Annotated in this window: 59 protein-coding genes and 2 tRNA genes (1 of these 61 running past the window's edge); 3 read left to right on the top strand and 58 right to left on the bottom strand. The window is 37.6% G+C overall.

Translation table 11 applies throughout. The features are described from left to right. The 15 genes from floA to lepB form a co-directional block, all read right to left on the bottom strand. Nucleotides 1-531, bottom strand: partial view of a flotillin-like protein FloA gene (gene floA, locus ACOEN1_RS08125; RefSeq protein WP_422486320.1) — the 5' portion only. It extends 450 nt beyond the left edge of the window; only the first 531 of its 981 coding nucleotides appear in the window; the start codon lies at nt 529-531; its stop codon lies beyond the left edge, outside the window. A gap of 1 nt (nt 532) precedes the next feature. Beyond that, complete coding sequence (locus ACOEN1_RS08120; RefSeq protein WP_422486318.1) at nt 533-1825, bottom strand: NfeD family protein; 1293 nt, start codon at nt 1823-1825, stop codon at nt 533-535. A gap of 82 nt (nt 1826-1907) precedes the next feature. Beyond that, the gene (locus ACOEN1_RS08115; protein WP_422486316.1) at nt 1908-2351 is read right to left on the bottom strand and encodes a GatB/YqeY domain-containing protein; all 444 of its coding nucleotides are present in this window, start codon (nt 2349-2351) and stop codon (nt 1908-1910) included. Nucleotides 2352-2367: 16 nt separating this feature from the next. After that, nucleotides 2368-2550 carry a 30S ribosomal protein S21 gene (rpsU, locus tag ACOEN1_RS08110; protein ID WP_422486315.1) on the bottom strand — a complete coding sequence of 61 codons (183 nt, stop codon included), beginning with the start codon at nt 2548-2550 and terminating at the stop codon, nt 2368-2370. Between the two features lie 106 nt (nt 2551-2656). Continuing rightward, entirely contained in the window at nt 2657-2995 is a 339-nt protein-coding gene (locus tag ACOEN1_RS08105; protein WP_422486330.1) for a histidine triad nucleotide-binding protein, read from the bottom strand. A 13-nt stretch (nt 2996-3008) separates the two neighbouring features. Then, the gene (mtaB, locus tag ACOEN1_RS08100; RefSeq protein WP_422486314.1) at nt 3009-4307 is read right to left on the bottom strand and encodes a tRNA (N(6)-L-threonylcarbamoyladenosine(37)-C(2))-methylthiotransferase MtaB; all 1299 of its coding nucleotides are present in this window, start codon (nt 4305-4307) and stop codon (nt 3009-3011) included. Then, nucleotides 4307-5053 carry a 16S rRNA (uracil(1498)-N(3))-methyltransferase gene (locus tag ACOEN1_RS08095; protein ID WP_422486313.1) on the bottom strand — a complete coding sequence of 249 codons (747 nt, stop codon included), beginning with the start codon at nt 5051-5053 and terminating at the stop codon, nt 4307-4309. Before ACOEN1_RS08095 ends, mtaB begins: the two co-directional genes overlap by 1 nt. Continuing rightward, entirely contained in the window at nt 5050-5970 is a 921-nt protein-coding gene (gene prmA, locus ACOEN1_RS08090; RefSeq protein WP_422486312.1) for a 50S ribosomal protein L11 methyltransferase, read from the bottom strand. The genes ACOEN1_RS08095 and prmA overlap by 4 nt, the downstream gene beginning before the upstream one ends. An 89-nt stretch (nt 5971-6059) precedes the next feature. Further along, nucleotides 6060-7181 (bottom strand): molecular chaperone DnaJ, encoded by a 1122-nt coding sequence (dnaJ, locus tag ACOEN1_RS08085; protein WP_422486311.1) that lies wholly within the window; start codon nt 7179-7181, stop codon nt 6060-6062. Nucleotides 7182-7287: 106 nt separating this feature from the next. Continuing rightward, nucleotides 7288-9105 (bottom strand): molecular chaperone DnaK, encoded by a 1818-nt coding sequence (dnaK, locus tag ACOEN1_RS08080; protein WP_422486309.1) that lies wholly within the window; start codon nt 9103-9105, stop codon nt 7288-7290. 17 nt (nt 9106-9122) lie between these two features. Beyond that, complete coding sequence (gene grpE / locus ACOEN1_RS08075) at nt 9123-9677, bottom strand: nucleotide exchange factor GrpE (RefSeq protein ID WP_422486308.1); 555 nt, start codon at nt 9675-9677, stop codon at nt 9123-9125. Between the two features lie 5 nt (nt 9678-9682). After that, nucleotides 9683-10732, bottom strand: coding sequence for a heat-inducible transcriptional repressor HrcA (hrcA, locus tag ACOEN1_RS08070; RefSeq protein ID WP_422486306.1), 1050 nt, complete (start codon nt 10730-10732; stop codon nt 9683-9685). A gap of 110 nt (nt 10733-10842) precedes the next feature. Continuing rightward, the gene (hemW, locus tag ACOEN1_RS08065) at nt 10843-11979 is read right to left on the bottom strand and encodes a radical SAM family heme chaperone HemW (protein ID WP_422486304.1); all 1137 of its coding nucleotides are present in this window, start codon (nt 11977-11979) and stop codon (nt 10843-10845) included. 63 nt (nt 11980-12042) lie between these two features. Next, on the bottom strand, nt 12043-13854 hold the full coding sequence (lepA, locus tag ACOEN1_RS08060) for a translation elongation factor 4 (RefSeq protein ID WP_422486303.1): 1812 nt from the start codon (nt 13852-13854) through the stop codon (nt 12043-12045). Nucleotides 13855-13901: 47 nt separating this feature from the next. Beyond that, nucleotides 13902-14453, bottom strand: coding sequence for a signal peptidase I (gene lepB / locus ACOEN1_RS08055; protein WP_422486302.1), 552 nt, complete (start codon nt 14451-14453; stop codon nt 13902-13904). Nucleotides 14454-14679: 226 nt separating this feature from the next. On the opposite strand from lepB, the gene rpsT reads away from it, so the two are divergent. Then, nucleotides 14680-14943 (top strand): 30S ribosomal protein S20, encoded by a 264-nt coding sequence (gene rpsT, locus ACOEN1_RS08050; RefSeq protein WP_422486301.1) that lies wholly within the window; start codon nt 14680-14682, stop codon nt 14941-14943. Between the two features lie 51 nt (nt 14944-14994). Here the strand turns inward: rpsT and holA are convergent, their stop codons facing one another. Together holA and ACOEN1_RS08040 are read right to left on the bottom strand one after the other, a co-directional pair. Then, on the bottom strand, nt 14995-16020 hold the full coding sequence (holA, locus tag ACOEN1_RS08045; protein ID WP_422486300.1) for a DNA polymerase III subunit delta: 1026 nt from the start codon (nt 16018-16020) through the stop codon (nt 14995-14997). Beyond that, entirely contained in the window at nt 16007-18406 is a 2400-nt protein-coding gene (locus ACOEN1_RS08040) for a DNA internalization-related competence protein ComEC/Rec2 (protein WP_422486298.1), read from the bottom strand. The genes holA and ACOEN1_RS08040 overlap by 14 nt, the downstream gene beginning before the upstream one ends. A gap of 123 nt (nt 18407-18529) precedes the next feature. Here ACOEN1_RS08040 and ACOEN1_RS08035 point away from each other — a divergent pair, with 123 nt between their 5' ends. Next, nucleotides 18530-19747 (top strand): alanyl-tRNA editing protein, encoded by a 1218-nt coding sequence (locus ACOEN1_RS08035; RefSeq protein ID WP_422486297.1) that lies wholly within the window; start codon nt 18530-18532, stop codon nt 19745-19747. Nucleotides 19748-19794: 47 nt separating this feature from the next. Here the strand turns inward: ACOEN1_RS08035 and ACOEN1_RS08030 are convergent. The 6 genes from ACOEN1_RS08030 to ACOEN1_RS08005 form a co-directional block, all read right to left on the bottom strand. Then, a tRNA-Sec gene (locus ACOEN1_RS08030) sits at nt 19795-19891 on the bottom strand. Nucleotides 19892-19937: 46 nt separating this feature from the next. Beyond that, a complete protein-coding gene (locus ACOEN1_RS08025) occupies nt 19938-20627 on the bottom strand; it encodes a winged helix-turn-helix domain-containing protein (protein ID WP_422486295.1) in 690 nt (229 codons plus the stop codon). A gap of 15 nt (nt 20628-20642) precedes the next feature. Beyond that, a complete protein-coding gene (gene selB / locus ACOEN1_RS08020) occupies nt 20643-22553 on the bottom strand; it encodes a selenocysteine-specific translation elongation factor (protein WP_422486293.1) in 1911 nt (636 codons plus the stop codon). Next, nucleotides 22553-23950 carry an L-seryl-tRNA(Sec) selenium transferase gene (gene selA, locus ACOEN1_RS08015; protein ID WP_422486291.1) on the bottom strand — a complete coding sequence of 466 codons (1398 nt, stop codon included), beginning with the start codon at nt 23948-23950 and terminating at the stop codon, nt 22553-22555. The genes selB and selA overlap by 1 nt, the downstream gene beginning before the upstream one ends. 38 nt (nt 23951-23988) lie before the next feature. Then, entirely contained in the window at nt 23989-25023 is a 1035-nt protein-coding gene (selD, locus tag ACOEN1_RS08010; RefSeq protein ID WP_422486289.1) for a selenide, water dikinase SelD, read from the bottom strand. A 15-nt stretch (nt 25024-25038) separates the two neighbouring features. Continuing rightward, nucleotides 25039-25641 (bottom strand): helix-hairpin-helix domain-containing protein, encoded by a 603-nt coding sequence (locus ACOEN1_RS08005; protein WP_422486287.1) that lies wholly within the window; start codon nt 25639-25641, stop codon nt 25039-25041. Between the two features lie 160 nt (nt 25642-25801). Here ACOEN1_RS08005 and ACOEN1_RS08000 point away from each other — a divergent pair, with 160 nt between their 5' ends. Beyond that, complete coding sequence (locus tag ACOEN1_RS08000; protein WP_422486285.1) at nt 25802-27088, top strand: D-alanyl-D-alanine carboxypeptidase family protein; 1287 nt, start codon at nt 25802-25804, stop codon at nt 27086-27088. Nucleotides 27089-27141: 53 nt separating this feature from the next. On the opposite strand, the gene ACOEN1_RS07995 is transcribed toward ACOEN1_RS08000, so the two are convergent. The 35 genes from ACOEN1_RS07995 to polA form a co-directional block, all read right to left on the bottom strand. Continuing rightward, nucleotides 27142-27525 (bottom strand): Rid family detoxifying hydrolase, encoded by a 384-nt coding sequence (locus ACOEN1_RS07995; protein WP_422486283.1) that lies wholly within the window; start codon nt 27523-27525, stop codon nt 27142-27144. Beyond that, nucleotides 27525-27878: a ribosome silencing factor gene (rsfS, locus tag ACOEN1_RS07990; RefSeq protein WP_422486282.1), complete on the bottom strand. Its 354-nt coding sequence runs from the start codon at nt 27876-27878 to the stop codon at nt 27525-27527. The genes ACOEN1_RS07995 and rsfS overlap by 1 nt, the downstream gene beginning before the upstream one ends. A 25-nt stretch (nt 27879-27903) precedes the next feature. Beyond that, on the bottom strand, nt 27904-28767 hold the full coding sequence (locus ACOEN1_RS07985) for an LCP family protein (protein WP_422486280.1): 864 nt from the start codon (nt 28765-28767) through the stop codon (nt 27904-27906). Between the two features lie 3 nt (nt 28768-28770). Then, nucleotides 28771-29337, bottom strand: coding sequence for a bis(5'-nucleosyl)-tetraphosphatase (symmetrical) YqeK (yqeK, locus tag ACOEN1_RS07980; protein WP_422486278.1), 567 nt, complete (start codon nt 29335-29337; stop codon nt 28771-28773). A 1-nt stretch (nt 29338) separates the two neighbouring features. Continuing rightward, nucleotides 29339-29944 (bottom strand): nicotinate-nucleotide adenylyltransferase, encoded by a 606-nt coding sequence (gene nadD / locus ACOEN1_RS07975; protein ID WP_422486276.1) that lies wholly within the window; start codon nt 29942-29944, stop codon nt 29339-29341. A 59-nt stretch (nt 29945-30003) separates the two neighbouring features. Continuing rightward, the gene (gene yhbY, locus ACOEN1_RS07970) at nt 30004-30333 is read right to left on the bottom strand and encodes a ribosome assembly RNA-binding protein YhbY (protein WP_422486274.1); all 330 of its coding nucleotides are present in this window, start codon (nt 30331-30333) and stop codon (nt 30004-30006) included. Next, on the bottom strand, nt 30311-31582 hold the full coding sequence (gene obgE / locus ACOEN1_RS07965) for a GTPase ObgE (protein ID WP_422486272.1): 1272 nt from the start codon (nt 31580-31582) through the stop codon (nt 30311-30313). Before obgE ends, yhbY begins: the two co-directional genes overlap by 23 nt. 230 nt (nt 31583-31812) lie before the next feature. Then, nucleotides 31813-32103: a 50S ribosomal protein L27 gene (rpmA, locus tag ACOEN1_RS07960; protein WP_422486270.1), complete on the bottom strand. Its 291-nt coding sequence runs from the start codon at nt 32101-32103 to the stop codon at nt 31813-31815. Then, a complete protein-coding gene (locus ACOEN1_RS07955) occupies nt 32096-32455 on the bottom strand; it encodes a ribosomal-processing cysteine protease Prp (protein WP_422486268.1) in 360 nt (119 codons plus the stop codon). Before ACOEN1_RS07955 ends, rpmA begins: the two co-directional genes overlap by 8 nt. Nucleotides 32456-32457: 2 nt before the next feature. After that, entirely contained in the window at nt 32458-32769 is a 312-nt protein-coding gene (gene rplU / locus ACOEN1_RS07950) for a 50S ribosomal protein L21 (RefSeq protein ID WP_422486266.1), read from the bottom strand. A 108-nt stretch (nt 32770-32877) separates the two neighbouring features. Further along, nucleotides 32878-34113 carry an Rne/Rng family ribonuclease gene (locus ACOEN1_RS07945; protein ID WP_422486265.1) on the bottom strand — a complete coding sequence of 412 codons (1236 nt, stop codon included), beginning with the start codon at nt 34111-34113 and terminating at the stop codon, nt 32878-32880. An 11-nt stretch (nt 34114-34124) separates the two neighbouring features. After that, on the bottom strand, nt 34125-34826 hold the full coding sequence (locus tag ACOEN1_RS07940) for a TIGR03936 family radical SAM-associated protein (RefSeq protein ID WP_422486263.1): 702 nt from the start codon (nt 34824-34826) through the stop codon (nt 34125-34127). Beyond that, nucleotides 34823-36637, bottom strand: coding sequence for a TIGR03960 family B12-binding radical SAM protein (locus ACOEN1_RS07935; protein WP_422486262.1), 1815 nt, complete (start codon nt 36635-36637; stop codon nt 34823-34825). Before ACOEN1_RS07935 ends, ACOEN1_RS07940 begins: the two co-directional genes overlap by 4 nt. Before the next feature lie 119 nt (nt 36638-36756). Beyond that, the gene (gene minE / locus ACOEN1_RS07930; protein WP_409228258.1) at nt 36757-37038 is read right to left on the bottom strand and encodes a cell division topological specificity factor MinE; all 282 of its coding nucleotides are present in this window, start codon (nt 37036-37038) and stop codon (nt 36757-36759) included. Between the two features lie 14 nt (nt 37039-37052). Continuing rightward, the gene (minD, locus tag ACOEN1_RS07925; protein ID WP_422486329.1) at nt 37053-37850 is read right to left on the bottom strand and encodes a septum site-determining protein MinD; all 798 of its coding nucleotides are present in this window, start codon (nt 37848-37850) and stop codon (nt 37053-37055) included. Between the two features lie 30 nt (nt 37851-37880). Continuing rightward, nucleotides 37881-38528 (bottom strand): septum site-determining protein MinC, encoded by a 648-nt coding sequence (gene minC / locus ACOEN1_RS07920; RefSeq protein ID WP_422486260.1) that lies wholly within the window; start codon nt 38526-38528, stop codon nt 37881-37883. An 82-nt stretch (nt 38529-38610) separates the two neighbouring features. Beyond that, nucleotides 38611-41865, bottom strand: a complete 3255-nt coding sequence (locus tag ACOEN1_RS07915; RefSeq protein WP_422486258.1) for a penicillin-binding transpeptidase domain-containing protein — start codon at nt 41863-41865, stop codon at nt 38611-38613. A gap of 7 nt (nt 41866-41872) precedes the next feature. Beyond that, complete coding sequence (gene mreD / locus ACOEN1_RS07910; protein WP_422486257.1) at nt 41873-42373, bottom strand: rod shape-determining protein MreD; 501 nt, start codon at nt 42371-42373, stop codon at nt 41873-41875. 13 nt (nt 42374-42386) lie between these two features. Next, nucleotides 42387-43223, bottom strand: a complete 837-nt coding sequence (mreC, locus tag ACOEN1_RS07905) for a rod shape-determining protein MreC (RefSeq protein WP_422486255.1) — start codon at nt 43221-43223, stop codon at nt 42387-42389. 7 nt (nt 43224-43230) lie between these two features. After that, entirely contained in the window at nt 43231-44262 is a 1032-nt protein-coding gene (locus tag ACOEN1_RS07900; RefSeq protein ID WP_422486253.1) for a rod shape-determining protein, read from the bottom strand. Nucleotides 44263-44277: 15 nt separating this feature from the next. Beyond that, nucleotides 44278-44985 (bottom strand): RadC family protein, encoded by a 708-nt coding sequence (gene radC, locus ACOEN1_RS07895; protein ID WP_422486251.1) that lies wholly within the window; start codon nt 44983-44985, stop codon nt 44278-44280. 71 nt (nt 44986-45056) lie between these two features. Further along, on the bottom strand, nt 45057-45635 hold the full coding sequence (locus ACOEN1_RS07890) for a Maf family protein (RefSeq protein ID WP_422486249.1): 579 nt from the start codon (nt 45633-45635) through the stop codon (nt 45057-45059). Further along, complete coding sequence (locus tag ACOEN1_RS07885) at nt 45632-46162, bottom strand: Gx transporter family protein (protein ID WP_422486248.1); 531 nt, start codon at nt 46160-46162, stop codon at nt 45632-45634. The genes ACOEN1_RS07890 and ACOEN1_RS07885 overlap by 4 nt, the downstream gene beginning before the upstream one ends. A gap of 12 nt (nt 46163-46174) precedes the next feature. Beyond that, complete coding sequence (locus ACOEN1_RS07880) at nt 46175-46555, bottom strand: NusG domain II-containing protein (RefSeq protein ID WP_422486247.1); 381 nt, start codon at nt 46553-46555, stop codon at nt 46175-46177. A gap of 105 nt (nt 46556-46660) precedes the next feature. Further along, nucleotides 46661-47488 (bottom strand): RnfABCDGE type electron transport complex subunit B, encoded by an 828-nt coding sequence (locus ACOEN1_RS07875; RefSeq protein WP_422486246.1) that lies wholly within the window; start codon nt 47486-47488, stop codon nt 46661-46663. A gap of 12 nt (nt 47489-47500) precedes the next feature. Next, nucleotides 47501-48079, bottom strand: coding sequence for an electron transport complex protein RnfA (locus ACOEN1_RS07870; protein ID WP_422486327.1), 579 nt, complete (start codon nt 48077-48079; stop codon nt 47501-47503). Nucleotides 48080-48090: 11 nt separating this feature from the next. Further along, on the bottom strand, nt 48091-48690 hold the full coding sequence (gene rsxE, locus ACOEN1_RS07865) for an electron transport complex subunit RsxE (RefSeq protein WP_422486245.1): 600 nt from the start codon (nt 48688-48690) through the stop codon (nt 48091-48093). Nucleotides 48691-48707: 17 nt separating this feature from the next. After that, complete coding sequence (locus ACOEN1_RS07860; RefSeq protein WP_422486244.1) at nt 48708-49286, bottom strand: RnfABCDGE type electron transport complex subunit G; 579 nt, start codon at nt 49284-49286, stop codon at nt 48708-48710. Next, the gene (locus tag ACOEN1_RS07855; protein WP_422486243.1) at nt 49287-50255 is read right to left on the bottom strand and encodes an RnfABCDGE type electron transport complex subunit D; all 969 of its coding nucleotides are present in this window, start codon (nt 50253-50255) and stop codon (nt 49287-49289) included. Between the two features lie 16 nt (nt 50256-50271). Next, nucleotides 50272-51597: an electron transport complex subunit RsxC gene (gene rsxC / locus ACOEN1_RS07850; RefSeq protein WP_422486242.1), complete on the bottom strand. Its 1326-nt coding sequence runs from the start codon at nt 51595-51597 to the stop codon at nt 50272-50274. Nucleotides 51598-51754: 157 nt separating this feature from the next. Continuing rightward, a tRNA-Leu gene (locus tag ACOEN1_RS07845) sits at nt 51755-51841 on the bottom strand. A gap of 87 nt (nt 51842-51928) precedes the next feature. Then, complete coding sequence (locus tag ACOEN1_RS07840; RefSeq protein WP_422486241.1) at nt 51929-53575, bottom strand: ABC transporter substrate-binding protein; 1647 nt, start codon at nt 53573-53575, stop codon at nt 51929-51931. Between the two features lie 6 nt (nt 53576-53581). After that, nucleotides 53582-54205, bottom strand: coding sequence for a lytic transglycosylase domain-containing protein (locus ACOEN1_RS07835; RefSeq protein WP_422486240.1), 624 nt, complete (start codon nt 54203-54205; stop codon nt 53582-53584). Nucleotides 54206-54214: 9 nt separating this feature from the next. Beyond that, nucleotides 54215-54832, bottom strand: a complete 618-nt coding sequence (coaE, locus tag ACOEN1_RS07830) for a dephospho-CoA kinase (RefSeq protein ID WP_422486239.1) — start codon at nt 54830-54832, stop codon at nt 54215-54217. Then, nucleotides 54819-57485 carry a DNA polymerase I gene (gene polA, locus ACOEN1_RS07825; protein ID WP_422486238.1) on the bottom strand — a complete coding sequence of 889 codons (2667 nt, stop codon included), beginning with the start codon at nt 57483-57485 and terminating at the stop codon, nt 54819-54821. Before polA ends, coaE begins: the two co-directional genes overlap by 14 nt. Between the last annotated feature and the right edge of the window lie 186 nt (nt 57486-57671).

Below are 57671 nucleotides of genomic sequence, written 5' to 3'. Positions count from 1 at the left end.
ACCTTCGCCTACTCTGGCAATTATTGTTTCCTCGCCAGCACCTCCGACAAGTCTTTCAATATTCGCACGAACGGTTACTCTGGCTCTTGCAACTACCTCAATTCCGTTTTTAGCTACAGCTGCGATCTGAGGTGTTTCAATAACCTTTGGATTTACGCTGACCTGTACTGCCTCAAGAACATTCCTTCCTGCCAGATCAATGGCTGCAGCTCTTTCAAATACCAATGGTATATTAGCTCTTTGAGCTGCTATAAGCGCATCCACCAAGGTATTTACATTTCCTCCTGCCAGATAATGTGACTCTAAATCATCAATATTGATGTCTAGTCCGGCTTTTGTTGCTTTGATCATAGGGTTGATTATTCTGCTAGGTACAACCCTTCTCAATCTCATACCTATCAATGTTGTTATTTTTACCTTTACGCCGGCAAAGAATGCAGTAATCCACAGTCCTATAGGTACAAAAGTAAAGAACAGCATCAGTAGAATTATGATACCAATTGCGATTGCTAATGTGAAAACAAGATCCATTCTAAATCCTCCTTACAAATATTTTTGATCCTTCAACCTTTACGACCTTGACATTGGTATTTTCAGGAATATAACCAGTTTCTGCCAGTGCGTCGTATTTCTCTCCATCTATAACTATAAAACCCGAAGGTCGAAGTTCTGATAAAGCTGAGCCTTCCTTATCCACTAGATCACTCATGGAGTTAGTACTTAGATACCCTCTGGCACTATCGAGTTTATTGCTTAATATTATTCGGCTTAAAATTTTACTTTTATAACCATGTTTTACCATAACTATCGCCACCAGTGTTGTTACTATCACTGCAATGCTTAAGGACAGTACTGCTGCAGTAAGGTCTTGCATCGCCAAAACGGTTCCTGCCAGTACAAATATTATGCCTCCAATTCCAGGAAGTCCAAATCCAGGCACTATTCCTTCTATCACAAGCAAACCTAAACCTACCACAAACAATATCAATGATGTCCAGTTCGAGTTTCCAGCGAGAATGTTACCACCAAAATACAAGCCGAATCCCATTAAGGAAATCGTACCTCCCAAACCGAATCCAGGAGTCAGTATTTCAAGCACCAAACCTACAAATCCCAATGTTAGAAGAAGTGTACTGATATAAGGATTTGAGATATATTTTGATAGCTTGACCTGCAGTCCCTCTTCCATGACTTCAACCTGGGACGCCTCATATCCAAAGTGCTCAAGTATCACATTGTAATCAGTTGATAAAATATCTGCCAATCCTAGATCATAGGACTCCTGAGCTGTAAGATTGAGGAGTTTTCCAGCCTCAACAACTCCTTCAATTGATATGTCACTATCCGCCATGGATTCAAGCAGGAGCGCGTCTCTTCCTCTGTATTGAGCAGTATCTCTCAGTACCCCTCTCCACATTGAAATAATCTTTTCAGTGTTGGGAATGGTTTCAGCAGATCCTATCACAGCATTTTCAGCCATTGCAATATGTTCTCCTGCAATAGTAACCAAAACTCCTGCTGATGCTGCCTTGTTGTTGACAAGGGTTATAGTCGGAATATTTGTTCCAATAATTACATCTTTTATTTTTATTGCCTCTTCTACAAGTCCACCGTAAGTGTCAATCTCAAAAATTATAGCCTCTACATTGGATTCATTGTTTAGGTCATTTACAACATCCCTTACGTAGTTGTGAGTCGCACGATTAATCTCTCCTTTGATAGGTACTACATAAACCTTACCGGGACTCTGAGCCATAACGCTTTCTGAGGATATAAAAACAACAAACAGAATTATAAAAAAAGCCAGAAATCTTATTTTTTTCACATACTCACCTCCAATTAAGTTCCACTTACAATTGATACCCAAATTCTTTAAAATATAGCAAAAAACCTGAGTAAAACTCAGGTTAATTCAGCATTTTTCTTGCGGCCTTGTTTACCATATTTCCATCCGCCCTGCCTTTTACTTTAGGCATTGTAGATTTCATTATAAGACCTATATCTTTAATTGAGGTGGCTCCAATTTCTTCAATTGTTTCCTTGACTATTTCTTCCACCTCTTCTTCACTTAATTGCTCTGGTAAATAATCCAAAAGAATCTCAATCTCTGATTCAGTTGTATCAACAAGATCCTGGCGAGAGCCTTTCTTGAATTCCTCTATAGCCATCTTCTTTTCTTTCAGCTGTTTAGAGATTATATCGAGAACATCTTCATCATTCAGTTCAATTCTTTCGTCAACTTCTCTCTGTTTCACAGCTGCCCTGACCATAGTGACAGTATTTTTCCTTATAGTATCCTTGTTTTTCATGGAAGTTTTAAGATCATCCATGAGTTTATCTTTAAGGGACATTAGTTCACCTTCTTAATTAATACTTGGAATTTTTCTTTCTTCTTGCTGCCTCTGATTTCTTTTTACGTTTAACACTTGGTTTTTCATAGTGTTCTCTTTTCCTAACCTCACCTATTACCCCTGATTTTGCACATGATCTTTTAAATCTTTTAAGAGCATTGTCAAGAGATTCGTTTTCACCAACTTTAATTTCTGTCATCGATCCTTCCCTCCCCTCTCAACTACAAGAGTGTTACAATACTGCCAAGAGTATGGCTTGCACACTAAATCATTATACAATATATCGTGGATAATTTCAACTATTTTTAGCCTGGTGGCCATAACATTTCTCTTTTGCCAAGTACATGAAAATGAATATGGTCGACAGTCTGCCCACCTTCAGGTCCACAATTGTTGACTACCCGATATCCATTTTCAACTCCCTGCTCTTTGGTCAGACTAGGAATCAGCTTGAAAATGTGTGAAATCAGGTAGTTCTGGTCCTCGTTCAGATAATCCAATGATCTAATGTGCACTTTTGGAACCACTAAAAAATGCACCGGTGCCTGAGGGTTTATGTCCTTGAAAGCAACTACATATTTATCCTCATAAATTAAATCACTCGGAATTTCTTTGTTGGCAATCTTACAAAACAAGCAATCCATCATTTACACCTCCTTATAAAGCTCCTTCAATATAGGAATTCTTAATGCCACTGAGTTTTGTAGCCTGGATTTTTCCGATTATGTCGACATTCGAAGGAGTCCTGACGCGTATATAATTTGAAGTATATCCTTCGTATACATCAGAATTCTTTTTTGTATGTTCCTCGTAAAGGACATCTTTGGTTTTATCTAGATATTTACTATTGAATTCTTTTGATAATCTGTCTCCAAGTGCTATTAGCGTTTCGCTTCTCATATTTTTTGTCTCACCGTGAATCTGGTTTTCCATGATTGCAGCTGGGGTTCCTTTTCTAGGGGAATACTTGAACACATGAATTCTTGAGAATCCAATTTCTTCCACAAAATTCATTGTTTCCTTAAATTCTTCCTCGGTTTCTCCAGGAAATCCAACAATTATATCGGTAGTTATCCCTGCATCTGGTAAATACTCCCTTATTAAACGTACTCTCTCTCTGTAGTCTTCGGTAGTATATTTCCTGCTCATCCTCTTTAGTACAGTGTCTGATCCACTTTGCAATGAAAGGTGGAAATGATCACATATCTTATAGCTTTTAGTCATTATACCCATAAAATCATCATCAATAAGTGTAGGCTCAAGAGAACTAAGCCTTATTCTTTCAATACCCTCAATCAGGCTAATTTTATCAATTACTTCTCCAATGGACTCCTTCTTTAAATCTTTTCCATAGGATGCAACATGAATCCCAGTCAGCACTATTTCCTTGAAGCCTGCTTTAGACAATTTTTTTATTTCAGTTTCTATTTCACCGTACTTCCTGCTTCTTATTGGACCCCTGGCATATGGAATTATGCAATAGCTGCAAAATTGGTTGCAACCATCCTGTATCTTTACAAATGCTCGGGTCCTTGACTTTAGTTTATCGATGTCAATCTTCTCGAACTCCTTATAAGTCTTTACGGATCTTACGATATTTATCTTTTTCTTTGTTGACGAAGCTTCCTCGCAAAGTTCAACTATTCTACCTCTTTCGCTGGTACCTATTATTACATCAACACCTTCAATATTTTCAACCTCTTCAGGTGATACCTGCGAATAGCAACCAACTACTGCAACTATCGCATCTGGATTTTTTTTCTTTGATTTTCTTATAAACTGTCGGGACTTTCTGTCCGACAGGTTTGTTACTGTACATGTATTGATTACATATATATCTGAATAGCCTTCTTCTCCGACTACATTGTAACCATTTTTCTCAAATAATTCTTCCATAGCCTCAGTCTCATATTGATTTACTTTGCAACCCAAGGTATGAAAAGCTACTGAATTCATTAAATCACTCCCAAATCTCCATATTCATACTGCACAATAGACGAAGCTACCATGCCTGCTGTTTCAGTTCTCAGTATTCTGGGTCCAAGTGATACTATCTTAGCACCCAATCCTACAAGCTTCTTTATTTCTTCCTCCTCAAATCCGCCTTCAGGTCCAATTATTATGTTAACTGTATCTGAGATTTTCAATGACTTGAGAACATCCTTGATTCCCTTGTCAGTTGATGCTTCATAAGGCACTATTGTGATTCCTTCCTTTAAGTAGACGACAAGCTCCCTGAAATCTATAACAGGATTAACAACAGGAATTCTATCCCGTTTTGACTGCTTTGAAGCTTCATGCACTATGGCTTCCCATCTTTCAATTTTCCTATTTTCCTTTTTGTCATCTTTCAATTTTACTACGGTTCTATTGGTAACAAGCGGATAAAAACTTGCTACCCCTATTTCTGTGCATTTCTGTAATATTGTTTCCATCTTTGAACTTTTTGGCAATCCCTGGAATAAATTTATTTTCACAGGAGATTCATGACTCTTTTCAATGGGATTAAGAATCTCAGTTATAATGGCACTCTTGCTGATTTCCATTATATTACATACATATGCCTTGTTACCAGTGACTATTTCTATATGCTCACCTGGTAATATGCGAAGTACATCTCGTATATGCTTTACATCTCCGCCATTGATTTCAAGTTTATCATTGTCATCGATTGAGTTTTCAGTAAAAAACCTATGCATCATATCACCATTTTGGAAGTGATTGCTGTCCAACCATTCATTAACTCAGTTTGGATTATCTCATAACCATTTTCTTCAAGAGCACTTTTGACTTTATATGCCTTGCTCTCAATTACCCCGGAAGCTATAAAAATACCATCCTTCTCAAGGTGATTCTTTAATCCAGGTATTATATTTACTATTACTTCTGCAATTATGTTTGCAACTATAACATCTGCCTTTTCTTCAACCATATGGAGGAGATTCCCTTGTTCTACCTGTATTGATTCGTCTACCTGGTTTATGATTGCGTTTTCTTTAGTTACTTTAACGCACATCGGATCCAAGTCTATTGCAAGAACTCTACCTGCACCTAGCTTGGCAGCTATTATACCAAGAATACCACTTCCACAACCTACATCAAATACCGTGGTATTTTGATTTACATACTTTTCAAGAGCTTTTGCACACATTACCGTAGTCTCATGTGAACCTGTCCCAAAAGCCATGCCAGGGTCAAGCTCAATTACTATATCATCAGGTTCTGGTTGATATTCTTCCCACGATGGCTTGATAACAATATTATCTCCAATTTTTGTGGTCTTGTAATGAATCTTCCAATTTTCAGCCCAATCGGTTTCATCAACCTTGCTTGTAAGAATTTCACCAAAACCGCCTTTAGTTATTTTCTCGGTAATGTCTTCCATTATCTGGTTTAAATCTTCAGCTTCGGAATAGTATGCCTTAATAATGATCTCATCATCACCAGTTTTAAAAAGGTCAGGTTCAATAAAATCCCATGCATCTTCTATTTTATCGAGCTCAACTATATCATTCGGGTCTTCAATCGTCAGTCCAGTTGCACCATTGTCATAGAGAATACTGCTTACTATATCCTCATTTTCAGGTGACGTTTTAATAATAACCTCAAGCCAGTTCATCAGATCACTTCCTTATCTATTATTCACCATATTATACCCTAAACTTCAACTCTTTTCCAGTAGACAAAAACAACCACCGAAGTGGTTGATTATTGAAATACATCCTTTACTTTTTTAAAGAACCCTTTTTTCTCCGGAGCTTTGTAGCTTTCACCCATTCCCTTTGAATAATCCAGTAAAAGTTCTCTTTGCTTATCTGTAATATCCTTTGGTATTATTACCTCAACGGTAAAAATCAAATCACCTTTTCCAAGTCCTCTAACATTGGCTACACCCTTGTTTTTCAGCTTGAATCTACTATGGGACGGAGTCCCTGCCGGTATAGTGTATGTTTCCGTTCCTTCAAGGGTAGGTATTTCAATTTCTGAGCCCAATGTCGCCTGAGCGAAGCTTATAGGTACAGTAACATAAATATTTACTCCTTTTCTCGTAAAAACAGGATCTTCCTTAACTGAAATATACAGGTAAAGATCTCCTGGTGGACCACCTTTTTCACCGCTATGTCCCTCTCCTCGCACTGTCATAACAGAATCACTATCAACTCCTGCAGGTATGTTGACATTGATTTTCCTGGTCTTTATTTCTTTCCCACTACCATGGCAAGTCTCACACTTTTCTTCGATTATCTCTCCTGCCCCATCACACTGGTCACATACTCCAACCTGAACAAACTGACCAAATGGGGTTTGTTGAGCATATCTTACTTCTCCAGAACCGTGGCATTTTGTGCAGGTTGTCTTTTCAGTTCCTGGCTTGGCACCTGTTCCATCACATGAGCTGCAAGTTTCGTATCGTCGTAACTGCACTTCTTTTTCAACTCCGAATACGGCTTCCTTGAACTCCAAAGTAACACCCTGTTGAATGTCAGCACCTCTAACGGGACCTGATCTTCTTCCTGAGCTTCTTCCTCCGAATCCACCAAATCCACCAAACAGGTCATCAAATATGTCCCCAAAACCTCCAAAGTCTCCTCCACCAGCCTGTGGGTCAATACCAGCATGACCATATCTGTCATAGCGCGAACGTTTATCCTGATTGCTTAAAATCTCATAGGCTGCATTAACTTCCTTGAAGCTCTGCTCTGCTTCTGAATCATTTGGATTAAGGTCTGGGTGATACTTTTTTGCAAGTTTCCTATATGCTCTCTTTATATCATCCTGTGTCGCATCTTTGGGTAAATCAAGTATTTCATAAAAATCTCTCACTACCATACACCAACTTCCATTTAATATCATTAATCAAAGCTAAACCAGTTGGTTTAGCTTTGATTTTGAAAAAGTCATCATGCTAGACTCTTACAATATACTATTTCATTATTTAGTCTTCGTCAACAACTTCGTAATCAGCATCAACTACATCATCATCCTGTGGCTCTTCACCTTGCTGAGCTCCCTGATCCTGTGCCGTCTCATATAATTTTTGTGAAATGGCATGGAACTCATTTGTCAATTCCTCAGTTTTTGTTTTGATGTCATCGATGTCATCACCTTCAAGTGCCTTCTTCAAAGCTTCCAGTTTTTCTTCAACCTTGGATTTTTCATCAGCTTCAATTTTGCCTTCCAAATCCTTCAAGGTTTTTTCTGTCTGATAGACAATTGAGTCAGCGTTGTTTCTGACTTCAATCTTTTCTTTCTTTTGCTTGTCTTCCTCAGCAAATCTTTCTGCTTCCTTAACCTTATCCTTGATTTCTTCCTCACTCAGCTTTGTTGAGGCAGTAATTGTAATCTTTTGCTCTTTACCTGTTCCCAGGTCTTTTGCACTTACATTTACAATACCATTGGCATCAATATCAAAAGTAACTTCAATTTGTGGTACTCCCCTAGGAGCTGGTGGAATGCCTGTCAACTGGAATCTACCCAAAGTTACGTTATCATTTGCCATCTGACGTTCACCCTGCAGCACGTGTATATCAACTGAAGTCTGACTATCAGATGCAGTGGTAAATACTTGTGATTTCTTTGTAGGTATAGTTGTATTTCTTTCTATAAGCTTGGTTGTTACTCCACCAAGTGTCTCAATACCCAAGGAAAGTGGGGTAACATCCAATAGCAACAGATCCTTAACCTCTCCACTCAGTACTCCACCTTGAATTGCGGCTCCAAGAGCTACACTTTCGTCAGGATTAATGTCCTTTTGTGGATCTTTTCCAATAATTTTCTTTACAGCATCCTGAACAGCGGGAATTCTTGTTGAACCACCAACCAGCAATACCTTCTCTATATCAGATGCTCCCAATCCAGAATCCTTCAATGCTGCTTTTACAGGTTCAATTGTCATATCAACCAGCTCTGAAGTGAGCTCATCAAATTTCGCTCTTGTTATGTCCATATTAAGGTGCAAAGGTCCTGAAGCGGTTGCTGTAATAAACGGAAGATTTATGTTGGTTGATTTTGTAGTTGATAACTCTTTCTTTGCCTTCTCTGAAGCTTCTTTCAGTCTTTGAAGAGCCATCTTGTCTGATTTCAGATCAACGCCATTTTCCTTTTTAAACTGGTCTGCTATATAATCAATCAATTTATTGTCAAAGTCATCCCCACCTAAGTGATTATTACCTCTTGTGGCAAGAACTTCAAAAACTCCATCTCCAAGTTCAAGAATTGATACGTCAAATGTACCTCCGCCAAGGTCAAATACCATTATTTTGTGCTGACCTTCTTCCTTGTCAAGACCATAAGATAATGCAGCTGCAGTCGGCTCATTTATAATTCTTTTAACATTAAGTCCGGCAATTTTACCTGCATCCTTGGTAGCTTGTCTTTGACTGTCTGTAAAGTATGCAGGCACAGTAATGACTGCATCTGTAACTGTTTCTCCAAGGTAGCTCTCTGCATCCGCCTTGATCTTTTGAAGAATCATTGCTGATATTTCTTCAGGACTATATGCTTTTCCGTCAATATCTTCTTTGTGATCACTACCCATCTCTCTTTTAATTGACAGAACTGTTCTCTCAGTATTTGTTATAGCCTGTCTTTTTGCTGTTTCTCCTACGAGTCTTTCTCCATCCTTTGTAAAAGCCACTACTGATGGTGTTGTTCTGTTACCCTCAGCATTTGGGATTATAACAGCTTCTCCACCTTCCATGACGGCAACTGCTGAGTTTGTTGTTCCCAAGTCAATTCCAATTATTTTGCTCATTCTTTATTCCTCCTTAATTATTTTGCTACAACAACTATTGTAGGTCTGATTACTTTATCATTTAAAATATAACCCTTTTGCAGGACTTCTATTACAGTGCCAGGTTTTTCATCACTTTCGACAGAAGAAACTGCATGATGAAGATTAGGGTCAAAATCATTGCCAAGTGCTTCAATTTCATAAACTGAATTTTTTTCCAGTACTTCTACCAACTGCTTTTCAATCATTGAAATTCCCTTGTAAAAATTGTCTTCTTTATCTTCCTGTAATTTCATTGCACGCTCGAAATTATCAATCACTGGTAATAGATCAAGGATTATAGCTTCAATGCCATAAATTATTGATTGTTCCCTGTCCTTTTCAGTCCTTCTTTTAAAATTCTGGAAATCCGCCTGTAATCTGGCCAACTTATTGCTTAAATCCAAAATTTCATTTTCTTTTTCTTCAAGCATTGCTTTTGACTTAAAAATGGGATCCTCCTCCTCTTCCTCAAGAGGAATCTCGGTCTCAATGGTATCTTCTTCCTTTAAGTCCTTTTCGTCCTCCTTGAAACTGTTGTTCTCTTTTTCCATTACAATCACCTCTTAACGCTTCCATTAGAATTATTTATTATCTCGGAAATATTATCCGAAAAAATTCTCAGTGTTTTAATAAGTCGCAAGTAATCCATTCTCGTTGGACCAATTATTCCAATCTTTCCTACGGTTTCTCCCTCAAGTTTGTAGGTCGCAGTTATTATGCTGCAGTCCTTTAATGGTGCATAAATATTTTCCTGCCCAATACTGATGTTTATATCCCTGGATATTGAATCCATAAGCAGGATATTCATTAACTGATCCTTGTCTTCAATAAATGACATTATGGACTTTACCTTATCAATGTCTTTATACTCAGGAAAGTTTAGAAGCATTCCTATTCCATCAGCATAAAGATCAATATTGTCCATGCTTTCAACAGATTTGTTTATTATCGGCATAAGTCTTTCTACTTCATCCTTGTATTTATAGAATTCATTGAACATTCCCTTTAAGGAATCCTTATTCAACTGATTGAATGAAATATTCCTAAGTCTTTCATTTAGCATATTTGTTATGGCATTAAGCTGATTTTCAGGTATTGCCTGTTCAGTCTTGAAAACCGTATTCTTAACCAGTCCATTCTCATTTACCAATATCAATAAAATCTGATACTCGTCAATTGGCAATAACTGGACGTGTTTAATTCTCGTCTCCTTTATTTGAGGAGACAATGCCAGAGCTGTATAGCTTGTTATGTGGGAAAGAAGTCTGGCTGAATTTTGAATCAGCTGGTCCAATTCTTTGCTTTCCCTTTCAAGTGCATTTCTGATTTCCATTTTTTGTTTATTATTGATTGTTTCCTTATCCAACTTAATAAAGCTATCCACATAAAGGCGATAAGCCTTGTCAGAAGGAACTCTCCCGGATGAAGTATGGGTTTTGTTAAGGTAGCCCAGCTCCTCCAGGTCAGACATTTCATTTCTTATAGTAGCTGAACTGACTCCGAGATTAAATGATTTTGATATTGTTCTTGAACCAATTGGTTCTGCTGTAGTTATATAGCTGTCAATAATAGCATACAGTACTCTCATTTTTCTGTCATCCAACATAATATCACCTCTAAATTCTCCTGGATGATTGTTAGCACTCAACATTGCCGAGTGCTAATCCTATATATAAATTATCATCCTTACAGGTATTTGTCAATACTTTTTGCCTACTATGGAAGAAAATCTACCTCTACTAAATTGCTAAGATCCTTGCCCTTTTCTGTAAGAATTATTTTGTCGTCAATGATCTTCAACAATCCTGATTCAATGTGCTTTTCTATTATATTTTCGTACTTATGCATAAAAGATTGATTAAATCTAGTTTTGTAATCAATTAGTGATATTCCTTCATTAAGTCTAATTCGTAAAATCAGGTATTCTGATTCCCTCAGATCAGCAGTGACAATTTCCTCTCCTGAAATTGGAAGCAAATCCTCGTCAATCATCCTGAAATATTCATTGAATAACGATGTATTCCAATACCTTCGATTATCGATGGATGAATGGCTGGACAGACCAACACCAATATATGGATTCAGCATCCAGTATCCAAGATTGTGTCTACACTCAAAGCCTTTTTTAGCTAGATTGGATATCTCATACTGTCTATATCCATTCTGTTCCAGGATCTGGATCCCGGAGTGATACATCTGTCTCTCTTCATCTTCCGATGGCATAGTTACCAGACCTTTTTTATACCAATGATAGAGAAGAGTATCCTCCTCAAGAATCAATCCATACATTGAGATATGTTCAAGATTTAACTCTATGACTCTATCCAGTGTCTTATGAAAATCATCTACACTCTGGTGGGGCAAACCAAAAATCAAGTCGCCGTTGATATTGTCAAAACCTACTTTTCTTAATATATCTACAGTGGAATCTACCTGATGTTCATTATGAATTCTACCGATTAATCTTAAAGTATTGTCATTCATAGACTGGATTCCCATGCTAACTCTGTTAATGCCGGCTTTCTTATAGCCCATAGCCTTTTCATAGGTCAGTGTGCCAGGGTTGATTTCCATGGATATTTCAGCATCAGGATTGATTGCAAAGCTCTCTCTGATGCTCCTGAGAATGTTGCCTATGCTTTTTTCATCCAATATAGAAGGTGTGCCACCACCTATGAATATTGTACTTATCGTATGATTTCCATACTTTTCAGCCTGAATCAAAAGCTCCTTGATAAGATATTTTTCATATTTTTTTATAAGTTCCCTATTAGCGGGTACTGATGTAAAGTCACAGTAATGACATTTTTTTTCACAAAATGGTATATGGATATACAATCCGATCTGCTTCATATTTCCTCCCTGCTACTTTCAAAGAAAATAAAGGAAAAGTCCTTGTGACTTTTCCTTTTGCATTTATTTTTTTTCGTCATATTTCAAGACAGTAAGAAATGCTTCCTGAGGAACCTCTACTGAACCAATTTGCCTCATCTTCTTTTTACCTTCCTTCTGCTTTTCAAGCAATTTTCTCTTTCTTGATATATCTCCACCGTAACACTTGGCCAGAACATCCTTTCTCAAGGCCCTGATGGTCTCTCTGGCAATGACTTTGCTACCTATGCTAGCTTGTATAGGCACAGCAAACTGATGCCTTGGAATTACGTCTACAAGCCTCTCTGCTATAGATCTACCTCTTTCATATGCCTTATCCTCATGGACTATCAGTGAGAAGGCATCGACCAATTCAGCATTGATCAGTATGTCCATCTTAACCAATTCGCTTTGCTGATAACCTTTTAGTTCATAATCCAATGAAGCATATCCCCTTGTCTTTGATTTCAATGCATCAAAGAAGTCATAAATAACCTCATTCAATGGAAGATCATAATGTAGCACAACTCTGGTCTCCTCAAGATACTCCATATTTTTATATGACCCTCTCTTGTTTTGACACAACTCCATGATTGGGCCAACATATTCTGTCGGTGTCATAATGGATGCTGATACTACAGGTTCCTCCATATATGATATCTCCGCTGGAGCAGGAAGATTTGAAGGATTCTGTATCTCAATAACCTCTCCATTCGTCTTTGTTACTCGATATATTACACTTGGTGCCGTGGTTATTATATTTAGATCAAACTCTCTTTCCAGTCTCTCCTGAACAATCTCCATATGAAGTAATCCCAGGAATCCACATCTGAATCCAAATCCAAGAGCAACTGAGGTCTCAGGCTCAAATACAAGTGCTGCATCATTTACCTGCAACTTTTCCAGTGCATCTCTTACGGTATTGAAGTCTTCTCCTTCAGCAGGATATATTCCACAGTAAACCATTGGTATTACTTTCTTATAACCTGGCAGAGGCTTTGGTGTCGGATTATTTGGATCAGTTATGGTATCGCCAACTCTTGCTTCCTTAACGTTCTTGATGCTTGCAGTTAGATAGCCTACCTCTCCAGCACTCAAGCTGTCCATTGGTATGTGCTTTGATGTGTTTATTCCAACTTCAGTAACTTCAAAACTCTTACCTGTTGCCATCATCTTAACTATCATTCCTGCCTTGACCTGACCTTCAAAAACCCTTATGTAACAAGTCACTCCCTTGTAGCTATCATAATATGAATCAAATATCAAAGCCTTTAAAGGTGCTTTGGGATCTCCTATCGGCGCTGGAACCTTAGCCACTATGGCCTCAAGAACCTGTTCTACATTCAAGCCGTCTTTTGCTGATATCAGTGGAGCATCCCGGCTCTCAATACCGATAATGTCCTCAATCTCATCAATTATTTCCTCAGGTCTTGCACTTGGCAAATCAATTTTGTTTATTACAGGCAGTATTTCAAGGTCCTGATCAATTGCAAGGTACACATTTGCCAAGGTTTGAGCTTCCACTCCCTGTGTTGCATCTACTACAAGCACAGCACCTTCACAGGCTGCAAGTGAACGTGAAACTTCGTAGTTAAAGTCAACATGTCCCGGAGTGTCAATAAGATTAAACACATACTCCTCTCCATCGTTGGCTTTGTAGACAAGTCTCACAGCCTTTAGCTTTATGGTTATTCCCCTTTCCCTTTCAAGATCCATCTTATCAAGAACCTGTTCCTGCATCTCTCTTGATGTCAACATTCCTGTCATTTCAATCAATCTGTCAGCAAGGGTTGACTTGCCGTGGTCAATATGGGCTATTATGGAAAAATTTCTTATGTTTTCCTGTTTTACGCGCATGCTTTTCCTCCTAGTGTCTTATTTATAAATAACCTCCATTGCAGAGGTTACTCTATTCTACCGAATCTGTCATCAATCGGATAGTATCTGAATTCTGTAACTCCCTTCACTTTATCAAGAGAAATGGTACCAAAGTACCTACTGTCCTTACTTGCTCCTTCAGCGCGATTATCTCCCAATACAAAGACATCTCCTTCAGGCACAATCCAGATGTTTTCCTGATAAGTATGAGTATACTTATCACCTTCAAGATAGTTTTCATCAATGAGCTCTTCATTGACGTATACTCTTCCCTCCTCAATCTGAATCTTATCACCTGATATCCCAACTACCCTTTTAATATAATCTTTACCAGGGCTATCAGGTGCTTCAAGGACTATTACATCCCCTCGTTCAGGTCCATGAAAATACAATGGTACCTTTATCGCAAACAGTCTGTCCTTTTCGTGTAGAGTGGGATACATAGAGTTTCCCAGTACATAAGTGGTATTAAAAACAAAGGTTTTTATTATTAATGCTATGGCTATGGCAGCTAATATACTCTTAACCCACTCCATCGCTTCGCTTTTTCCTCTTTTACTATCACTATTTTCGCTCATTACTGCGCCTCCTAGATTCACTTGCAATTTTTATCTTAAAAACTCTTGATTTATGTCCAAGAATATTATACCATTAATAAGCCTTAAATCAATGGCAAGTATCATCCATTGCAATAATATATATTATACGGAAGTCATAAGTACCAGTACTTAGGGTGATTTTTCTCTTGCAATTTGATTTATGACATGGTACAATATCCTTTGTTAGATTAGAGGAGGTGAAATCGTGGCAAATATTAAATCAGCTGAAAAAAGAATTCTTGTAACCGCTAAACAAACTGCCTTGAATAAGAGTAAGAAAACTGAAATTAAGACATATATTAAGAAATTTGAGAGTGCTGTAGCCAACGAAAATTTCGATGAAGCGAGAGCATTGTTAAAGGTCATTGATAAGAAACTAAAGAGAGCAGCTCACAAAAATGTAGTTCATATGAATGCTGCAGCAAGAAAAGTTAGTCGTCTGACTAAGACACTTAATAAAGCAATGTAATTAAAACTTCGGCCAAACCGAAGTTTTTTTCTTTTTTGTATTTTTTTGGATTTACTTGCCTTTTGTCAATTTTATTATCAGTATTTCCATTTCCAGTCTTTGGTCTGATGACAAAGTCTTCAGATTTTTGTCTGTCTGAAGTATATCTTCCAATATTCCCCTTAATCTTTTCTGATTCATTTGATTCCCTTGAACAGCAATTTTGCCAAATTCATAAGGCTTTATTTTTAATTTCTCCTGTATTTCACCTGAGGCATATCCTTTTTCCTTATATACAACATAGCCCAACAAAAGCCTGAACTGCCTGCTTATCATATAAAGTATCCTTGGTATAGGTTCGTTCATTAGATATATATCGTTAAAAACCTCCATTGCTCTGTCGGAATCATTGCTTCCCACAGCTCCCAAAAAATCAAAAATATTTTTATCCAAGGGTTTAATCAAAACACTGTCCAAGGTAGTCCGATCAATTGTTTTTCCTGCAGTGTAATCAGACAACTTCTTGATTTCATTATCCAAATCATAGAGTGTTGTAGTGATATTTCGACTTGAATAGCTGCTTTGTTGAATAAAATAATTCATATCTGTATAGGACATTTCCTTTCCTCTTCCTGATAGTCTACTTCGCACCCAATCTGTTAAATCCTTGCCCTTGAGTTTATCAAATATAACTGCACTTCCGATTTTATTGAGATGTCTGTATAGTTTAGTGTTTTTCTTAATTTTTCCATTTCTGTCGTTTATTAAAAGCAATTGATGATCTCCAAGACTTTTAATGTAATTCAACAGATTGTCCGAATCCGTCTCCTTGTCAATCAAAGCCTCTGGGCTTCTTAATATTGTAACTCGCCTTTGTGACATAAACGGCAATGTCTCACAACTGGCCTTAAGGTCATCCAGTCCGGATGTTTTGCCCTCAATATTTGAGAGATTTATGGTCCTCTGGTCAGATGTCATAAATGCTTGGATTAGATTCTCAACTGCCAAGTCTAATAGATATGTTTCCTCACCAGTAAAAACGTAAACCGGGTTTATAATCCCTTTTTTAATTGAATCTATGAACTCATCGTATTTCATGTATATGTTCCTCCATTTTTTTATAATTGCTTACTAGTATATAGGCTAGTATATAATATATCATGGTCCAACTCAATGAAAGTGAGTTATCGTAAATAAACCCATTGAAATCTTCCTGATACATCGGTCCTTCGTAAGGTATTGCTATTATCTCGTCTTTTTCAAATAACACTCTTATCAACCCTGAGTTGTCAGTTCTATAAATCTTTGATCCATTGACCTCCAAGGTTTCAAGCACTGAATCATGGGGATGACCAAAGGAGTTGTTTCTTCCAACTGAAATGATACTGAATTGCGGAGATACTTTTGAAACGAAGCTAGCAGATGAAGATGTTTTACTACCATGGTGTGCCACCTTCAAAACATCTACACCATACTCTGATAATCCTGTTAGCTTTCTTTCTACCTCAGTTTCAATATCTCCTGTAAAAAGTGTAGTTTTACCAGCAGTATTAAACATGAGTACCAAAGAGTTATTGTTTTCATTTGTGAATGAGTAAGTTGAAATTTCAGGCCAAATGCATTCAATTTTGCTTCCATCACTAAATCCTATATTACTTCCTTGCATCATCCGAAATACGGGTATCGCTTTTTCTGTAATAACTGCATGCAACTCATCATCCAAGATTTCTCCATTTACATATAGAGCCTCAATCTCGATGTCATCCAAAATTGAAAATATTCCTTTGTAATGGTCTTCGTGATAATGACTGATAAAAACACCATCCAGATGTCTGATTCCGAGTTTTTTAAGGTAGGGTAAGGTAACTGATTTACCAGGATCGTAGCTGCCAAAAATTGCTCCGCCTGTATCTACAAGATAATTATTCCCATCTACTTTTATTAGTGAAGAATCCCCTTGCCCTACATCGATAAAATGAATTTCAGTCCTTGGATCTGTAAAAACTTCCATGATTCCTGTCATTGAAACTAATAACAAAAACACAAACACTACTTTCCTGATTCTGTTACTTACAAATATTATGTCTCTCCATCTTAAAACAACAAAAATCATCAATACATATATAATAACAGCATAAATCTCAGGTGATGATACAGATAATGGCCTGACAGGTATTTTGCTTAGCATATTAATAAGCAACCTCTGGGTCTCAAGCAGCAAGTCAAGTAACGGTGCTACTGAAGGAATCAGAATAACTACAAAACCCATAACCAGATTTACAGTTGCCAAAGGAATAACCAAGAAATTTGACAGTAAAGCCAACACGGGCAATTGATTGAAGTAGTAGCTCTGCAAGGGAAGAATCCCTAAGTTAACTCCAGCCACTGCGCCTATTGACCTGACCAAATTGCCTTTTGCCGGATATACCCTCTCCATAATCCAGGGTGTGATTGTAGCCAGGGATAATGTAGCGCCGTATGACAGTTGAAAGCCTAAGCTGAAAATCCAAATTGGATTTATCATAAGGCTTGCAATAAATGATACAGCCAGAGTGTTGATTGGGTCATATGGCCTATGTACCAATTTTGAGCCCATTAGCAGAGTTATCATTATGGAGGCCCGTAGAGCGGATTCAGGAAATCCTACCAGATAACTGAATGTCCAGATAAATACCAGTGTCATTGGGATTGAAATCTTTCTTTTTAGACCCGACATGGACATGATTAACAAGAGGAATCCTGATAAAATTCCAATATGTAGTCCGGAAATTGCTAAAATATGAGCTATACCCATGTCCTTGTATATCTCATACTCTTCATTCTGTATGGAATCCTTTTCTCCAGTGATCAATGCCTTCATAAAACCTGCATTCTCTGGTGATAATGAACTATCATAAACCATATCAATTCTCTGTCTAAATGAATTTTGGAGCTTATAGCCAAGAGCCTGGCTGTTTTGTATTATTTGTACTGTAGACTCATCTGCCTTGATTATATGTTTAATGTTTTTAGTCAACAGGTATTGCCTGTAATCAAACAACCTGGGATTAGTGTTAGGCCTAGGCTCAACCAGATCTCCTACTAAATAAACTGTCATCCCTGGTATTAATGGATCAGTCTCATAAAGATTGGTTCTTACCTTTTCCTTAATCACTTTTCCATTAATGCTATTTATTATAATATCATAGCTGCTGTAATCTTCTCTCTCATATGATTTATGAATCGTTCCAGTAAATCGGCTATCTTGCGATGAGTAATTTGATAGATTTGATTCCAGAGAAATATTTGTATAGAGTATCGCAAGGAGAAATATAATCAAAAGATGAATATGCTTAATTGTTTTTCCCTTTATTAAACACACCATCCAAAATAACACACTAACTGTTGCCAGAAAAAGAGCGCTTGATGATGAAATTTTAAAATAATAAGCTGTAAGAATTCCCAAGGCAAATAAGATCCCAGGAATTAAAGCAGGTCGCCTCATGTATTATCTCCTCAATGCTTTATATTTATGTTTTATTGGTATATAATTAGATTAATTATATCACAGAAAATGTTTATGACTCTTTAAATATTCAAAATTACAAATTTTAAGGCGGTGCTATTTATGACAAGAAAACTTTATTGGGAAAATCCCTATTTACACGAGACTGAATCTTCCATAACTAAAAAGGAAAGGAAAAATGGCAAGACTTACATAACGCTTGACAAGACTATATTCTATCCTGATATGTCTGGTGGACAACCTGGTGACATTGGATCCATCAATGATGAAATGGTAATTGAAACAGTGGAAGAAAACGGCAACCTGATTCATGCCCTGAAATCGGATATATCAGGTTCAAAGGTGCGACTCTCCATCGACTCAGCTCACAGATTCGATATGATGCAGCAGCACAGCGGTCAGCATCTCCTTTCGGGTGTTCTTTATACTCTTCTGGGTGGAGAAACCATAAGCTTTCATCTGGGAAAAGAGTATTCCTCAGTAGATGTAACTTTATCTGATATGTCAGATGAGGAGGCATCAAATGCAGAAGCCTTGTGCAACAAGATAATTCAATCTAACTTCCAATTGAAATCCTATTTTGTGGACCAGGAAAAAATCAAGTTGCTACCAGTTAGAAAGGCACCTTCAGTAGCACACAATATCAGAATGGTAGAAATCGACGGATTTGACTACTCTGCCTGTGGCGGAACCCATGTTAACCACACAGGTGAACTTGGTCTTCTGAAGATTACAAAATGGGAGCATTACAAGGGAAATCTAAGAATACAGTTTCTTGCTGGTCAGAGGGCATTTTTGGATTATAATTCAAAATTCAAGTCTGTCAGATCAATTGCAGGAATGCTATCCTCCTCAGATGATGGAATTGAGATTAAAGTGGAAAAACTCATTTCAGAAAAGTCTGACCTGGAGAAAGAGTCACGAAGTCGCAAGGATGAACTGATTACCATGAAAAGTTCCAGTCTTGTGAGTGAATCAGAAAAATTCGGAGATAACAGAATAATAAAAAGATTGTATGAACAGTATGATTTCAAGGAACTCAGTCAACTTGGCAGTCATATATCCAACAATTACCAAAGAGTTATTCAGATTTATGGCATTTCAAACGAAGGTCTTGGACAATTTATAATAAGCAAATCCAAAGATATCAATATGGACCTGGGTGAAATTTATAAACAGCTGTCATCTGAGTTTAGACTCAAAGGCGGAGGAAACCCAAATACAGTGCAAGGTTCTGTAACTACAGGAAATCTTAATTCTGTTCTCGACCGTTCAATGGAACTAATAGTCCAAATGCTTGAAACAGAAATCAAAGAATAAATGATTCGTGATATGGAAAAAAGCACCTTTAAAGGTGCTTTTCTTGATGGCGGGAGTATGTGAGAATCGAACTCACCCAGGACGCTCTTAACGCCCCGCGCTGGTGTTGAAGACCAGAGAGCCCACCAGGACTCCTCTACCCCCATGGCTACAAGAGCCATTATATAATAAAACTGTTAATAATACAATCCTAATTTTCTTTAAAATAGTAACCTACACCCCACTTGGTTAGAACGTACTCTGATGCCTTTGGATCTTTTTCAATTTTTTCTCTAATTCTTCGAATATGAACATCTACAGTTCTTAAATCACCATAATATGCATAACCCCATACTTTCTCCAGTAATTCTTCTCTTGTAAAAACTTTGCCTGGGTTTGAAGCTAAAACATACAACAGGTCAAACTCTTTGCCTGTTAATGAAATATTCTTATCATTCCTTGTAACTTTGCGTCCAACGGAATTAATTCTTAAATCCTTGATTTCAACCACATTGCTGTCATTGTCTGATACCTTGTGATTAATTCTTCTTAATACAGCCTTTATCCTCGCCTTTAATTCCAATATATTAAAAGGTTTAACCATATAATCGTCCGCACCATATTCCAATGCAAGAATTTTCTTTATATCCTCATTAACCGAAGTTATAAAAATAATTGGAACTGATGAAATGTTTCTTATATCCTGACATAGTGTAAGTCCATTTATGTCCGGCAACTCAGTTTCCATAAGAATCATATTGTACTCTTTCTTTGATATGTGGTCCAGGGTACTTGCTCCCTCGGAAAGTATGTCTATTCGATAGTCATCCTGCTCAAGGCTGTAGCGTAATCCCTTCACAAATGATCTATCGTTGTCTATTATCAGTATTCTACCGCTCATACCCTCACCTCAATGTCAATTTACCAGTATCCTCTTTTCGCCATCTCTTTTTGTAACTTTAATCTGATCGAAATACTCAAGCATACCTATTGCATTCTTTCTATTAGTATTTAGCAAATCCCTATACTCAGCGACAGAAATTCCTCCATTTTTTTCGATGAAGTTAACTAGTTCAATTCTCGCCTTATCAAGGTCTTCAGGCAATAGAAACAATTCATCGTTCAATTTCAAAATTTCCTGTCTGCCCAGCATATCCATTATTATTTCCTCTATCTCTTCACTTTTACCCAAATCAGACTTTAGTAAATCCTCTTTCTTGGGAGGCATGTATGCTTCCTTCTTAAAGATACCCAGTATTTCCTCTTTTATCTTCAACTGCTCCTTGGTATATACAGGCTTAAAGTCTTGAAGTGATATGAGATTCTTATCCTGTTTGAAATGTCCTCTGTCAATCAAGTCATCAATAATGCTTTCAGCAAGTTTAGGCTTTGCCTTCTGAAGGAATCTACTTCTCATCTCTTCCTTTGAAGCTCCAGTTCTTAATGGATACTTACTATGAAATACCTTCAGCACCTTATCCATTGATTCAACAAGATACTTGATATGATTTATGTGTATTGGATATATATCTTTGCTCAACTCATATATTGAAATCCTTCCCTGTTCCTTGAGATTTCTAATCTCATCAATAATACTCTCCTCAAGCATCGAAGTATCTCTAGCCAGCTCCTTGACTGAAAGGTAAAGTTTTGCCTTATCCAGAATGATATGTTCCACAATATCTCCAAAGTTTCCTTCATCCTTGATTCTTAGTTCTTCAATATCTTCATCATCAAATCTCTTTCTCTTTTCTGGATTGGGCTCGAGAATCTCACCTCCGCCTATTGTGAACATAGGTGAATAGAATCTAAGAATAAATCTATCCCCTCTTTTGGCAACGGTCTCTGACTCAAGTCTCAGCTGTGCATAAGCTTCATCACCGGGCTCCAGAACCTCCTTGTCCAATAGGACAATTCGACATAAGATTTCTTCAGTACCCAAATATAGTTTTAGGCGAGTTCGGTTATCAATACCTCTATCAAGGCTCTTTAATAGCTTTACTTTAACATCTATCATCATTGTGTTTGTCATGGCATTCAATGGAGCTACTATATTTCCTCTTTCTATTTCATCCTTCTTTACACCGGCAAGATTAATGGCCACCCTCTGACCTCCGAAAGCTTCTTTTGCATCCTGGTCATGGACCTGGATTGATCTTATCCTGGACTTGATCCTTGTTGGATATAATTCAACTTCATCACCAACAGAAAACTTTCCTGCCAATAGTGTTCCGGTAACAACTGTTCCGAATCCGGATATGGTAAAGACTCTATCAATTGGCAACCTTGGCATATCATTTATATTCCTGTCTTCCAGCTCCCCAGACATGTCCTGAATCACCTTTATGGCATCGTCAATTCCAGTCATTTTAGTAGATGATACCGGGATTATCTCGCTTCCTTCCAGAAAGGTTCCTGCCACTGCTTCCTGAACTTCTTCTTTAACAAGCTCAATCCATTCTTCTTCAACCATATCAGCCTTTGTTATTACTACAAACCCCTTCTTGACACCAGCCATATCAAGTATGGCAAGATGCTCAGCAGTTTGTGGCATAATCCCTTCATCAGCAGCAACTACAAGCATTACAATGTCAATGCCTACAACGCCTGCTAGCATATTCCTTATGAATTTTTCATGACCAGGCACATCAATGATTCCAGCTCTCTGACCGTTCGGAAGATCAAAATAGGTAAATCCAAGTTCGATGGATATTCCTCTATCTTTTTCCTCCTTTAGTCTGTCTGTTTCTCTACCAGTCAGTGCCTTGATAAGAGTTGTCTTTCCGTGGTCGATGTGACCTGCCGTACCAATAATCAAATGTTTCATCAGTCACACTCCTCTAGTCCATCCATAGCTGATATAACAGCTTTTGTTATAATGTCCATTTCAGAATCCTCAATGGTTCTTAAATCAAAATATATTTTATCTTTATATATTCTAGCTATTACAGGTATAGTATTAGTCCTTAACAGTTTTTCAAATTTTGCAGTACTCTTTTCACCAAGGTCAACCACAACACACTTTGTTGGCAGCTTTTCCATTGGCAAAGAGCCTCCTCCCACCTCGGAATAGTCGTCCTGTATCGATAAATTGACCATTTTATGAAAATCTTCCTGCTCCATCATTTTCAGCAGTTTATCAGCCTTATTTCGTAGAACTTCCATGGGATAAGTCAACATCCTTAAAGTTGGAATCCTGGAAACAACCATATCCTCATCAAGATAATACCTGAATGTAGCTTCAAGCGCTGAAATAGTGAATTTATCCACTCTAAATGCCCTTGTTAGTGGATTTTTCTTCATTTGATCAATATATTCTTTTTTACCCACAATTACCCCAGCCTGTGGACCACCCAACAACTTGTCTCCACTGAATGTTACCACATCGACTCCACTGTCTAAACTGTCTCTGACCGTAGGTTCATAGGTAATGCCATATTTTGATAGATCAATCAGTACACCACTTCCCAAATCCTCTATCAATGGTATACCATGTCCCTCTGAAATCTCCTTAAGTTCTGACGCTTCTACTGCAGATGTGAATCCCATTATCCTGTAATTAGAAGTATGGACCTTCATAATCGCTCCAGTATTTTCAGTTATTGCCGATTCATAATCTCTTTTGTGTGTTTTGTTTGTAGTACCTACCTCAACAAGAGTGGCTCCGCTTTGTTCCATAACATCTGGCACTCTGAAAGCCCCTCCGATTTCGATTAATTCTCCTCTAGATACTATTACTTCTTTTCCTTTGGCTATGGTGCTGAGAACCAATAAAACAGCTGCTGCATTATTATTAACTACCATTGCTGATTCTGCACCTGTGATTTCAGCAACCACTTCTTCCAGGTGAGAATAACGGGAACCTCTGCTTCCCTTATCCAAGTCGTATTCAAGATTTGAGTAACCTTTTGCAACATCTTTTAAATGATCCAGTATTTCAGGGTTGATAGGAGATCTCCCAAGATTTGTATGGATAACTACACCTGTTGCATTTACAACAGGCCTCAACTTATATGAATTCTTCTGCTTCGCATAACTCTCTATATCATTAGGCAGTCTCTCAATCATATCTTTAATATAATCGATGCTCTCGCCATTTTTTATTGCTCCTCTTACCTCTTCAGTTTTTTGACGTATTGAATCCACAATTATCTTACGTGGAATCTGCGTATCCATCTCTTTAACCAGCTCATTATCAAGAAGCTCATCCACTTTTGGTATCATTTTATATAAATTAATATCGCTCATTCTACACCAGTCCTTTATTCAACTATCAATTGTTTTTCCTGCTTGGAAAATACCTCACCAACAATTGCACATTCCACCGGGGATCCTGAGAGTTCATTAAGAAGCTCTTCTGCATTTCCCTTCGCTACAGATATCAAAAGACCACCTGAAGTCTGTGGGTCATAGAGTATGTCCCGTAGAAACTCTGGCACTGATTCGTCTATTTGCACCTTGTCTCCGATAAATCTCTTGTTATTGTATGCGCCTTCAGGAATCAGACCCATTTGCGAGTATTCTCTTGCTTCTTGTATATAAGGTACTTCCTTGCTAAATATTTTAATCGTTACATCACTGCCCTCAGCCATCTCAAGGCTATGACCAAGCAATCCGAAACCTGTTACATCTGTTGCTGAATGAATATTTTCAGTTTTTTCCATTGCATTCTTCCCGTATACATTGAGTGCAGACATTGAAATGACAGCTTTATCATAAGCACTTTTATCTGCAAGATCTCCCTTGATGGCAGTTGTAATTATTCCAATCCCAAGTGGCTTGGTTAATACAAGTACATCTCCAGGTCTGGCAGTATTATTTGCCTGGACTTTATCAGGATGTACAAAGCCTGTAACTGACAATCCATACTTGGGCTCATCGTCTGATACACTGTGTCCCCCAACAAGTATTGCCCCTGATTCCAAAACCTTATCATGCCCTCCCCTCATAATCTCCGTAAGAACATCCGGTGATAGACAATCTGGAAAACACACAATATTTAAAGCTAATTTAGGATCACCACCCATTGCATAGACATCACTAAGAGAATTTGCTGCTGCTATTTGACCAAATGTATATGGGTCGTCAACAATTGGAGTGAAAAAATCCAGCGTCTGGATAATTGCCAATTCGTCGTTTATTTTATATACTGCTGCATCATCTGATGATTCTATACCCACCAGAAGATTCTTATCATTTGGTTTTGGTAAATGACACAGAACCTGTGCCAGGACATCCGGTCCGATTTTTGCCGCTCAGCCGGAGCTTTTTGTAAGCTGCGTCAATCTATCTTCCATTTCATTTCCTCCTAACTATTTTACAGTTATCAGATCCTTGATTTGTTCATATTTTGAATCACCTATGCCTGATACATTCATTATATCCTCAGGTTTCTGAAATCTGCTAGTATTTCTGTATTCTACCACCCTATTTGCAATGACTTCACCAATCCCAGGAAGACTTTCAAGTTCCTGCTGCGAACAGCTGTTAATATTCAACAGCCCTGAACCACTGCTTGATTGTATTATGTCTGCCTCCACTGTCAAAATTTCATCTACGGATGGTATGTATATCTTGTCCTCATCATTGAGTTTTTTCGCTAAGTTTATTCTATCCAAATCAGCCTGTTTGGTCAAACCACCTGCCAAATCTACGACATCAACCACTCTATCCCCTAGTATAAGTTCATAGATACCTGGATGATATACCTGTCCACTGACATGAACCATGATCAAAGCTGGTTTTAACTCTTCTGCCTGATCTGAAACCTCCAGAATAGACTTATCCTGAACAATTCCAATATCACTCGTCTCAGGCTCTTTCTCCTTAAATAAAACCTTGCCCCCAATAATACCCAAGATTAGGACGACTACACTAAGTATAGCTATTTGTTCCTTTTTTGTAAAGAATTCCATGTGTCAATTACCTCCGTTAAATTGTTTAGTATAATACTATATTCGACTTATTATATGAAATTCCTTCTTTTTTTGTATTTCTTATGCTTAAATTATTGTACTTTATCTGGTATAATTATATAGTCAGCAAGTACTGCAAAATTTATGCGAGGTGGTTTGATTGAAAAAAATAATTATTTTGATTTGTTTGATTATGATGTTTATTCCAGGAACAGGAGTTTTTGCGGAAACACTTAATATAAACGGAGAAAGTGCCATTCTTATTGATTATGATACAGGAGAAATACTCTTTCAGAAGAATCCCCACCTAAAGCTTTACCCAGCAAGTACAACCAAGATGCTAACTGCAATCCTGGCGGTGGAGAATTCCTCCCTCAACGAGCTGGTCACGGTTGACCAGGAGGTAGTCAGTCTTACAAAGGGAAGTCATATAGCTCTTGAACCAGGTGAAGTACTGACTATGGAACAGTTGCTCCATGCTCTGCTTTTGCCTTCAGCAAATGATGCAGCTCTTGCAATAGCAAAGCATGTAGGTGGTTCAATTGAAAGCTTTGTAGCAATGATGAACCAAAAGGCAAGTGAACTGGGAGCACTTGATTCCAATTTTGTCAATCCAAACGGACTTCACGACGACAGACATATTTCGACAGCTTATGATTTGGCACTGATCGGCCGATATGCTATGGAAAGCGAAACAATAAGAAACATCGTACATAAGGTTACATATGAAATACCTCCAACAAACATAAAAACAGAAACAAGATATTTTAAAATAACCAACAAGCTTCTTTTCAGCAATGAGCTTATCGACAAGGATGGGACTCTTGTACCCGCACGCTACGAGGATGCATCGGGTTTGAAGACAGGGTATACTTCCCAGGCAATGAATTGCCTGGTATCTTACGCTGAAAGAGATGATCAAAGGCTTATTGCAGTTGTCTTGAAGGCGGACGGTAATATGGTCTATTCAGACAGTCAAAAGTTGCTTGACTTTGGTTTCGAAAACTATAAAAATATGTTTATTGCAAATACCAATGAGTTTATTGATAATATTTCAATTATTGATGGAGAATCTCCTTATGTCGCAGGAGTATTGGACAGGGATATCATCTATCCAGTATCTGAAGTCAATGCAAATATGATTGAGCAGAAGGTGATTATTTCTGAAAACCTTAGTGCACCTATTGATAAAGGTCAGATACTTGGTCAAGTTGATTATCTGGTAGATGGAAAGGTAATTGGAGGCGGAAATCTTATTTCAACGGCTGATGTAAAAGTAGATCCACTTACAGTCTTTCCTGGAAAGTTTGTAAGCAAATGGTATCTATTCGTATTCGGAGCTTACTTCTTTATGAGAGTTTACATACTTCAGAAAAAGAAGAAACGAAGAAGATCCTCTAAAAACAGCAGACAAGCAATGTACAGAATGCCATACACACCAAAATGATAAAAAAATGCCAGGACACTTTGAACTGATCTTTGTCCTGGCATTACTATCTACTATTTGGCTATTGCAACTGCCTCTATTTCTATAACTCCATCCTTGGGAAGTCTTGCAACTTCAACCAGACTTCTCGCAGGCTTGTGATCTGTAAAATACTCTGCATATACTTCGTTTATTGCTCCAAAGTTATTCATGTCCTTTACAAATACCGTTACCTTAACAACTGTCTCCAATGAAGCCCCACCTTCTTCAAGTACTGCCTTCACATTATTCAATGCAACTCTTGTTGCCGCCTGAATATCTTCTTGCACCAATTGTCCTGTTGCAGGGTCAATTGGCAGCTGGCCTGATGTGTAGACAAAATCTCCAGCTTTCATTCCCTGTGAATAGGGACCTACTGCTGCTGGTGCTTTTTCTGTAGCTATTTTCTGGATGTTCATTACTTTTCCTCCTTTGACATTTTCTCATATTCTGCCCACAATCTCTCAAGATTGTAATACTCTCTTTCCTCTCTGTGGAACAAATGTACTATAACATCTTCATAATCCAAAATAATCCATCTGGCACTCCCGTAGCCTTCCTTGGTGGTAAGTGTCATAAATCCTGCTTCTTCCATTTTATCTTCAACCTCATCAGCGATTGAAGAAACTTGATTAGATGAGTTTCCGCTTGCTATCACAAAATAGTCAGCTATTGTTGTCATCTTACCTACTTCCAAAGCCTCAATGTCAAAACCTTTTTTGTCATCAATAGCATTCTTGATTATTTCCAGTTTCTTTTGAATTTCTGTCATTGTAGAATAAACCCCCTTTGATTAATTATTTAATATTTAACTCTCTTAATAGTATATCAGTTTCTTCCTGATTATGAACAAAGTAAGATAATCCTTCCATCATTTTAGCACTACCCGGTAAAGTTGTACCGTTTATACTGTCCAAATCAAATTTTACACTCTGCAATCCATATAACATCATGTTACTGCCTGGTACATTTGTTTCCATGTTGTCCTTGTAGATACTCACCATACCTGGAATTTTAAAAAGATTAACAGGCCTTATGCTTTGCTTTATAAGGTTTTTCATAAATTCCTGTTGTGCCTTTACTCTTCCCAAATCGGCATCCTTATAACCTTTTCTGAATCTAAGATACTGGAGTGCCTTGTCTCCATCCAGAGTCTGCTCTCCTTCCACCAAATCAATATGGAGAGGTGGATCTGCTACAGGATCTGAGTATTGCATATCCATTGGAACATAAATATCTACCCCACCAATAAGGTCAACATAATTTCTTACAAGTCCATAGTCTGCCAGGACGTACTGATCAATTTCTATACCAAGAAGATTTCTTACTGTCTTCATTGTCAATTCCGGTCCTCCATATGCAAAGGAATGATTTATTTTTTCCGGATTATTTCTACCTTCAATTGGTGTTCTAGTATCCCTCGGAATAGATAAGATATTAATCTCTCCTGAAGAAGTGTTCATATCTACAAGCATAATAGTGTCAGACCTTACACTTGATACTTCACGGTAATCCTTTGAGTCTATCCCTATCAATAAAAATCTAATATGATTCTCCTGAGAACCCATAAAGCTACCAGCAAGAAACAGCAAAGAAAGAAATATCAGAAGGGAAATTAAAAACACTCTAAAAAAAACACTTCTATTCTTACGTTTTTTCATTTTCTACTCTCCAATACCATTTTTTAGCAAATAGTTTCTTGCATTAACTGTATTTACGTGAATAATGCTTCTTTTATTAATGAGATATGAAATTGTACTGTCAAGTGCCATAAGTATGGCTTCATCCAGATTCTCCAGTGCTCTTTCTCTTATAAGCTCAATGCCATCAAAATTTCTTGCTGGCTCAATAAAATCAGCAAGAAATACTATCTTTTCAACTGTTGTCATATTCTCCTTACCAGTTGTATGATATGTAATTGCATTTAGTATCTCCTGGTCGCCAATATTGAAATAGTCTCTAACCATTCTTGCTCCAAGTGGACCATGGATTAGTTCTGTACTGGTCTTTGTTATATCATCAAGCTCTAGATTATACTTATTTACCAGCTCAATTGATTCTTCCAATGTAATATTCTTTGCAAAATCATGCAGTAGTGCAGCTATCTTAACCTTCTCTTCAGGTGCCTTATGTTTTTTTGCGAGGATTAAGGATTCCTCAACCACGCTTAGGGTATGTTCCAATCTTTTTTCTCCGATTCTGTCCCTTAAAACTTCAATTATCCTGTCCATTCTATTCCCCTTTGTATAAAGATTCCTTCTCAATCTCTTCTATTAGACTGTCTGGAATCATGTATTTAACTGATAGACCCTTATTGATTCTATCTCTAATGTTTGTTGATGAAATCTCAATCTCAGGTCCATTGCTTCTATGAATCCTAAATCCATGCTTTTCCCTAAGATTCTGAAGTTTTTCTTCAACGTCCTTCTTGGAGTGCCTTCCTCTCCCATACATTATAAACTCAATTTCATTGGCAATTTTCTGGAAGCTCTTCCATGTTTCCAACTCAAACAGGGTATCTGTACCTATTATAAAATACAGTTTCTCATATGGATATTCTAAATGCATCTGTCTTATTGTGTCAATTGTGAAGGAAAATCCCTCCCTGTTTAATTCAATGAAACTCAATTCAAAGAATGAATTATTCTCGATAGCCAACTGGACAAGTTTCACCCTATGGCTTGCCTCTAAGACCTCTCCTCCAGTTTTATGGGGAGGATTTCCTGATGGTATGTAGATGACCTTACTCAGTTTCCATTCCTCCCGAATATATTCTCCTATCAAGAGATGACCCATATGAATTGGATTGAACGTTCCACCCATAAGTCCTATAGCCATTGTTTACCTCCTTCTCCCAGATGACACAGGACTTCAGATAACTCTGAAGTCCTTTAACCCTAGGGAAGCACGATTGTCTTATTGTCCTTTGACTCTCTGTAAATTACAAATCTTCTTCCAATACTTTGGACGAACTCTGCATTTAACTTCTCAACCAGTTCTACTGCTACATCAGTAGGATCAAGATCACTATTTTTTAATACACTAACCTTTATAATTTCTCGCGCATTGAGTGCATCATCAACCTGCTTGATAAAATTCTCCGTCAAACCATTTTTCCCCAATTGGAAAATAGGATCCAGATTATGTGCTATGCTTTTTAAATGGCTTCTTTGCTTTCCTGTTAACAATTTTTCACTTCCTCTTTTATTCAAAAAATTCAAATTCATTATCACAAATAAATACCGACTCACCTTCAGTTATTCCAAGTTCCTTCAACCTGTCTATAACACCCTTCTTTCTGAGCATCTCCTGGAAATATCTAAGAGAATCTGAATCTTCCATGTATGTTGACTCAAGAAGTCTCTCCATGAAGGCTCCTTCGACTACATATCTTTCCTCATCTTTTTTAACGATTATCTCATCCCTCTTTGGTGCGATGGTTTCGATGAACTCTTCGTCATAGGTATCATATACAATCTCAGTATTCTCCAGAAGATTCCAAATTGCGTATACCAACTCCTGGATTCCATCCCTTGTGGCTGCCGATACCTCAAATACATTGTACCCTTTTGGAACAAACTCTTCTTTTATCTTACCAATCCATTCCTTGGAAGAAGGTATATCCATCTTGTTTGCTACAATGATCTGTGGTTTATCCTTTAGTTTCTCGTTATACTGAAATAACTCATCGTTTATTTTCTGGAAGTCTTCAATGGGATTTCTTTCTTCACTGCCGGATGCATCAAGAACGTGTACCAGTACTCTTGTTCTCTCAATATGTCTAAGAAAATCATGCCCTAGACCGGCGCCCTCTGAAGCGCCTTCAATTAGGCCTGGTATATCAGCTATTACAAAACTTTTCTCTTCTTCAACTCTTACAACACCAAGATTCGGTTTGAGTGTAGTGAAGTGATAGTTTGCAATTTTAGGCTTTGCTGCCGACATAGTCGAAAGAATAGTTGATTTCCCAACATTTGGAAATCCTATTAGGCCAACATCTGCCAAAAGTTTCAGCTCAAGTATTATATTTCGTTCGCTCCCTTTTGTTCCGGCTTCTGCAAAGCCAGGTGCCTGGCGGGTTGAAGTTGCAAATTTTGCATTTCCACGTCCACCTTTTCCGCCTTTTGCAATAATAAATTCCTGACCAGGTTCTTTTAGGTCAACAATTACCTTATCGGTTTCCTCATCCTTTACAAGAGTTCCTACAGGTACCTTTAGATATATATCTGAACCATCTTTACCAAACTGCTTTTTGGATCTTCCATCTTCTCCATTTTCACCTACGTATGATCTTTTATATCTAAAATCCATCAAGGTTCTAATTCCTTCATCAGCATAGAGTACTATTGATCCACCTTTACCACCATCTCCACCGTAGGGGCCACCAGATGGTTCATACTTTTCTCTTCTCCATGCAACTATTCCGTTACCACCTTTTCCTGCTTTTACGGATATTTTCGCAACATCAATAAACATAACCATCATCCTCATTTACATTATTTATAACAAGATTATTCCTGTTAATTTGTTCGGCAAAAACCACCCAAGATTCACTTGGTTGGATGAGACATTTTCCGCTGAATAATAAAATCAGCGTTTTAGCCGTCTGTTATTTGTTACCCCAAAAAGTGCTCTTAACACTTTCTATGGAAGCATAAGGTCTCACACCCAAAAAATATAAGCTTACCAGACGGTAAGCTTAAAATTTACGCTAATTCTTCTCGAGGATAGACGCTGACCTGCTTCTTGTCGCGACCTTTTCTTTCATATTTAACAACACCATCAACTGTGGCAAATAATGTATCATCTCCACCTATTTGTACGTTGTTACCTGGATGGATTCTAGTTCCTCTTTGTCTTACCAGGATATTTCCTGACAATACAAATTGTCCATCTCCTCTTTTGACACCAAGTCTCTTAGACTCACTGTCTCTACCGTTTTTTGAACTACCTACTCCTTTTTTAGAAGAAAATAATTGTAAATTCAATTTAAACACGATTTCCACCTCCTACATATTCAAGAGTTATATATTTAGGGTAACTTTCTATCATTGATCTGATTCCGACATCGTAGGTTTTAAGAATAACCTGAATGTCAGATGAATTATCATTTTGCAGTTCTGTTTCCAACTTTACCTTCATATAACCGGCATTGTCATCAACCTTGTAGTCAAGTTTTGCTTCATTGACACCGGCTACCTCTACTAATGCTCTTAAGGTCGTGTATCCCAAAACCGATGCTGCAGCACAAACAATATCCTCACCATGTGGTCCATAATCTGCATGCCCTGACATTTCATAGGATGTAATATTGCCCTCACTGTCAGTTGCAATTTTTACCATGATCATAATTAACCTACAATCTTGTCAATTTGAACCTTAGTAAATGGTTGTCTATGTCCTTGCTTCTTTCTGATGTTCTTCTTAGCTTTATACTTGAATACTACGATTTTCTTTGATTTACCTTGAGCAAGAACTGTACCTTCAACTTTAGCTCCCTCTATGAATGGCTTTCCAGGAGTTAACCCTGAATCCGTTGACATTAGAAGAACTTTCTCGAAATTAACAGCGTCGCCTGTTTCAGCGTTTAGTTTTTCAATATAAACTACATCGCCTTCCTGAACTTTGTATTGCTTTCCACCTGTTTCAATAATTGCGTACATTTACTGCACCTCCTCTTACCTAGTCTCGCCAATATTAGGTGACTATGCTTAAAACCCATATTGAGCGGCTCTACACCTAAGATAGTTTAACAAAATAAACCGTTATTGTCAAGCTTCATTTTTCCTTATACGTCCTCTTCCATTACATGTTGGGCATACTAATGTAGTTTTCTTGTCTAGTGTAGGTCTATTTCTCTTTCTTATAACCTCCACAAGACTCAGCTTGGTAATATCTACTACGTATGGTTTGTTCTTGTCCTTTCTGAATTCCTTCTCCAGCTTCTTAAGTACAATATCAATGTTATCGTTACTTTTCATATCAATAAAATCAATGATTATTATTCCGCCAATATCTCTTAATCTAATCTGTCTAGCGATTTCAACAGCAGCTTCGATATTAGTTCTTACAATTGTATCATCCAAAGTTATTAGCCCTACATACTTCCCTGTATTAACATCAACGACTGTGAGAGCTTCCGTCTCATCAATGACAATATAACCACCGCTTTTTAGCTGAACTCTTCTTGAAAGAGCTTCCTTCATATCCATTTGAATATTCATGTGGTAATCCATATTGTACTTAGGGTCATAAGTAAGTCTATCTTGAAGATTGTAATCCTTAAGCTTGCTTGTGGTTTTTAGGCGTTTCAGAAGTTCCTTATTGTTTGTTACTACATTGGTCTTGGTTTCATCGAAATAATCCCGTAGAATTTGAAGTATCAGCACCGGTTCACTATAAATAAGCTTGGGTGTTGGAAGATAATTCTTCTCAGCTTCGATGGTTTCAAAGATATCCACCAATTCCAAATACTCCTCTGAGAGTAGTTCTGATTCAACTCCCTGGGAAACAGTTCTGAATATCATACCCATTTGTTTTGTTTGAATTTCTTTTCCAAGACTTCTTAATCTATCAATTTCTTCCTGTGTCCTGATTTTTTTTGATATGTTGACTCTACTGGAATAGGGAGTAAGCACCATATATCTCCCAGGTATTGAAAGATGAGTTGTCACCTTGGGTCCTTTATTTCCTAAAGGTTCTTTAACAACTTGGACAATAATATCTTCTCCCTGGGTCAAAACTTCATCAATGGTGCTTTTTTCTCTCTTATACATCATTTCCCTATCAAGTGCATCCTTTATATTCAGATATGCATTCTTATCTTCTCCTATATCTATAAAAGCTGCCTCCATCCCTTGCAGGATGTTCTGTACTCTTCCCCTATAGACATTACCAAGAAGTCTATGTCGCTGAGTATCTTCCTTGTAATACTCAACTAGCCTGTCATCCTCTACAATGCATATTCTATTGACCCCATCCCTTGAATCAATGTAAATTGTGTTCATACAATACACCCCTATGCAAGTTCCTTGATTTCTCCTTTTTCATCAGCAAATACATCCAGGCGTTTAATCAAAACCATGTCAAGGTCAATGTCGAGCTGAAGTTCTCTATCCATTGCCACCACTAGCTCTATTGGTTTTAAGTTTCCCGACTCACCTGTCTTTAAAAGTGCATTTACAATATTGAATCCATCTTCATCAATACCCTTATATATAATATTCCCAATAAGTGGGATAATATCAACTTGACGATCCACTTTGATCTTGCCCTTCTTTTTTTTCTTGGTAATGAATACTTCAGATAGTTTATCCCATTGATCTAGGCTATCTTCAAATTTGGACGCTTCATCCGAATTTTTTGTCACAAATCTGATTTCATAATGTGACCAGGCAATTATTGAGGTCAACGATGCACCCTTTTCAGTCTCCCAGCAGCTTGTAATCTTTATACCGTCAGGAAGTGCTTCATTAATCCTTTTCGCGAAATCTGCTGGTTCAATCCATTCTGTCAACTCTACATCCATATATTCCGCAAGGCTTTCAGTTCCCAGGGGAAGAGGGTTTCCGATTGAAAACTTTGGATGTGGATTATACCCATCAGAAAATTTAATTGGTATTCCAGCCTTTGAAAACGTTCTAGTAAAAAGTCGTACCATATCCAGATGGGATAAGTACTTAAGGTATCCGACTTTTATATATTTTGTTCTTAAAATCAATTGAATACCCCCCACATGGCACAATCTTCTATACCGCAGCCGGTACAACCTAGTCTACAGTCTCTTGTGGTTTCTCCTTTGATTGCTTTTGTATACTCGTTAATAAGATATTCTTTACTTGGTCCAGGATTAATAAAATCCCATGGCAGGTTTTCTGTAAATTCCCTGTTTCGGTTTGCATAAAAGCTTCCATCAATTTCAAGCTCATTCATTGCTTCCAGCCAGATATCATACTTAAAGTGCTCTGACCATCCATCAAATCTGCAGCCTTTTTCCCATGCCCTAAGAAGCAGCTTGCTGATTTTTCGATCACCTCTTGCCACTATAGCCTCCATGAAGCTAACTCTGGGATCATGGTAATTAAAGGATACTTTATTGTCCCTAATCTCATTTTTTACTAGATTAATCTTGTACTGAAAGTCCTCGATTGTGTCCTGACCATGCCATTGGAATGGTGTGAAAGGTTTCGGTACAAAGCATGATGCACTGGCAGTAACTTGGAAATTACCTTTACGCTCTTCTGGTGGTCTGTTAAAAAACAGATCCTTTACAAGATACGCCAGTTCTTTTATCCCAAGAACATCTTCATCTGTTTCCGTTGGCAAACCAATCATGAAGTAAAGCTTGATTCTGGACCAACCTTCCTTAAATGCATACCCTACAGCATTTACAAGGTCATCCTCATCAACACCTTTATTTATAACATCTCTTAACCTTTGGCTTCCTGCCTCTGGAGCGAATGTAAGACCAGATTTTCTTACCTTCTCAATTTCTTTTAGTATATCAATGCTAACAGAATCAAGTCTAAGTGATGGCAATGATACTCCAACTTTTTTATCTTCGAACTTATCCATCAGAGAAGATATCAATAGATGAAGCTGTGAGTAATCACATGAACTTAAAGACGATAGTGATATATTTTCGTACCCTGTAGAATCTACAAGTTTTTCTGCAAGTTCCATAAGTCTGTCAACAGATTTTTCACGTATTGGTCGATAGATCATACCTGCCTGACAGAATCTACAACCATGAGTACATCCCCTGAAAATCTCCATTGAAATTCTGTCATGAACAGTTTCCATGTAGGGTACTATCATTTTTTCAGGAGAAAACATACTATCCAGATCACGGATAATTCTCTTGTCAATAACCTGCGGAATATTCTCAAGCAATGAAAATCTCTCATTTATTGTTCCATCTTCCTTATAGGTTAAATCATAAAGTGACGGCACATATATCCCTTGCATTGTCCCTTGAACTTCCTCAAGGAATTTTGCTTTATTGTAACCATGTTTCTTGTGCTTGTTGTAGACCCTCATAAGCTCAAGAGTTACCTCTTCACCTTCTCCTATTACGAATAGGTCTATAAACTCCCACAAAGGCTCTGGATTATACGCACATGGGCCTCCAGCTATTACCAATGGGAAATCCTCATTTCTATCCTTGGAAAGAACAGGCATCTCTGACAAGTCCAAAATATTCAATATATTTGTATAACTCATTTCATACTGTAACGTGAATCCAAGAAAATCAAAATTCCTAACTTCTTCTTTTGATTCCAGCGTAAACAGAGGAATCGATTCCTTCCTCATTTGTTCTTCCATATCAACCCAGGGAGCAAATACCCTTTCACATGAATACTGTGGTTCATTATTGATCAGATTGTAGAGTATATGCATTCCCAGATGTGACATACCCACTTCATATACATCAGGGAATGAAAATGCAAAACGTACATCCATCTCTTCAGGATTCTTTTGCACCATGTTTTGCTCCATACCAATATATCTTGAAGGTTTTTCAACCTTCATTAAAATTTTATCCAATTTGTATTTATTTATCATTCCATTCACCTTTCAATTGTTTGCTTGACTTTTTGGGAGCTGAAATCCCTATATGCATGAAAAAGCTCTAACCAAGGTTAGAGCAATTATTTCTTCTTGTCTTTGACATTGACAATAGGAATATTGGCAACAAGCGCAGATACAGGAGATTTATTGCCTTCCTTCTTCATCTTAGTCATCTTGATTTCAATTTCAGATTCATCTATTTCCGCATATTGGGAAATCACTTTTACAATATCACCCTTAATCATTTCCAAAAATCTAGGAGACAGGTCGGAGCGATCATGAACCAATACCAACTTAAGTCTTTCTTTAGCTACATTCTTGCTGTTTTCTTTTTTTCTAGTAAACATTTTGAAAAAATCCAAACCGTTCGCCTCCTTTACTTTCCAAATATTAGTTTAAGAACTTTACTGAACTTGCTTTCAGCATCCTCTTCAAGATTCATAAACTCAACTTCCTCACCTGTAATCCTCTTGACTATGTTTCTGTAGGCCTTTCCTGCTAGGGCTTTTTCATCCATTACAACAGGCTCTCCTTTATTTGTTGAAATTACAATAGATTCATCGTCAGGAACTATTCCAATCAAGTCAATGGCCAAAATATCGATAATGTCTTCAATAGTCATCATGTCGCCTCTTTTAACCATATCTGGTCTGATTCTGTTTATTATAAGCTCTGGATCGTGAAGTTCATTGGCTTCAAGAATTCCAATAACCCTGTCTGCATCTCTTACAGCTGAAATTTCCGGTGTAGTTACAATAATTCCCCGGTCTGCTCCTGCTATTGAATACTGGAATCCCTGCTCGATTCCAGCTGGAGAATCAATGATTACATAATCGTGACTCTTCTTAAGTTCATTTACCAACTCCACCATTTGTTCAGGTTTTACTGCAGTCTTATCCCTAGTCTGTGCAGCTGGCAATAAGTACAGTTTGTCATGCCTCTTATCTTTAATCAGCGCCTGCTTAAGCTTGCAATTCTTCTCTACTACATCTACAATATCATAAACTATTCTGTTCTCAAGACCCATTACTACATCAAGATTTCTCAATCCTATATCAGCATCCAACACTACAACAGAATAACCTAGTATTGCCAATCCCGTTCCTATATTGGCACTGGTTGTCGTTTTTCCAACACCACCTTTTCCGGATGTTATAACAATAGCTGTTCCCATTTTTTCTTTAGCCATTTATGTTCCTCCCTCTTATTTATTAGGCAAATAAGGCTCAATTACAACTGCTCCATTAACTACTCTTGCAATCTCGGGATATTTGTACTGTACATCATCCTCCGGCGGCCTTACAATATAATCTGCTATTCTAAGCTGGGTTGGTAAAAGGCTATATGCGGCTACTATAGCATATCTGTTTCCGCCAATCCCTGCTTGAGCAACACCTCTAAGTGATCCTAATACTACAATATTTCCCTTTGCCTTCAACTGCGCACCGGGATTTACATCTCCTATTACTACAATATTACCATTATAAGATACTTCCTGACCAGATCTTAGGGTTCCATGTACAAACTTGGTCATCCCTTCCTGGACTTCCTCTGGTTCTGATGACTTGTCAATCACTATTATTTCAGATTGTACGGAAGTAATCTCTTCTGGGATTTTTTCAATCTGAATAGCAAAATCATATTTATATTTGAGCAGCAACATGATTTCTATTCTATTCTCTTCTGATAGCTCCTCTCCTTTAACTCCGAGGATATCACTTCCCTCGAAAAAATTTGAAGCTGTCTTCATCTTGCTTTTAAGCTCATTTTTAATAATCTCAATATCGTTGCCTTCAACATGTAAATAAATGCCATTTGCAACTCCCTTGATAGAAACTACGTCTTTTCTCATGTGTTACCTCCAAATAAAAGCCTTATTCTCATTCTACTAGTTTGCGCAATAAAAATCCATAGTTTTAAGTTTTTATTTTACCTTAATCAAATGCGATAGTATTTTCAATGGGTAAAGTGTCTGTCTGTTGAGTATCGTTCAACCCAAGGTATTCCGCAATTATGTCTCTTACCATAGGAGCTGCATATCCTCCTGATCCTCCTTGGAACAATACAGCTGCAACAGCTATTTCAGGTTCATCATAAGGAGCAAAACCTACAAACCAAGCAAAATCATCGAATGTATCTCCGGTAGAAGGATTTATTCCACTTCTTTCGGCAGTACCAGTCTTTACACCCACCTGCACTGGGAAATTCTGAAACACACGTCTTGCAGTTCCATCATCTGCAACCATCTCCATTCCTTTTTTTACATGTTCCAGATTCTCGTAGTCATTCATTTCTATCAATTCACCCTGGGCTTCATGTTCATACAAAATTGATACATTGTTATAATTCCTTATGCTTTCAATTAGTGTGATTTTATTCAGATATCCTCCATTTGCTATTGTAGCGACGTAGTTTGCCATCTGAATTGGTGTATATGCACTTTGACCCTGTCCAATAGTTACGTTCAAAGTATCCGAAATATTCCATCCTGCCTGATTTAGATATGTGTATTTAATCTTGTCAGCCAAACCTTCTCTTTCACCAGACAGTCTCATTTCAGGTTCAATTCCCATATCATAAAGTCTTCTTACCACTTCTGCTCTTGATAAAATTTCTTCCAATTCAGTCCAGCTGGTTATTTCTTCTATTGTTTCCAGAATTTCTTCTTCGCTAAAATCTTTGCCCTCCATGATATAGCTTTCGATGCTTCTTTGAAGCATTTGCTTTAAAAGATATTTTGTAGTTATTATTTTCCTTTGAGGATCTGGTACTCCTCCTGATACTTCTCTCGGGATATTGATTTCTATTCCAGTCTTGTCATTTAGTCCAAGTTTCTTGGACATTTCAACTATATCCTCAATCTCTATCTTAACTCCAATGTCCTGTCCTGTTCTTTGATTTCTACCCATTGCAAGAGTATAGAAGTAATAGTTGCAAGAGTCTCTCAGTGCTTCATAAAAGTTCTCATAACCATGTGTACCACCTGTATTGGTATAAATCAGGCAATGAAATCTCTTGTCGCCTACGGTAACATAACCCATGTCCCTGATTTTAAGAAGAGGATTAAGGCCTTTTTCCAAAGCTGTCAGTCCTGTAACCATCTTGAATGTTGAACCTGGCTGCACTGCCGTTTGAGTGGCTATGTTGTATAAAGGTCTAGGTGCAAGAGGGTTTTCTGAATCCTCTGGAAACAAACTCAGCCAATCTGTATTGTTGATTCCAGTTGAAAATAGGTTTGGATCAAATGATGGGTAACTTACCATGGCCAGGGTTTCTCCTGTTTTAACATCCAATACTACTACTGCACCTGAGTTTGCATTAACATATGGTCTGCCTTTACGCCTGTGGATGCCGAAAGGATAGTCCCCCCACTGACTTGTGTAGGTACCACCTTTGCTTAGCTCGTCAAGAGTATGTTTCATGGTCTCTTCTGCGGTTTTCTGCAATTTCAGGTCTATTGTCAGGTAAATATTATCTCCTGGAACAGGGCTTATCTCTTCTATTACATTTGTTGTGTTTCCAACAACGTCAACTTCAACTTTTCTAATGCCGCTTTCACCGTTTAGCTGCAATTCATAGCTTTCTTCAATTCCAGTCTTGCCGATCAATGTACCAGGTGAATACCCTTCCTGTCTTATATACTTCTCTATTTCCGGTGCTTGACTTATCTTTCCAATGTAACCTAGAATATGTGATGCAGTCGTACCTTCAGGGTAAACTCTTACCGGCTCAATTGATACATCAATGCCTGGCACTCCAGACAGTCTTTCTTCAATTTTTGCAACGGTTTCATCCTTGATCCCGTATGCAATATTAATCGGCTGGTATGCAAGATATCCTTGAATGCTAAGCTGATTGATCAATCCCAGAAGAGATCTTGCTTCATAATTCGATATTTCCTCATCTATAATGTAGCTGTCTTTGACTGATTCAAATGCCTCTTCAAGTGGAGTTCCCATCTCAATTCTATTAGCTTCATACCAGTTGTTTCGATTATTTATATGAACGTATTCAAACTCTCCGGATACAGAAATCCTAGGATTGACTCCACTGCTAATAAGGTGAGTCTGTGCCTGGTAACGAATCCTTTCGTCATTAATGAACACCGACAGAATCTCCTTATCTTTGATATAATTAATCAAATATTCCAATGGATCCTGGTCTTCAATTCCTGTTGTATCAACAAAACTATATAATAGTTCCGTTCCTTCATCATTCATTCTGATCTGTACTGGCGGGTTCTCACCATTATCCCTCAAAACTTCCAGTAGTATCTCTCCTGGAACAAGATAATCTTCTGTTTCTTCGTCAATTACAATTACCCTGCTTAGAAATGAGTATAGAGATATTTCTCTAAACAGATTAATAAAATCTTGTTCAGCAGTAGTTTCCATAGTAATAAAAGAATAATCAGACATAAGAGAAACCTTCTGCTGTAGATAATCTTCGTCATAGATCAATACGAAGTCCTCAACAATGACATCCTCCTGCAGATTGTGCCTGTTTAACAACTCAAAGGCAATCAACCTTGCCACAGGATGGTCTACTATTTTTCTGGTGTTCACTCTGTTGTTATCAAGCATCTCCAGCAGCTTAGTTCTATCTTCAGGTATACTTCCATCAAGGGAATATACATCAGGATTCTTATCACTGAGAACATCCTGAGCCCTTTTAAAGATCGAAATCTCAAAATGTTCATCATAGGGTTTCCTAAATTCCATGGTTATGAATTCACCTAGTAATCCATTGCTCAGCAGTAAATCCACAACCTTATCCATTGGTCCTACCTCATTAATAAAATAGGATTCAATTGAGCTGTACTTAAAATAATCCAATTCAACTGGATAATCATTTACATACTCTGCACCATCTGTTTCAAGAAGTCTAACCAGCTGCAGCAAATTTTCATTTCTTGCTTCCCTGTCGCCAAGATTTAACTCATCTTTTAATAATTGCACAGTAAATGTAGGTACATTTCCTGCAAGAAGTCTTCCGTGTCTGTCACGAATCTCTCCCCTGGGAGCTGTGGTATAAACTTCTTTTACTCTTTTATTATCGGATAAGTCTCTATAGTAATCACCTTGGGCAATAGTCAGGGTAGCCAGTCTGAAAACAAGCACTATGACAATTAGAACAAGAAAATATATCATTAAACTGTATCTGTTGAATAGTTTTTCTCTAAGCTTCATACTGCTTCTACCTCCTGCCAAATCTTAAATTTGGCTGTATGAATATTCTTTGCAAAATCATAAATAGAATTACTGCAATAAGTCCATTGTACACTATTTCCATTGAGAATGTTTTCCTTACTGCTTCGACAAAAATTATGTCTCTTGATAGAAAAAATTGAATCAGAGAATACATAAAGTTGTAAAATATCGTCCCCAATCCCGCAAATATAAACGGGTTTATTGCATTTTCCCTAGTAAGTGTGTTGTGAGCAAATCCAGTGAAATATCCTATGAAAAACAATATAAATCCATTTACTCCTATGGTCACTGAAAATAGCACATCTTGCAACAAGCCAGCCAATAGACCAAACATTGAACCGCACACTCTTCCCTTTTTTAATGAAATAAGAACGATTAATGCAATCGCAGTGTTTGGAACAACACCAAAAACTCCGATATATGGTATCAGAGTAGCTTGGATTATTGTATTAAATAATATTGCCATGGTAATCAGTAAAACAATCAATGAAATCCCTCATTCAATTTACAATAACAAATACGTTGTACAACTTTTTGAAGTCAACAGCTGGTTTTATTACAATTGTTTTTGTCAGTTCTTCCTGACTTGTACTTATTTCTGTAACTTCCCCAATATACACGTCCTTTTTGTAAACTCCTCCAAGACCGGATGTATATAGTTTGTCTCCAACAATTACATCAGCCTCAAAGTCGAAAAGATAACCCTCAAGCACACTGTCGACACTTCCTGAGAGCACGCCACCATCTTGAGTTCTGATTACTTTAAAAGACACACTGCTTAGTTCATCGATTAATGAGGTAACTTTTGACCAATTGTCTCCGACATCAACAACCTTACCTATGATGCCTTCCTGATATAGGTTCTGTTCAACCTCTACCCCCTGAATAACAGTTGCACCCTTGACAATTCCATCATCAGTTCCAATATCAATAACGAACCTGTCAAACCAGTTTCCCGGTTCTTTTCCTATTACTTGCCCTTTTATAAGATTGAGTTCTGTAGATTTGGAAAGCTCCAGTTCATTTCTAAGGTAGTCTGTTTTTCCAATTATATTAATAAGATCCAAGTTCTCCGACTCCAACTTTTTGATCTCATCTCTCAATAATTCATTTTCCGACTTCGCATCAAAAACATCTTCAATTGAAGAGAAAAACCCGGTTGCTTTTTCTCTTGCAAAAGTTACACCATTTGTCAATGGTGACAACAGATTACCAGTGAATCTCTCAATCCCAGTTATAGTAACCCTTTCTTTACTTGTTTGCCCAATTACAATAAGCAGAATGATAGCGATAAATATCACTATCATTCGTTCCTTGTATTTTCTTAAGAAATACATGGTATCACTACCTTAATCTATTATTTCTTGAGGAAGTTCTCTTCAAAATTTCAATACTGTCCAATGCCTTTCCAGTTCCATTGGCAACACAATCCAGAGGGTTTTCTGCTACAATTACAGGAATCCCTGTTTCTTTTGTAATCAATAAATCCAAACCATTTAGCAGAGCTCCTCCACCAGTAAGAATTATACCGTATTCCATTACATCCGATGAAAGCTCGGGAGGTGTCTTCTCAAGTGTTGATTTGATGGAATCAATAATATTATTTACAGGCTCTCTCAATGCTTCGTATATCTCCTTGGATGCTATTTCCAAGGTCTTCGGCAAACCACTTACCAAGTCTCTTCCTCTTATCTCCATTGATCCCAGTTCCGGATCATTGACAGCTGATCCAATTTTAATTTTAACTTCTTCAGCAGTTCTCTCACCAATCATAAGACTATATTCTTTTTTTACGTAATTTACTATATGGACATCCAATTCATCTCCACCGACTCTTATTGATTTGCTGGTTACAATACCACCAAGAGATATTACTGCAACTTCAGTTGTCCCACCACCAATATCTACGACCATGCTACCTGTTGCCTCGTGTACAGGCAAGCCAGCACCTATTGCTGCCGCCATAGGCTCCTCAATCAAGTAAGCTTCCTTAGCTCCAGCTTGAATTGTCGCTTCTTCAACAGCTCTCTTCTCAACCTCAGTTACACCACTTGGAACACATACAACTACTCTAGGTTGAAACAATGATTTCTTTTGAGTAGCCTTTTTAATGAAATACTTTAACATTTCCTGTGTAATATCAAAATCAGCAATAACACCATCCTTCAATGGTCTTATGGCTACAATATTCCCAGGTGTTCTACCAATCATTTTCTTTGCATCTTCACCTACTGCAAGTACATTTTTTGTATTTCTGTCAATTGCTACAACTGAAGGCTCCCTTAATATTATTCCCTTGCCTTTTATATAGACTAGTGTATTCGCTGTACCTAAATCTATTCCCATATCTTTTGTTAGTGCTTTAAATAAAACCATTTTACTCCTCCATAATTACATTAAATTTTTCTCTTTCATACTAAGAAAGACATCATTGCCGATTATTATATGGTCCAGGACCTTTATGCCAATGATATTTCCCGCTTCAATAAGTCTTTTTGTTATGTTGATATCCTCATTGCTTGGGACAACATCACCACTAGGGTGATTATGTAACAGAATAACCGAATTCGCATTTTTTTTGATAGCAACATTAAATACATCCCTGGGATGTACGATAGAAGCATTCAGTGTTCCGATTGAAATATTATCTATACTTATAATCTGATTTTTTGTATCAAGTATAGCTATATTAAAATGTTCCTTATGAAGCAGCTTCATATCTTCCATTACCAAATTAGCTACAACATCAGGAGATGTAACCCTTACTTTATCATAAGGAGTCAATCTTTTCATTCTTTTTCCCAATTCAATTGCTGCCATTATTTGAGCTGCCTTGCATTCGCCGATACCTTTAATACCAGTAAGGTCTCCAATTGAAGCATCCCCAAGAAAAGCAATACCTCTGTTATCAATTGATAACATTCTACGAGATACCTCAATAGCAGTTTCACTTCCTGTACCCGTTCTGATAATAACAGCCAGAAGCTCCGAATTTGAAAGCGCTCCTGGTCCCATGGCCAATAGTTTCTCCTGAGGTCTTTCGCTTAAAGGAAGATCCTTTATTGTATTACCCCTATACTCTGTCTTGATCATCTCCATAAGAAATATCACCCTTTATCACAAGATATGAATTATTGCAATTAACTAAAGGTAAACTGTCACATACATTACTATAACAGATTCAAATTAAAAAACAACTTAAGACTGCTGTTAAGTCTTGATATGGGAAGCCCCATTACATTGAAGTAACATCCTTCAATCTTCTCAACAAGTAGTGCTCCCTTGCCTTGAATACCATAAGCTCCTGCCTTGTCATCAGACTCCCCGGTAGAAATGTAGTCTGAGATTTCTATTTCACTTAATTCCCTGAAATAAACATCTGTAGACTCGTATTCTACTATCTTGGTAGGTCCGGCTAGATCAATGATCGAAAACCCGGTAATGACTCTATGCTTTTTACCGCTAAGTTTTAAGAGCATTGAAAAAGCCTCCTTATCATTCAAAGGCTTGCCCAGAATCTCATCCTCAAGAACAACTAAGGTGTCAGCTCCTATTACAATTCCATCCCCAGCTTTACTGGCAACATCGATTGCTTTCTGAAAGGAAAGGCTCATTGCAGTTTCTTCAGGAGTATTTTTATAACTAACATACTCGTTTATATCACTTGCTATTATTTCAGGTCTAACACCGCACTGTTCCAGAAGCTCTTTTCTTCTGGGTGATCCGGATGCCAAAATTATTCTTTTCATATTGTCTCCTGTCTTGAAAATAGTACCCTGAAATTCTTCTTAAGATTGTCTACTATATAAATTGAAGACAATCCTACAAAATATCCAGAAAATAGACTTACCAACAGCAAAAATGGCAGATAAGAATAAATCCTTGTGTTGCTTAACATCAGAACGGCGACAGAAACCTGTGCAAAATTATGTGCAGCAGCTCCGATTATGCTTACTCCAATTAAACTGAATACCTTCGAAAAATATCTGTATGCAATGAACATTAATATGCAACTAAGTATTGCTCCAGAAATACTGTAAATAAAACTGGATACGCTTCCCGTCACCAACATCAGAACAGTGCTCTTCAACATTGCAACTTTAATGCCATCTTTGAAACCAAAAACAACCAGTGTTACAAGAACAACCATGTTGGAAAGTCCAAGTCTTGCTCCTGGCATAGCTATGGGCAATGGTATTGATGATTCAATAACACTTAGGGCAAGACCCACTGAAACGAGAAGGGATATAAATATCATTTTATTTGTTTTTCTCATGTCTACCCCACTCTAATAATTCATTATATCAATATCATCTTCACTGGAATCCCCTTTTACCTCGATTACCAACTTATTTGGAAGACAGACAATTGTTTCCCCAATTCTTGATATATAGCCTTGTTTGACATCTATCTTATCGGGACAATCTGCCTCTATTACCCTTACCTGTTCATCTCCAATTTCTATAAGATTGTATCCAAATTCAGTCTGTACCGGTATGGTATGTCCAATCAATTGCTCATCGTAAAGTATCTTCTTGATTTCCTCTCCATCTACTTGTACACTGATATATTTCTCTTGCTCTGAAAAAGCATATCTGTTGATATAAGCAAAGGAAAAAAAACTTAGCATAACTATGAACAATATTAGAATTTTATCTCCTTTTTTCAAATCAATCATCCTTTTCAAGGTCACAATATCACTACTATAGTTTATCACTTGTAACTTTTATTTACAAGTTACAAAAAGGAAAAATAGAGCCCATCGGGCTCTATTCTAGCTTGCGAATTCCTTTGCAAAATCTTCACTTATTATCGATGAATTGTCTATTGCATTTGTTGGACATTTCTCTATACAAAGCAGACAATCTATACACTTATCATAGTTTATGCTGGCCAGATTGTTCTCAAAGCTAAATGCTTCTGTAGGACAATTCTTAACACAAATTTTACACCCTATGCAACCAACTGAGCAGTATCCTCTAACAAGTTTTCCTGGGTCTTCGCTTTTACATTTCACTACTGCCGTTTTATCATAAGGTACCATTTCGATTATTTTAACAGGACATATTTCAACACATTTATTACATGCAGTACACTTATCTCTGTTTATAACTGCTATACCATTTATCATTCTGATTGCATCGAATGGACAAACATCATAACATGTTCCACATCCAAGACATCCGTATGAACATTCTTTCTGTCCTCCAGCCAATGTTGCCTGAATTCTACAATCCTGAATTCCATGATATATGTATTTGTCTTTCGCTTTTTCACAATCTCCCTGGCAATGAACAACAGCAACTTTCTTCTCCATTGTTGCAGCATTTACTCCCATTATGGTTGCCACATTCTCTGCAACCTTCTGACCACCTATAGTACAGGCAGTTACTGCTGCTTTCCCTTCAGCTATTGCAATTGCACAGCCTTCACATCCCGGGTACCCGCATGCTCCACAGTTCGCACCAGGTAATGCATTCAAAACCGCTTCAACCTTAGGGTCTACTTCAACTACAAAAGCCTTTGAGGCAATTGAGAGCAGCACTCCGAAAAGCAATCCCAAGCCGCCGAGAACAACAACCGGATTAATTATATTTGTCATCTCTCACACCTCCTAAATCAATCCAGCAAAGCCTGTAAAGGCTATGGACATTAAACCAGCGGCAATCAGTGTTATTGGAAATCCTGCAAGCGCTTCAGGAATATCCGCTATATCCATCTTCTCTCTTAAGGCAGCAATCAAAATCAGCGCCAAGAAGAAACCTAGTGATGCACCTACTGCGTTTGTTACTGTCTGTATCAATGTAAAGCCTTCTTGAATATTAAGGATTGCAACACCTAGGACCATACAGTTGGTAGTTATCAAGGGAAGAAATACTCCCATTGCACTGTATAAACCAGGACTTATTTTCTTAAGTGCAAGTTCAACAAACTGCACAAGTGATGCTATGACCAATATAAATACTATTGTCTGTAAGTACTGTAATCCAAGGTTATCCAAAATATTCCTCTGAATAATGTATGTTATTATAGATGCAAATGTAGTTACAAAAGTAACTGCAAGTCCCATACCAGTTGCTGTCTCCATCTTGCTGGAAACACCAAGGAAGGGACATATTCCCAAGAATCTTGCGAATACGTAGTTGTTGACTAATATAGTTGAGACCATAATAGCAAATATACTCATCTTGATACCCCCTTCTCTTAGTTAATTGCCTTGTTTTTTATTGTAACGTTGAATATTCCAATTATTATACCCAGAAGAATAAACGCTCCCGCAGGACTAACAAATACAGCCGCCGCCTGGAAACTTTCTCCAAACAGATTCATTCCAAGAAATGATCCTGAACCAAGAATTTCTCTTACTGTCCCTAGCGCTATTACTGCAACTGAGTATCCCAATCCCATTGCAAGACCATCAACGGCTGATATGAACACGCCATTTTTTGATGCGAATGATTCTGCTCTAGCAAGGATCAAACAGTTAACTACAATCAACGGAATAAATATTCCCAGTGATTGATACAGTGACTGTGCATAAGCATTCATAAACATCTGAACCATAGTTACGAATGTTGCGATTACTACTATGAAAATTGGAATCCTTATTTTAGATGGTATTAGTTTTCTTATAATTGAAATAACAATATTTGAAAGCATCAATACTGCAATTACAGCAGCTGACATACCGATACTGTTTTCAACTGTATTTGTTATTGCCAGAACTGAACACATACCAAGCATCTGTACTAGAACAGGATTCTCCTTGATAATTCCATGTTTAAATATTGTAGAGATTTTCAATGACTACACCTCCCTTTCTAGTTGGAAAGGTTGTTAGCGAAAGCATCCAAAGCTTCGTTAACACCTTTTACTACAGCATTGGTTGAGACTGTTGCACCTGATAACATCATAACCTCGTCATCTCCTGCTCCTTCTCCTGAAGCAGTAACATTTCCACCTGCTCCTTTACCTTCGAAGGATTCAGCAAAACCCGGATCATCCACTATTTTTGATCCAAGTCCTGCAGTCTCACTCATTACAAGCACCTTTATACCAGCAAGTGTACCATCTGCATTAACTCCAACAAGAGTTGTGATGTCGCCAGCATATCCACCAGTAACGGTTGACATTGCATATCCAATAGTCTCACCCTCGCTCAGAACTTCAGTTACTTCTCTGATAGAAGGATAAGTTGAGGCAATTTCTGCAACCTGAGCTTCATCATACTCAACAGAGTCATCTGCATCAGGAAATAATTCCAGTATGGCACTTAGACTTTCCATTTTTTCTCTTTCTGCGATTACAGGTCCCGTTATGGAGTTTACTCCTGCAAGGATCCCTCCTGCTATTGAAGTTACCAATAATAAAACTAATCCAAGTTTAATAGTATCTTTCATTTATTTTACCTCCCCAAAAACTTTAGGTCTTGTGAACTTCTCGATTAATGGAGTGGCCACATTCATGATAAGTATTGCATAGCTGACGCCTTCAGGCAATCCACCTTTAACTCTTATCAGAGCTGTCAGCAGACCGCAACCTATTGCAAAAATAATTTTTCCCTTGGGAGTTACAGGGGATGAAGCATAATCGGTTGCCATGAAGAATGCTCCCAATATGAGTCCTCCACCAAATACATGGAATATCAGGTTACTTGAGTCAACACCAAGCAGCATCAATACAACAGTTGTGGTAGCTATGTAAAGCACTGGGATTTTCCAGTCAATAACGTTTCTGATAATCAAGTATACTCCACCAATCAATAGCAAAATCGCTGATGTTTCACCGATTACTCCACCGATGTCTCCGAAGATCATACTTTGAATTGCAGGTAAATTGCCTTCTCCTGATTTTAGTATCCCTAGTGGAGTTGCTGCACTTATTCCATCAGGATTTACATATGAGGACATTATTCCAGGCCAAGATGCAACCAATGCTGCCCTTGCACCAAGAGCCGGGTTCATAAAGTTCTGCCCTATTCCGCCAAAAAATTCCTTTACGATTATGATTGCAAAAGCTGCTCCAAATACAGCTACCCACCATGGAGCTCCCGCTGGTAGATTCAAAGCCAGTAAAATCCCGGTGACAATAGCACTCATATCCATTATTCTAACAGGTTTTCTAAATAATTTTTGAATTCCATATTCAAATATTAAAGCTGCAATAACAGTTACAAGCAGCAATCTTATAGCATCAAATCCAAAGAAATATACACTACCGATCATTGCCGGAACCAATGCAATTATTACATCCAGCATGGTTCTTTTCACCGATTCATCAGACCTGATATGCGGTGACAGGGATACAATCAGCATATCATCCAGAACGACAGTGTCATTGTTCTTCGAATCAATTACTTTTCCATCCATTCGACTTCCTCCTAACCTATGATTTTTTTCGTTTTGCAATGATTTCTTTTTTTATATTTCTGATCGACTCAGAAAGTGGTCTCTTTGCAGGACAAATAAATGAACATGCTCCACACTCTACACAAGCCATTGCAGAATAGCTATCAGCTCTTTCTACATCGTTCTTTAATGCATAAGCACTTATAAACAGAGGCTGTAATCCTGATGGACATACATCTATGCATTTCCCACACTTAATACAAGGTAATACCTCTTCTTCCCTGACATCCTCTTCTGGAAGTACAAGTATTCCGCCAGAACCTTTTATAACGGGGACATCAAGTGTAAACTGAGCAATACCCATCATTGGTCCTCCTGAAATGACTTTTCCAGGCTTCCCATTGAATCCACCACTTTGTCTAATTAATTCTGAAAAAGGAGTACCGATTCTCACTAAAAGGTTTTTAGGTTCAACTATTCCTCTTCCTGTTACAGTTACAACTCTCTCATATAACGGTTTCCCATGCTGGATTGCATCAGCAATAGCTTTGGCAGTGGCTACATTGGAAACTACAACTCCAACTTCAAGTGGAAGTGCTCCTGTACCTACACTTCGACCAGTTATTGCATAGATTATACTCTTTTCTGCTCCTTGTGGGTACTTTGTCTTCAATACAGCAACCTCAATGCCGTCTTCCGGCTTGATGGCTTTGTTGATAGCCTCTACTGCATCCATCTTATTATTTTCAATTCCTATGTAAGCTTTTTCTACGCCCAATGCTTTCTTTATTGCTTTAAGGCCAAATACAATGGATTCAGCATTTTCCAACATCACTCTGTGATCACTAGTCAAATACGGTTCACATTCTGCACCATTAAGTATTACAGTGTCAATTTTCTTGCCATCCGGAATAGAAAATTTAACATGAGCCGGGAAGCTTGCACCACCCATTCCCGTAATTCCATTATCTTTTACAAGACCAATAATATCTTGTGGGGATAATTCATCCAGGTTTCTTCCTTTAGCAGACTCGTGCATCTCATCAGTGCCATCATTTTCGATTACAACACACTTTGATTTGGCACCGGTTGGTGTATACATCATTTTGATTTCCTTTACCGTTCCAGCAATGCTGGCATGAACGGTACCTGATACAAAAGCTCCTGTTTCCCCTATTTTTTGTCCTATTGTAACTCTGTCGCCAACGTTAACAACCGGTTCGCAAGGTGCACCGATATGTTGATGCATTGGTATGTAAGCAAATTGAGGGATTTCAGCAACTTCTATCGGCTTGCTTTCTGCCAGTTCCTTAAATTCAGGAACATGTACGCCTCCTTTGAAAGTCAACTTACCTTGGTTCATTTTTATTCCACCTCTTTACTTGATATAATTTTAGCAATTCTCGATAAATTTTTACCTAAAAATTGCACTTATGGGTATATTATAACATTAAATATTATTAATGTATATAAATCTGGGTATATATATATGCAGTCTTTGGGAGATTGGAAAAATGGTTTGGTGCGAGTGATGGGACTTGAACCCATACGCCAAGTGTGGCACATGCCCCTCAAACATGCCTGTCTGCCGATTCCAGCACACTCGCACAATACAATGGATAAAACAGTCGGGTGACCGTTTACTTGGAAATGTTACTAATCCATTATAATATCTTTCTCCTCAAATTTCAATCCTAATTTGTGCTCATTGTCAGATAGCAATTCTCCAATCCATTATATAGATTATAGTATGTTGGTTCGAGATCACCTGATATCCCTGAATCCACAAGCAGCGCTTTGTTTCTAAAAAGAAGGCTACCATATGGAATTGTCTCTACATAATATTGTTGAAACTCCTCGTATGTCTCAATTTTCGAGTTTTCATCCCAAACGAGCTCCATTCTACTTAAAATCTCTTCTAGATTCTCATCAGAATAATGAGCAAAATTATAAATGCTGTTCATACCCAGGAATGTCCTAAATGCGGGGATAGTGGATTGCTCCCAATGAAGCAGAGAAATATCATAATCCCCTTCTAAAATAATCCTTGTCATGTCCTCAGCTAACCCTTCTGAACTTTCACCTGATGGATGTATAATCTGCAGCGATAATCCAATTTCTTTCAGACTTGTTTTTAGCATCTCAGCTGTCTTCATTTTTAGATCAGATGAATGATTTACGAGCATCCTCAATACAATTGGATTGCCTTCAGAATCTTCAAGTATCCCATCATTATCACTATCGACAAACCCGGCGGATTCGAGCAAATCTCTTGCATTATCGACATTGAATCCATATCTATCAGAACTTAAGGAAGCAAGGTAAGATGATGGGTGTAAAGGTGTGTCCACCTGTGTTCCATGCTGCAAATACACTTTATCTATTATGGATTGCCTGTCTATACCGTAAAAAATGGCTTTCTTTAGTGAATCTGCTCCTTCCATTGAAAATAATCCAGTCATATGATTGAATGCGAGAATTTCATGGTCACCTGAAACATATTCATAAATGGAAATTCTTTCATTGTGCTCGTATTTGTCCCAATCCACACCTATAGTTGGTGCCATGTGCAGTTTTCCAGTTTCAAAAGCCGTAAGTATTAATTCCCTATCGTCATATATTTTCCCAACTATGTATGAAATTTGTGGTTCTCCATCTCTGTACTGTTCATTTGACTCCAAATGAACTTCCTTGAATTTTATATGCTCTGCAAATTTATAAGGACCTGTCCCAATTGGGATGTAATTCTCCATAACCAAGGCGTCAGCACCTTTTGCCTCCGGTATTATTGGAAAGGTAAGTATGTCGAGTACATTACCAGTTGCCTCTTTGAAGCTGATTTCAACTCTTGACTCTGACAATGCCCTGGCTGAGATGATGCTTAAATCTTCAGTTAGTGATCCATTTCTAACAATTTTCCCATAAAAACTATCTGCTCCAGCCTGTTTCATTATTCCTATTGTAAAGACAACATCATCTGCATGAAGTTTTTCCCCATTGTGCCAATATATATCTTGTCTAAGAGATACCTCCACCGTCTTTCCATCTTCGCTGATGGTATATGTACTGGCGAGTCTTGGAATAGGTTGAAGGTTCTGATCATACTCAAACAGACCCTCAAAAATCAACTTGCTTAAATGATAATAGCTCAGATTGTCCATATACAAAGGATTAAGAGTCTTAAAACTCGTCAGGGGCAAGCTGATACCAGCATTATCGAAGATAAAATAATCTACGCCTTCTTCAATTTCTCCGATATCAATAGAATCCTGCTCAGATGAACAACCCGATATTGAAAATAAAACTATTGCTATAGTAAATAAGATCATTGCTTTCTTCATTTTTTTCTACCTTAATCCTTTGATTATATTTGTGATAGACTTTCTTATATCCAGTAATATCTTGTCAAACATAGTATCGTTGGAACTGTAAAAAGTATTCCCATATACAAATTCATATGCTTTTTTATTCTTTTCTACACGACTGACATATTCACGAGTTTCAGGGAAGGGAATTGTATGAAGGGTCACTCCATCGTTGCTGTGATCATTACTGAGAAGCCAATGAGAAACATTACCACTTCCCGCATTATAGGCAGCTAAGGCTACTTCTTCACTCCCATACTGATCCAGCAATTGTCTAATATACCATGTTCCCACCTTGATGTTAAAATCAGGGTCATAAAGCATATCGCCTGAATAATTCTCAAACCCAAATACTTCTGCTGCCCATTTACCCGTAGATTCACCTATCTGCATTAATCCTCTTGCATCCTTAGAAGATCTCGCATCCTTATCAAAGTTGCTTTCTGCCTTGATAACACCCATCACAAGCATAGGGTCAAGATTATAATCTTCCGAATACTGCATGACAGAATCCTTGTACACGAAAGGATATGCCATTGCCACTGCTGATATTGTTAGAATCAATATCAGCGCTGTCATTAATATAACTGAAAATATTTTTTTCATAATTCACCACTATCTATATTCATCTAGAAAATCTAGAACCTGCTCTCTCGAATGTTCTATACTTCCTGAGTTGTCAATAATCCTATCTGCCAGTCTTTTCTTTTCTTCGATGTCAAATTGAGCATCTATTCTGGAGATGGCCTGCTCAGGATTATAATCATCCCTCTCCATCAATCTCCTCATCTGAGTTTCCTTGTCACAATAAACCAACCATATTTCATCGAAAAAAAGTCCCGATTCTTCAATTTCATCCTTGGATTCAAACAACAAGGGTACATCAACAAAAATTACATTTTCAGAATCACGAGCTTTCTCAATTTTTTCAATTATGGATTTCCTTATAAGAGGGTGAAGTATATTATTTAGAATATTTCTCTTACCCTCGTCATTGAATATTATATTACCCAGCTTTTCTCTGTCAAGTGTACCGTCCTTATCAATAATGTCATTGCCAAATTCCCGAACTATTCTTTCCAGTCCTTCACTATCCTTTTCAACGACTTCCCTTGCTGCCTCATCTGAATCAATAAGTTTAAAGCCTTCTTCCAGAATCATATTACTGACTGTAGATTTACCTGTCGCAATTCCTCCAGTGATTCCAATTATTCTAGTTTTACTTTGTTTCATACCAACTCTCACCTTCCAGTATGTCAACCTTCAAAGGCACATTAAGTTTAACAGCATTTTCCATGGTTTCCTTCATCATTTTCTTTACCAAATCCGCTTCATCCTTGTGAGCCTCAATTATTAATTCATCGTGTATTGTCAAAATCAATCTGGATCTTAAGTTGTTTCCCCTTAGATTTTTAAACACTTTGACCATAGCCATCTTTATAATGTCAGCAGCACTTCCTTGAATAGGCATGTTCATGGCTACCCTTTCTCCAAAGGATCTTATATTGTAATTTCTTGAAGCAAGTTCAGGTACATATCTTCTACGATTAAGAAGTGTCTCGACATATCCGTTTTCTTTGCCCTTGGCTACGGCATCATCCATATACAACTTGACCCTGCTGTAGTTGTCAAAGTAATTATCAATGTATTTCCTTGCTTCCTTTCTACTTATACCGATATCTTTAGAAAGGCTGAAATCAGATATTCCATATATTATACTAAAGTTTATTGCCTTTGCCTTGTACCTCAGGTCTGATGTAACCTCATCCTTGGAATAACCAAATACTTCTGCAGCTGTCTTGGTATGAATATCCTCATTATTGATAAATGCATCCATCATCTTTGGATCGGATGAAATATGAGCAAGCAGTCTTAGTTCAATCTGCGAATAATCTCCATCCAAAAATACAAAATCCGGAGCCTGTGATATAAATGCTTTTCTTATTAGCCTTCCTTCCTCAGATCTTATGGGTATGTTCTGCAGGTTGGGTTCTGTACTTGAAATTCTTCCAGTTGATGTGACGGTCTGATTAAACCTTGTATGAATCCTACCGGTATTTTCATCAATCATCCCCCGCAATCCTTCAATGTAAGTAGATTGCAACTTTACAAGTTGTCTGTACCTAAGGATTTTCTCAACAATATCATGCTCATGTCTAAGCTCATCCAACACTTCCGCGTTTGTTGAATAACCGGTTTTAGTTTTCTTTATTACAGGCAGTCCAAGATCCTCGAAAAGAACCTCCCCTATCTGCTTGGGCGAATTGACATTAAATTCTCTTCCTGCAAGCTCAAATATTTCACTTAATAGTTCCTTGATTTCAGAATCAAAAACCTTGCCGAGTTTATCCAGCTCTTCTTTATCGACTTTGACTCCATAATATTCCATATATGCCAGTACCTCAACCAGAGGCATCTCTATTTCATTGAATAGCTCATCCATGTTTCTTTCGTGAATTATTTCCAGTATTTTGGAATCAAGCTTTTCAATAGTCTCCAAAACAAAGGACATGTAGGTTTCAATAAATGAGCTCTCCAATTCTCTCACTTTTTTTCTATTTTTTCCTTTTCCAAGCTCACCTTCAATATCTGGTCCTGATTCCTTAAAGTATTCCTCTGATAATTTGTTTACTGATAAATTACTCTGACTTGGATTTATTATATATTCACCGATGGATGCATCAAAATGAAGACCTTTGAAATCCCAGCCCATCTGTATTGTCTTAAGCAGATCAGATTTTGAATCCAGACCTGATTTTTCTATTATTTGATCTTCAAATATTCCTTTTAATAATTCCATACCCTCTTTATCAATGTCCTTGAAAAAGATAAGTCGACTTTTCGAACCTTCAGGCTTAACGCCAATACAAACAGGTTTCTCCTTGAAATAGTTTTCTTCTGTCAGTATCTTAAATGATATTTTGCCCTTTTCCCTTGATTCTTCAGCCAATGCGTGAATCTCATCCGGGTCTTTGATTACAGCTATTTCATAGCTCATTATTTCCTTGTTTGATTCAATATCTTCCATATCGAGCTTTCCAAGCAAACTCTTAAATTCAAGATTTTCATAAATCTCTTTCAAACGTTCTACATTTTCCTCGCCAACAAACAAGTCCTCGATTGAAAAATCAAGTGGGACATTTACTATTATCTCTCCAAGCTTCTTGCTTAAAAAGGCCATCTGCTTGTTTTCCACAAGCTTTTCCTTTAATTTTCCACTGACTGAATCAATGTTTTCATAAACACCCTCAATATCTTTAAACTCCTTGACAAGTTTTAGGGCCGTCTTCTCGCCTACACCAGGTACGCCAGGTATATTGTCTGACTTGTCTCCCATCAGTCCTTTAACATCTATAAACTGCTTCGGTTCAATACCATACTCTTCAACTATCCTTGATTTGTTATAACTTTCAATTTCAGAAATACCTTTTTTTGTTATAAGAACATCTGACTTGTCACTGGCAAGTTGAAGGTAATCCTTATCCCCGGTAACCAAAAGAACATCCATACCTCTTTCTTCACCAAGTCTTGCCAAGGTTCCTGCAATATCATCAGCTTCATAATCATCCATATCAACGGTCTTGATTCCAAGGTGATGAAGTACTTCCTTGATTATTGGGAATTGCTGTGAAAGTTCACTTGGTGTCTTGTCCCTGGTTCCCTTATACTCACTATAATCCTTGTGTCTTAGGGTTGGACCTCTTCTATCGAATGCAACACAAATATAATCCGGTTGCTCCTGTTCTCTTATCCTGTAAAACATTGTAAGAAATCCATAAACTCCATTTGTGTATTCCCCTCCCTTTGTTGTCAGAAGAGGTAGTGCATAAAAAGCTCTGTGTACAAGTGAGCTTCCATCAATTATCATCAATTTTCTTTTATCCATAAGTGGCCTCCAATTTCAATAGTCCTATACCTAGTATACATTATTGATGCCACAGAATCCATAATGACAGCAATAATATTCTAATACATTCCTCCCAATAGGAGATAATGTTAGTGTAAAATAACTGTAGGAAAAATAAATGAGAATAGAGCTCCGTATGGTATGATTAATTTTGAGGAAAAAACC

The sequence above is a fragment of the Gudongella sp. DL1XJH-153 genome, assembly GCF_049310905.1.
Taxonomy (GTDB): Bacteria; Bacillota; Clostridia; order Tissierellales; family Tissierellaceae; genus Gudongella.
This window is presented reverse-complemented; position numbering and strand designations above follow the sequence as displayed.

What these genes read in the sequence shown, in the direction of transcription:
- ACOEN1_RS08115 (WP_422486316.1), bottom strand. Translation starts at nt 2,351, where the DNA reads ATGTCCCTTAAAGATAAACTCATGGATGATCTTAAAACTTCCATGAAA.
- rpsU (WP_422486315.1), bottom strand. Translation starts at nt 2,550, where the DNA reads ATGACAGAAATTAAAGTTGGTGAAAACGAATCTCTTGACAATGCTCTT.
- ACOEN1_RS08105 (WP_422486330.1), bottom strand. Translation starts at nt 2,995, where the DNA reads ATGGATTGCTTGTTTTGTAAGATTGCCAACAAAGAAATTCCGAGTGAT.
- mtaB (WP_422486314.1), bottom strand. Translation starts at nt 4,307, where the DNA reads ATGAATTCAGTAGCTTTTCATACCTTGGGTTGCAAAGTAAATCAATAT.
- ACOEN1_RS08095 (WP_422486313.1), bottom strand. Translation starts at nt 5,053, where the DNA reads ATGATGCATAGGTTTTTTACTGAAAACTCAATCGATGACAATGATAAA.
- prmA (WP_422486312.1), bottom strand. Translation starts at nt 5,970, where the DNA reads ATGAACTGGCTTGAGGTTATTATTAAAACGTCACCTGAAAATGAGGAT.
- dnaJ (WP_422486311.1), bottom strand. Translation starts at nt 7,181, where the DNA reads ATGGTAGTGAGAGATTTTTATGAAATACTTGATTTACCCAAAGATGCG.
- dnaK (WP_422486309.1), bottom strand. Translation starts at nt 9,105, where the DNA reads ATGAGCAAAATAATTGGAATTGACTTGGGAACAACAAACTCAGCAGTT.
- grpE (WP_422486308.1), bottom strand. Translation starts at nt 9,677, where the DNA reads ATGGAAAAAGAGAACAACAGTTTCAAGGAGGACGAAAAGGACTTAAAG.
- hrcA (WP_422486306.1), bottom strand. Translation starts at nt 10,732, where the DNA reads ATGTTGGATGACAGAAAAATGAGAGTACTGTATGCTATTATTGACAGC.
- hemW (WP_422486304.1), bottom strand. Translation starts at nt 11,979, where the DNA reads ATGAAGCAGATCGGATTGTATATCCATATACCATTTTGTGAAAAAAAA.
- lepA (WP_422486303.1), bottom strand. Translation starts at nt 13,854, where the DNA reads ATGCGCGTAAAACAGGAAAACATAAGAAATTTTTCCATAATAGCCCAT.
- lepB (WP_422486302.1), bottom strand. Translation starts at nt 14,453, where the DNA reads ATGAGCGAAAATAGTGATAGTAAAAGAGGAAAAAGCGAAGCGATGGAG.
- holA (WP_422486300.1), bottom strand. Translation starts at nt 16,020, where the DNA reads ATGAAATACGATGAGTTCATAGATTCAATTAAAAAAGGGATTATAAAC.
- ACOEN1_RS08040 (WP_422486298.1), bottom strand. Translation starts at nt 18,406, where the DNA reads ATGAGGCGACCTGCTTTAATTCCTGGGATCTTATTTGCCTTGGGAATT.
- ACOEN1_RS08035 (WP_422486297.1), top strand. Translation starts at nt 18,530, where the DNA reads ATGACAAGAAAACTTTATTGGGAAAATCCCTATTTACACGAGACTGAA.
- ACOEN1_RS08025 (WP_422486295.1), bottom strand. Translation starts at nt 20,627, where the DNA reads ATGAGCGGTAGAATACTGATAATAGACAACGATAGATCATTTGTGAAG.
- selB (WP_422486293.1), bottom strand. Translation starts at nt 22,553, where the DNA reads ATGAAACATTTGATTATTGGTACGGCAGGTCACATCGACCACGGAAAG.
- selA (WP_422486291.1), bottom strand. Translation starts at nt 23,950, where the DNA reads ATGATACCAAAAGTGGATGAGCTTCTTGATAATGAGCTGGTTAAAGAG.
- ACOEN1_RS08005 (WP_422486287.1), bottom strand. Translation starts at nt 25,641, where the DNA reads ATGGAATTCTTTACAAAAAAGGAACAAATAGCTATACTTAGTGTAGTC.
- ACOEN1_RS07995 (WP_422486283.1), bottom strand. Translation starts at nt 27,525, where the DNA reads ATGAACATCCAGAAAATAGCTACAGAAAAAGCACCAGCAGCAGTAGGT.
- rsfS (WP_422486282.1), bottom strand. Translation starts at nt 27,878, where the DNA reads ATGACAGAAATTCAAAAGAAACTGGAAATAATCAAGAATGCTATTGAT.
- ACOEN1_RS07985 (WP_422486280.1), bottom strand. Translation starts at nt 28,767, where the DNA reads ATGAAAAAACGTAAGAATAGAAGTGTTTTTTTTAGAGTGTTTTTAATT.
- yqeK (WP_422486278.1), bottom strand. Translation starts at nt 29,337, where the DNA reads ATGGACAGGATAATTGAAGTTTTAAGGGACAGAATCGGAGAAAAAAGA.
- nadD (WP_422486276.1), bottom strand. Translation starts at nt 29,944, where the DNA reads ATGGCTATAGGACTTATGGGTGGAACGTTCAATCCAATTCATATGGGT.
- yhbY (WP_422486274.1), bottom strand. Translation starts at nt 30,333, where the DNA reads ATGAATTTGAATTTTTTGAATAAAAGAGGAAGTGAAAAATTGTTAACA.
- obgE (WP_422486272.1), bottom strand. Translation starts at nt 31,582, where the DNA reads ATGTTTATTGATGTTGCGAAAATATCCGTAAAAGCAGGAAAAGGTGGT.
- ACOEN1_RS07955 (WP_422486268.1), bottom strand. Translation starts at nt 32,455, where the DNA reads ATGATCATGGTAAAAATTGCAACTGACAGTGAGGGCAATATTACATCC.
- rplU (WP_422486266.1), bottom strand. Translation starts at nt 32,769, where the DNA reads ATGTACGCAATTATTGAAACAGGTGGAAAGCAATACAAAGTTCAGGAA.
- ACOEN1_RS07945 (WP_422486265.1), bottom strand. Translation starts at nt 34,113, where the DNA reads ATGAACACAATTTACATTGATTCAAGGGATGGGGTCAATAGAATATGC.
- ACOEN1_RS07935 (WP_422486262.1), bottom strand. Translation starts at nt 36,637, where the DNA reads ATGAAGGTTGAAAAACCTTCAAGATATATTGGTATGGAGCAAAACATG.
- minD (WP_422486329.1), bottom strand. Translation starts at nt 37,850, where the DNA reads ATGGGAACAGCTATTGTTATAACATCCGGAAAAGGTGGTGTTGGAAAA.
- minC (WP_422486260.1), bottom strand. Translation starts at nt 38,528, where the DNA reads ATGAGAAAAGACGTAGTTTCTATCAAGGGAGTTGCAAATGGCATTTAT.
- ACOEN1_RS07915 (WP_422486258.1), bottom strand. Translation starts at nt 41,865, where the DNA reads ATGAAGCTTAGAGAAAAACTATTCAACAGATACAGTTTAATGATATAT.
- mreC (WP_422486255.1), bottom strand. Translation starts at nt 43,223, where the DNA reads ATGTATTTCTTAAGAAAATACAAGGAACGAATGATAGTGATATTTATC.
- ACOEN1_RS07900 (WP_422486253.1), bottom strand. Translation starts at nt 44,262, where the DNA reads ATGGTTTTATTTAAAGCACTAACAAAAGATATGGGAATAGATTTAGGT.
- radC (WP_422486251.1), bottom strand. Translation starts at nt 44,985, where the DNA reads ATGGAGATGATCAAGACAGAGTATAGGGGTAATACAATAAAGGATCTT.
- ACOEN1_RS07890 (WP_422486249.1), bottom strand. Translation starts at nt 45,635, where the DNA reads ATGAAAAGAATAATTTTGGCATCCGGATCACCCAGAAGAAAAGAGCTT.
- ACOEN1_RS07885 (WP_422486248.1), bottom strand. Translation starts at nt 46,162, where the DNA reads ATGAGAAAAACAAATAAAATGATATTTATATCCCTTCTCGTTTCAGTG.
- ACOEN1_RS07875 (WP_422486246.1), bottom strand. Translation starts at nt 47,488, where the DNA reads ATGACAAATATAATTAATCCGGTTGTTGTTCTCGGCGGCTTGGGATTG.
- ACOEN1_RS07860 (WP_422486244.1), bottom strand. Translation starts at nt 49,286, where the DNA reads ATGAAAGATACTATTAAACTTGGATTAGTTTTATTATTGGTAACTTCA.
- ACOEN1_RS07855 (WP_422486243.1), bottom strand. Translation starts at nt 50,255, where the DNA reads ATGGATGGAAAAGTAATTGATTCGAAGAACAATGACACTGTCGTTCTG.
- rsxC (WP_422486242.1), bottom strand. Translation starts at nt 51,597, where the DNA reads ATGAACCAAGGTAAGTTGACTTTCAAAGGAGGCGTACATGTTCCTGAA.
- ACOEN1_RS07840 (WP_422486241.1), bottom strand. Translation starts at nt 53,575, where the DNA reads ATGAAGAAAGCAATGATCTTATTTACTATAGCAATAGTTTTATTTTCA.
- ACOEN1_RS07835 (WP_422486240.1), bottom strand. Translation starts at nt 54,205, where the DNA reads ATGAAAAAAATATTTTCAGTTATATTAATGACAGCGCTGATATTGATT.
- coaE (WP_422486239.1), bottom strand. Translation starts at nt 54,832, where the DNA reads ATGAAACAAAGTAAAACTAGAATAATTGGAATCACTGGAGGAATTGCG.
- polA (WP_422486238.1), bottom strand. Translation starts at nt 57,485, where the DNA reads ATGGATAAAAGAAAATTGATGATAATTGATGGAAGCTCACTTGTACAC.